This is a genomic window from Halopseudomonas xinjiangensis, assembly GCF_900104945.1.
In the GTDB taxonomy this organism is placed as follows: Bacteria; Pseudomonadota; Gammaproteobacteria; order Pseudomonadales; family Pseudomonadaceae; genus Halopseudomonas; species Halopseudomonas xinjiangensis.
The window spans coordinates 2230370-2287407 of the sequence record NZ_LT629736.1; the positions used below are offsets into that span (position 1 = coordinate 2230370).

The 57038-nt window shown below is 60.2% G+C and carries 50 protein-coding genes and 1 tRNA gene (1 of these 51 cut by a window edge); 25 read left to right on the forward strand and 26 right to left on the reverse strand.

Features of this window, described 5'->3' with window-relative positions; genetic code table 11:
• The first annotated feature begins 171 nt into the window (after positions 1 to 171).
• The 3 genes from purM to BLT85_RS10305 are packed head-to-tail and all read left to right on the forward strand — an operon-like array spanning position 172 to position 2666.
• The gene (gene purM, locus BLT85_RS10295; RefSeq protein WP_093394189.1) at positions 172 to 1236 is read left to right on the forward strand and encodes a phosphoribosylformylglycinamidine cyclo-ligase; all 1065 of its coding nucleotides are present in this window, start codon (positions 172 to 174) and stop codon (positions 1234 to 1236) included.
• A 4-nt stretch (positions 1237 to 1240) separates the two neighbouring features.
• A complete protein-coding gene (purN, locus tag BLT85_RS10300; RefSeq protein ID WP_093394192.1) occupies positions 1241 to 1912 on the forward strand; it encodes a phosphoribosylglycinamide formyltransferase in 672 nt (223 codons plus the stop codon).
• Positions 1913 to 1943: 31 nt separating this feature from the next.
• Positions 1944 to 2666 (forward strand): DUF3108 domain-containing protein, encoded by a 723-nt coding sequence (locus tag BLT85_RS10305; protein WP_407920174.1) that lies wholly within the window; start codon positions 1944 to 1946, stop codon positions 2664 to 2666.
• Between the two features lie 55 nt (positions 2667 to 2721).
• Here BLT85_RS10305 and BLT85_RS10310 read toward each other — a convergent pair whose 3' ends face one another.
• Positions 2722 to 3945, reverse strand: coding sequence for a 3-hydroxyacyl-CoA dehydrogenase (locus BLT85_RS10310; RefSeq protein WP_093394198.1), 1224 nt, complete (start codon positions 3943 to 3945; stop codon positions 2722 to 2724).
• A 285-nt stretch (positions 3946 to 4230) separates the two neighbouring features.
• Here BLT85_RS10310 and BLT85_RS10315 point away from each other — a divergent pair, with 285 nt between their 5' ends.
• The gene (locus BLT85_RS10315; protein WP_093394202.1) at positions 4231 to 5169 is read left to right on the forward strand and encodes an endonuclease; all 939 of its coding nucleotides are present in this window, start codon (positions 4231 to 4233) and stop codon (positions 5167 to 5169) included.
• A gap of 3 nt (positions 5170 to 5172) precedes the next feature.
• Here the strand turns inward: BLT85_RS10315 and BLT85_RS10320 are convergent, their stop codons facing one another.
• The 6 genes from BLT85_RS10320 to nirB all read right to left on the reverse strand — a co-directional run bounded on the left by BLT85_RS10320 (position 5173) and on the right by nirB (position 13502).
• Positions 5173 to 5517 carry an antibiotic biosynthesis monooxygenase family protein gene (locus BLT85_RS10320; RefSeq protein WP_093394208.1) on the reverse strand — a complete coding sequence of 115 codons (345 nt, stop codon included), beginning with the start codon at positions 5515 to 5517 and terminating at the stop codon, positions 5173 to 5175.
• Positions 5518 to 5532: 15 nt separating this feature from the next.
• A complete protein-coding gene (locus BLT85_RS10325; RefSeq protein ID WP_093394211.1) occupies positions 5533 to 7800 on the reverse strand; it encodes an MHYT domain-containing protein in 2268 nt (755 codons plus the stop codon).
• Positions 7801 to 7924: 124 nt separating this feature from the next.
• Entirely contained in the window at positions 7925 to 9643 is a 1719-nt protein-coding gene (locus tag BLT85_RS10330) for a bifunctional protein-serine/threonine kinase/phosphatase (protein WP_093397632.1), read from the reverse strand.
• 43 nt (positions 9644 to 9686) lie between these two features.
• Positions 9687 to 10499 carry a formate/nitrite transporter family protein gene (locus BLT85_RS10335; RefSeq protein WP_093397635.1) on the reverse strand — a complete coding sequence of 271 codons (813 nt, stop codon included), beginning with the start codon at positions 10497 to 10499 and terminating at the stop codon, positions 9687 to 9689.
• Positions 10500 to 10545: 46 nt separating this feature from the next.
• Complete coding sequence (gene nirD / locus BLT85_RS10340; protein ID WP_093394215.1) at positions 10546 to 10947, reverse strand: nitrite reductase small subunit NirD; 402 nt, start codon at positions 10945 to 10947, stop codon at positions 10546 to 10548.
• Entirely contained in the window at positions 10947 to 13502 is a 2556-nt protein-coding gene (nirB, locus tag BLT85_RS10345; RefSeq protein WP_093394218.1) for a nitrite reductase large subunit NirB, read from the reverse strand. Before nirB ends, nirD begins: the two co-directional genes overlap by 1 nt.
• Positions 13503 to 14037: 535 nt before the next feature.
• Here nirB and glgP point away from each other — a divergent pair.
• On the forward strand, positions 14038 to 15699 hold the full coding sequence (glgP, locus tag BLT85_RS10350; protein WP_197673844.1) for an alpha-glucan family phosphorylase: 1662 nt from the start codon (positions 14038 to 14040) through the stop codon (positions 15697 to 15699).
• Positions 15700 to 15845: 146 nt separating this feature from the next.
• On the opposite strand, the gene BLT85_RS10355 is transcribed toward glgP, so the two are convergent.
• Positions 15846 to 16109, reverse strand: coding sequence for a GNAT family N-acetyltransferase (locus BLT85_RS10355; RefSeq protein ID WP_093397638.1), 264 nt, complete (start codon positions 16107 to 16109; stop codon positions 15846 to 15848).
• A 262-nt stretch (positions 16110 to 16371) separates the two neighbouring features.
• On the opposite strand from BLT85_RS10355, the gene BLT85_RS10360 reads away from it, so the two are divergent.
• The 5 genes from BLT85_RS10360 (at position 16372) to BLT85_RS10380 (ending at position 23174) form a co-directional block, all read left to right on the forward strand.
• Positions 16372 to 16881: a hypothetical protein gene (locus BLT85_RS10360; RefSeq protein WP_093394223.1), complete on the forward strand. Its 510-nt coding sequence runs from the start codon at positions 16372 to 16374 to the stop codon at positions 16879 to 16881.
• Positions 16882 to 17174: 293 nt separating this feature from the next.
• A complete protein-coding gene (locus tag BLT85_RS10365) occupies positions 17175 to 20612 on the forward strand; it encodes a response regulator (RefSeq protein ID WP_093394226.1) in 3438 nt (1145 codons plus the stop codon).
• Entirely contained in the window at positions 20609 to 21442 is an 834-nt protein-coding gene (locus BLT85_RS10370; protein WP_093394228.1) for a CheR family methyltransferase, read from the forward strand. Before BLT85_RS10365 ends, BLT85_RS10370 begins: the two co-directional genes overlap by 4 nt.
• The gene (locus tag BLT85_RS10375) at positions 21439 to 22011 is read left to right on the forward strand and encodes a chemotaxis protein CheB (RefSeq protein WP_093394231.1); all 573 of its coding nucleotides are present in this window, start codon (positions 21439 to 21441) and stop codon (positions 22009 to 22011) included. The genes BLT85_RS10370 and BLT85_RS10375 overlap by 4 nt, the downstream gene beginning before the upstream one ends.
• Positions 22008 to 23174 (forward strand): hybrid sensor histidine kinase/response regulator, encoded by a 1167-nt coding sequence (locus BLT85_RS10380; protein ID WP_093394234.1) that lies wholly within the window; start codon positions 22008 to 22010, stop codon positions 23172 to 23174. The genes BLT85_RS10375 and BLT85_RS10380 overlap by 4 nt, the downstream gene beginning before the upstream one ends.
• Positions 23175 to 23767: 593 nt before the next feature.
• Here the strand turns inward: BLT85_RS10380 and BLT85_RS10390 are convergent.
• The gene (locus BLT85_RS10390; RefSeq protein WP_093394240.1) at positions 23768 to 24826 is read right to left on the reverse strand and encodes an SDR family oxidoreductase; all 1059 of its coding nucleotides are present in this window, start codon (positions 24824 to 24826) and stop codon (positions 23768 to 23770) included.
• Positions 24827 to 24985: 159 nt separating this feature from the next.
• On the opposite strand from BLT85_RS10390, the gene BLT85_RS10395 reads away from it, so the two are divergent.
• Positions 24986 to 25915, forward strand: coding sequence for a LysR family transcriptional regulator (locus BLT85_RS10395; RefSeq protein ID WP_231701463.1), 930 nt, complete (start codon positions 24986 to 24988; stop codon positions 25913 to 25915).
• 507 nt (positions 25916 to 26422) lie between these two features.
• Here BLT85_RS10395 and BLT85_RS10400 read toward each other — a convergent pair.
• Positions 26423 to 26513 (reverse strand) — tRNA-Ser (locus tag BLT85_RS10400).
• Between the two features lie 194 nt (positions 26514 to 26707).
• Here BLT85_RS10400 and BLT85_RS10405 point away from each other — a divergent pair.
• The 3 genes from BLT85_RS10405 to BLT85_RS10415 all read left to right on the forward strand — a co-directional run bounded on the left by BLT85_RS10405 (position 26708) and on the right by BLT85_RS10415 (position 29846).
• The gene (locus tag BLT85_RS10405) at positions 26708 to 27397 is read left to right on the forward strand and encodes a crotonase/enoyl-CoA hydratase family protein (RefSeq protein ID WP_093394246.1); all 690 of its coding nucleotides are present in this window, start codon (positions 26708 to 26710) and stop codon (positions 27395 to 27397) included.
• A 94-nt stretch (positions 27398 to 27491) separates the two neighbouring features.
• On the forward strand, positions 27492 to 28556 hold the full coding sequence (locus tag BLT85_RS10410) for a metal-dependent hydrolase (RefSeq protein WP_093394248.1): 1065 nt from the start codon (positions 27492 to 27494) through the stop codon (positions 28554 to 28556).
• 63 nt (positions 28557 to 28619) lie between these two features.
• A complete protein-coding gene (locus BLT85_RS10415) occupies positions 28620 to 29846 on the forward strand; it encodes an MFS transporter (protein ID WP_093394251.1) in 1227 nt (408 codons plus the stop codon).
• On the opposite strand, the gene BLT85_RS10420 is transcribed toward BLT85_RS10415, so the two are convergent.
• The 5 genes from BLT85_RS10420 to BLT85_RS10440 form a co-directional block, all read right to left on the reverse strand.
• Positions 29847 to 30173 (reverse strand): AzlD domain-containing protein, encoded by a 327-nt coding sequence (locus BLT85_RS10420; RefSeq protein ID WP_093394254.1) that lies wholly within the window; start codon positions 30171 to 30173, stop codon positions 29847 to 29849.
• Positions 30160 to 30894, reverse strand: a complete 735-nt coding sequence (locus BLT85_RS10425) for an AzlC family ABC transporter permease (RefSeq protein WP_093394257.1) — start codon at positions 30892 to 30894, stop codon at positions 30160 to 30162. The genes BLT85_RS10420 and BLT85_RS10425 overlap by 14 nt, the downstream gene beginning before the upstream one ends.
• Before the next feature lie 80 nt (positions 30895 to 30974).
• On the reverse strand, positions 30975 to 34472 hold the full coding sequence (locus tag BLT85_RS10430; protein ID WP_093397640.1) for a hybrid sensor histidine kinase/response regulator: 3498 nt from the start codon (positions 34470 to 34472) through the stop codon (positions 30975 to 30977).
• A gap of 89 nt (positions 34473 to 34561) precedes the next feature.
• Positions 34562 to 34930 carry a diacylglycerol kinase gene (locus BLT85_RS10435; protein WP_093397643.1) on the reverse strand — a complete coding sequence of 123 codons (369 nt, stop codon included), beginning with the start codon at positions 34928 to 34930 and terminating at the stop codon, positions 34562 to 34564.
• A gap of 29 nt (positions 34931 to 34959) precedes the next feature.
• Positions 34960 to 35616 carry a response regulator transcription factor gene (locus tag BLT85_RS10440; protein ID WP_093394260.1) on the reverse strand — a complete coding sequence of 219 codons (657 nt, stop codon included), beginning with the start codon at positions 35614 to 35616 and terminating at the stop codon, positions 34960 to 34962.
• A gap of 206 nt (positions 35617 to 35822) precedes the next feature.
• Here BLT85_RS10440 and BLT85_RS10445 point away from each other — a divergent pair, with 206 nt between their 5' ends.
• The 3 genes from BLT85_RS10445 (at position 35823) to BLT85_RS10455 (ending at position 38467) form a co-directional block, all read left to right on the forward strand.
• Positions 35823 to 36752: a DMT family transporter gene (locus BLT85_RS10445; protein ID WP_093394263.1), complete on the forward strand. Its 930-nt coding sequence runs from the start codon at positions 35823 to 35825 to the stop codon at positions 36750 to 36752.
• A gap of 89 nt (positions 36753 to 36841) precedes the next feature.
• Entirely contained in the window at positions 36842 to 37240 is a 399-nt protein-coding gene (locus BLT85_RS10450; RefSeq protein WP_093394266.1) for a PA3611 family quorum-sensing-regulated virulence factor, read from the forward strand.
• Positions 37241 to 37378: 138 nt separating this feature from the next.
• Entirely contained in the window at positions 37379 to 38467 is a 1089-nt protein-coding gene (locus BLT85_RS10455) for an LOG family protein (protein ID WP_093394269.1), read from the forward strand.
• Here the strand turns inward: BLT85_RS10455 and BLT85_RS10460 are convergent.
• From BLT85_RS10460 to BLT85_RS10470, 3 genes are all read right to left on the reverse strand, one after another.
• Entirely contained in the window at positions 38427 to 38870 is a 444-nt protein-coding gene (locus tag BLT85_RS10460; protein WP_093394272.1) for a regulatory protein RecX, read from the reverse strand. The genes BLT85_RS10455 and BLT85_RS10460 overlap by 41 nt on opposite strands.
• Positions 38871 to 38960: 90 nt before the next feature.
• On the reverse strand, positions 38961 to 40001 hold the full coding sequence (recA, locus tag BLT85_RS10465; RefSeq protein ID WP_093394275.1) for a recombinase RecA: 1041 nt from the start codon (positions 39999 to 40001) through the stop codon (positions 38961 to 38963).
• Between the two features lie 106 nt (positions 40002 to 40107).
• A complete protein-coding gene (locus BLT85_RS10470; RefSeq protein ID WP_093394278.1) occupies positions 40108 to 40626 on the reverse strand; it encodes a CinA family protein in 519 nt (172 codons plus the stop codon).
• Between the two features lie 97 nt (positions 40627 to 40723).
• On the opposite strand from BLT85_RS10470, the gene mutS reads away from it, so the two are divergent.
• Both mutS and fdxA read left to right on the forward strand, forming a co-directional pair.
• A complete protein-coding gene (gene mutS / locus BLT85_RS10475; protein WP_231701464.1) occupies positions 40724 to 43297 on the forward strand; it encodes a DNA mismatch repair protein MutS in 2574 nt (857 codons plus the stop codon).
• A 149-nt stretch (positions 43298 to 43446) separates the two neighbouring features.
• Positions 43447 to 43770, forward strand: coding sequence for a ferredoxin FdxA (gene fdxA, locus BLT85_RS10480; protein WP_093394281.1), 324 nt, complete (start codon positions 43447 to 43449; stop codon positions 43768 to 43770).
• 448 nt (positions 43771 to 44218) lie between these two features.
• Here fdxA and groL read toward each other — a convergent pair whose 3' ends face one another.
• The 3 genes from groL to BLT85_RS10495 form a co-directional block, all read right to left on the reverse strand.
• Complete coding sequence (groL, locus tag BLT85_RS10485) at positions 44219 to 45862, reverse strand: chaperonin GroEL (RefSeq protein WP_093394284.1); 1644 nt, start codon at positions 45860 to 45862, stop codon at positions 44219 to 44221.
• A 56-nt stretch (positions 45863 to 45918) separates the two neighbouring features.
• Positions 45919 to 46212, reverse strand: a complete 294-nt coding sequence (locus tag BLT85_RS10490; RefSeq protein ID WP_093394287.1) for a co-chaperone GroES — start codon at positions 46210 to 46212, stop codon at positions 45919 to 45921.
• 199 nt (positions 46213 to 46411) lie between these two features.
• Positions 46412 to 46861 (reverse strand): FxsA family protein, encoded by a 450-nt coding sequence (locus BLT85_RS10495; protein ID WP_157718170.1) that lies wholly within the window; start codon positions 46859 to 46861, stop codon positions 46412 to 46414.
• 167 nt (positions 46862 to 47028) lie between these two features.
• On the opposite strand from BLT85_RS10495, the gene BLT85_RS10500 reads away from it, so the two are divergent.
• Positions 47029 to 47787 (forward strand): SDR family oxidoreductase, encoded by a 759-nt coding sequence (locus tag BLT85_RS10500; RefSeq protein WP_093394293.1) that lies wholly within the window; start codon positions 47029 to 47031, stop codon positions 47785 to 47787.
• A gap of 23 nt (positions 47788 to 47810) precedes the next feature.
• On the opposite strand, the gene BLT85_RS10505 is transcribed toward BLT85_RS10500, so the two are convergent.
• The gene (locus BLT85_RS10505; protein ID WP_157718171.1) at positions 47811 to 48818 is read right to left on the reverse strand and encodes a DUF481 domain-containing protein; all 1008 of its coding nucleotides are present in this window, start codon (positions 48816 to 48818) and stop codon (positions 47811 to 47813) included.
• A 43-nt stretch (positions 48819 to 48861) separates the two neighbouring features.
• On the opposite strand from BLT85_RS10505, the gene BLT85_RS10510 reads away from it, so the two are divergent.
• Both BLT85_RS10510 and BLT85_RS10515 read left to right on the forward strand, forming a co-directional pair.
• Positions 48862 to 49218 carry an MGMT family protein gene (locus tag BLT85_RS10510; protein WP_093397650.1) on the forward strand — a complete coding sequence of 119 codons (357 nt, stop codon included), beginning with the start codon at positions 48862 to 48864 and terminating at the stop codon, positions 49216 to 49218.
• 28 nt (positions 49219 to 49246) lie between these two features.
• Positions 49247 to 50617 (forward strand): AmpG family muropeptide MFS transporter, encoded by a 1371-nt coding sequence (locus tag BLT85_RS10515; RefSeq protein WP_093394298.1) that lies wholly within the window; start codon positions 49247 to 49249, stop codon positions 50615 to 50617.
• 53 nt (positions 50618 to 50670) lie between these two features.
• Here BLT85_RS10515 and BLT85_RS10520 read toward each other — a convergent pair whose 3' ends face one another.
• From BLT85_RS10520 to BLT85_RS10530, 3 genes are all read right to left on the reverse strand, one after another.
• The gene (locus tag BLT85_RS10520) at positions 50671 to 51186 is read right to left on the reverse strand and encodes a hypothetical protein (protein ID WP_172829829.1); all 516 of its coding nucleotides are present in this window, start codon (positions 51184 to 51186) and stop codon (positions 50671 to 50673) included.
• A gap of 174 nt (positions 51187 to 51360) precedes the next feature.
• A complete protein-coding gene (locus BLT85_RS10525) occupies positions 51361 to 52206 on the reverse strand; it encodes a mechanosensitive ion channel family protein (RefSeq protein WP_093394300.1) in 846 nt (281 codons plus the stop codon).
• A 38-nt stretch (positions 52207 to 52244) separates the two neighbouring features.
• A complete protein-coding gene (locus BLT85_RS10530; RefSeq protein WP_093394303.1) occupies positions 52245 to 52730 on the reverse strand; it encodes a YajQ family cyclic di-GMP-binding protein in 486 nt (161 codons plus the stop codon).
• A gap of 109 nt (positions 52731 to 52839) precedes the next feature.
• Between BLT85_RS10530 and BLT85_RS10535 the strand changes: the two genes are divergently transcribed.
• The 3 genes from BLT85_RS10535 (at position 52840) to BLT85_RS10545 (ending at position 55366) form a co-directional block, all read left to right on the forward strand.
• Complete coding sequence (locus BLT85_RS10535; protein WP_093394306.1) at positions 52840 to 53805, forward strand: GGDEF domain-containing response regulator; 966 nt, start codon at positions 52840 to 52842, stop codon at positions 53803 to 53805.
• A complete protein-coding gene (locus BLT85_RS10540; RefSeq protein ID WP_093394309.1) occupies positions 53805 to 54719 on the forward strand; it encodes a 2-dehydropantoate 2-reductase in 915 nt (304 codons plus the stop codon). Before BLT85_RS10535 ends, BLT85_RS10540 begins: the two co-directional genes overlap by 1 nt.
• Before the next feature lie 71 nt (positions 54720 to 54790).
• Positions 54791 to 55366 carry a cob(I)yrinic acid a,c-diamide adenosyltransferase gene (locus tag BLT85_RS10545; protein WP_093394311.1) on the forward strand — a complete coding sequence of 192 codons (576 nt, stop codon included), beginning with the start codon at positions 54791 to 54793 and terminating at the stop codon, positions 55364 to 55366.
• A gap of 12 nt (positions 55367 to 55378) precedes the next feature.
• On the opposite strand, the gene BLT85_RS10550 is transcribed toward BLT85_RS10545, so the two are convergent.
• Positions 55379 to 57038 carry the 3' portion of a methyl-accepting chemotaxis protein gene (locus BLT85_RS10550; RefSeq protein ID WP_093394314.1) on the reverse strand. Its footprint extends 359 nt past the window's final position, so only the last 1660 of its 2019 coding nucleotides appear in the window; the start codon falls outside the window, past its right edge; the stop codon is at positions 55379 to 55381.

Below are 57038 nucleotides of genomic sequence, written 5' to 3' on the forward strand. Positions count from 1 at the left end.
GGGTGGCGGCAACCAAAGGGCGCCGGACTGCAGCGGGCAGTCCCCGATTGGACGCGCCAGGGCCGTCGCTGCCATGGTCGTGCGCCAAGCGAGTTGCTACACTAGGCCGCTAAATTGTCGAGGCCGTCCGGTACGGCCGACCACCCGAAATATCTCCATCGAGAGCCGCCCATGAGCAACCAGCCCACGTCCAAACCTTCCATCAGCTACAAGGACGCTGGCGTCGATATCGATGCCGGCAACGCCCTGGTCGACCGCATCAAGCATGTCGCCAAGCGTACTGCGAGACCGGAAGTCATGGGCGGCTTGGGCGGGTTTGGAGCGCTGTGTGAAATTCCGGCGGGCTACAAGCAGCCGGTACTGGTCTCCGGCACGGACGGTGTCGGCACCAAGCTGCGCCTGGCGATGGACCTTAACAAGCACGACAGCATCGGTATTGACCTGGTCGCCATGTGCGTCAACGATCTCGTGGTTTGCGGAGCCGAACCCCTGTTTTTCCTCGACTACTACGCCACCGGCAAACTCAACGTCGACGTGGCAGCGCAGGTCGTCAGCGGGATCGGCAGTGGTTGTGAGCTGGCCGGCTGCGCCCTGGTTGGCGGTGAAACTGCAGAAATGCCGGGCATGTACGAAGGCGATGACTACGATCTGGCCGGCTTCTGTGTCGGTGTGGTGGAAAAGTCAGAGATCATCGACGGCAGCCGGGTGCAGGAGGGCGATGTGCTGCTCGCCCTGCCCTCCTCCGGGCCCCACTCGAATGGCTACTCGCTGATCCGCAAGATCATCGAGGTCTCCAAAGCCGACATCCAGAGCATCACGCTTGATGGCAAGCCGCTGACCGAACTGTTGATGGCCCCCACCCGGATCTATGTCAAGGCACTGCTGCAGCTGATCAAGCAAACCGGTGCTGTGAAGGCGATGGCACATATCACTGGCGGCGGTCTGCTGGAAAACATTCCTCGCGTTCTGCCCAAGGGCGCAGTTGCCGACATCGATCTGGCCAGCTGGAAGCGGCCGGCGGTATTCGACTGGCTCCAGCAGCAGGGGAATGTCGACGAAACCGAGATGCATCGGGTGCTCAATTGCGGCGTGGGGATGGTGATCTGCGTCGGCGCCGAAGACGCCGACGCAGCCCTCCAGGCCCTTGAGCAAGCGGGCGAAAAACCCTGGGTCATCGGCCGCATCCGGACCGGCACCGAGGCGGACGAACCGGTCATGCTGCGTAACGGTCGCTGATCGCGTGAGCTGTCGCGTTGTCGTACTGATTTCGGGATCGGGCAGCAATCTGCAGGCTCTGATCGACCAGGCTGATCCCGGACTGTGCCAGATCGTCGCGGTCGTCTCCAATCGCCCCGCTGTGCTCGGCCTGGACCGGGCGCGCCGGGCAGGAATCGACGCCCGCGTTCTCGACCATACCGGCTTTGCGAATCGGGACAGTTTCGACCGCGCGCTTATCGAGCTGATCGACAGCTACCGGCCTGATCTGTTGATCCTCGCCGGCTTCATGCGCATTCTGACTCCCGCCTTCGTCGCGCATTATCATGGCCGACTGTTGAACATCCATCCTTCGCTGTTGCCGAAATACAAGGGCCTGAACACTCACCGGCGGGCGCTCGAAGCCGGAGACGGCGAACATGGAGCTACCGTTCACTTCGTCACCGAGGAGTTGGATGGCGGGCCATTGATTCTTCAGTCTGCCGTGCCGATCGCAGCCGATGACACGCCCGAGACCCTGGCCACCCGGGTCCAGCAACGCGAACATCTGTTGTATCCCCGGGTGATGAACTGGTTCGCAGCTGGCCGACTGGCATTGCAGAACGGTCGCGCCTGTCTCGACGGGGACCTCATTGGTCCTGATGGTTTAAGGCTGGAAAACACGGATTTCGACATGCGAGAGATGCCCGATGCGTGAGCGCCGCAATTACCGCTTTGCTAGACGTCCGGTGCGCTGGACATTGTTGTTGCCACTTCTGCTCGGCAGCGCCCTTACCATGGCCCAGGAACTGGTGCCCTTCACAGCCAGCTACGCCGCCGATATGCGCAAGATACCGGTGAACGGCGAAGCCACGCACAGCCTGGAACCCACGGAAAACGGTAATTGGCGACTGAGCTTCAATGCGGGCATGTTCGTCGCTCGCCTCAGCGAAGAGAGCGTACTGCGTCTCGAAGATGACCGCATCGTTCCCCTGACCTATCACTATCAGCGCCGTGGGCTGGGTCGCGGACGGGAGACGGTACAATTCTTCGACTGGACCTCGGGCGTTGTCACCGGCGAACACAAGGGCGAGCCTTTCACGCTTCCCACCGAACCCGGGCTGCTCGATCAAACCACCTACCAGCTCGCCTTGCAGCGGGACTTGGCGGCCGGCAAGCAAGACATGACCTATCGGGTGGTCGATGGCGACAGCATTGATGAATACCGCTTTCGCGTCGTCGGCGAGGACCGCGTAACCACCCGTGTCGGTCAGTTCGACGCGATTGAGGTCGAGCGCGTGCGCGAGCCGGAATCGAAGCGCCAGACCACGCTCTGGTTCGCCAAGGACTGGCAGTACCTGCTGGTCCGCCTCAAGCAGATCGAAACTGACGGTCAGGAATACCAGATCGTGTTGAAAGACGCCGTGCTCGACGGCGACCCGGTGGAAGGCATTCCGGTCGGTTCCGAGTAGCGCTACTCGAGCATAAAAAAACCGCGCCTGAGCGCGGTTTTTTTATGCCTTGGGTTCAGGCCTTGGTGAAGCGCTCACCCGCTTCTGCGCGCTTGACCAGCCCTGCAGCCGGCTTCCAGAAGTCACCCTGGTCCGATTCGAATTCGCGAATCTTCGCCAGCACCTTGTCCAGACCCAGGCTGTCAGCATAAGCCATCGGACCACCGCGCTCAGCGGGGAAGCCATAGCCGAAGCGATACACGCGGTCGATGTCTTCCGCGCTTTCGGCGAAGCCTTCATCCAGAATGCGTGCACCTTCGTTGACCAGAGCCAGGATGCAACGCTCGACGATTTCCTCGTCACCGATGTCACGCTGTGTGTAGCCAGCTTCCTCAGCCACTTCACGAGCCATCATGTCGGTTTCCGGATCATGGATCGCCTGGCGGCTGCCCGGCTCGTACTTGTAGAAACCGTGGCCGCTCTTCTGACCGAAGCGACCCATTTCACACAGCTTGTTGTCCAGCCAGACCACAGGCTCGCCACGACCGACGCCCGCCAGTTGACGAGAGCGCCATCCGAGATCGACACCGACCACGTCATACATGCGGTACGGACCCATGGCCATGCCGAAGCCCTGCAGAGCCGTGTCGATCTGCCAAGGCGTAGCGCCTTCCAGCATCAACAGGCGTGCCTGACGCGAGTACTTCTCGAGCATGCGGTTACCGATGAAGCCGTGGCAGTTGCCGGCCAGTACCGCTTCCTTGCCGATCTTCTTGCCGACGGCCAGACAGGTATCCATCACGTCCTGCGCAGTGGCCTTGCCACGCACCACTTCCAACAGCTTCATGATGTGCGCAGGGCTGAAGAAATGCAGGCCGAGCACCTGGGAGGGGCGCTGGGTAGCTGAGGCGATTTCGTCGATATCGAGGTAGGACGTGTTGGTGGCGAGGATGGCGTCCTGCTTGACCGCCTTGTCCAGATCACCAAAGATTTTCTTTTTCAGGTCCATGTTCTCGTACACCGCTTCGACCACCAGATCCATGTCGTTCAGATCGTTGTAGTCCTGCGTCGTGCTGACTCGATCGACACGCGCCTTGGCCTCGGCCTCGTCAAAGCGCTGCTGGGCGACCGAACGCTTGTAGACGTTGCGAATCTCGTCGACGCCCTTGTCCAGCATTTCCCCGTTGACGTCCAGCCAGGTGACCGGATAGCCGGCGTTGATGAAGTTCATGACGATACCGCGGCCCATGGTACCGGCACCGATCACGCCAACATGCTTGATATTCTCGAACGAAGCCATGGTGCTTTGCCTCCTGAAAAGAGATGAACGTAACTGCCGGGGCAGTCGGAACGATGTGACCTCAGGTCGCATCGACAAGGACCGATACCTTACGCAAAAGCACCACCGCTTTGAAACTGCTCCTTGCTCATCGGGCGTATTCACGCTGTGAATGAACTCCTCCGCCCGTCTGGGAGCCGTTCACGGCAACCGACCGCTGGTACAGAGCGTAACGCCCGCCTCGTCAACCGATCGGATACAATCCGCGGCTCAGGGTTGCCGATAAACATTGCATCCAGTAGTTCAATGTATAGACCAGGTAGAAGTACCCTTCTGGGCGCGCTCGCGAGTGCGCTCTTCGTGTTCAGTGTGCTCGTCAGCGCCGCGCCTGCTTCGTTCGAGGCGGCGAAAATACTCGCACGCCAGCAGGTTTATCACGACAGAAACCAACTGGGCAGCTTCTATTGCGGCTGCGACTGGGAATGGGCTGGTCGTTCCGGTGGACGAGTGGATCTGGACAGCTGCGGTTACCGCATCCGCGCCCAGCCCAACCGCGCAGTACGCATCGAATGGGAGCACATCGTACCGGCATCGCTGTTCGGGCAGCAGCGCCTGTGTTGGCAGCAAGGCGGCCGCGGTAACTGCAAGCGTACGGACCCACTATACAACCTGATGGAGGCCGACCTGCACAACCTGGCCCCGGCCATCGGCGAGGCGAACGCCGACCGCAGCAACTTCCGCTTCGGCGTGCTGCCTGCCACGCCTTTTCAGCACGGCCAGTGTCCGATTCGCGTCGCTTTCCATGAGCGCACGGTCGAGCCCAGGGATGAGGTGAAAGGGTTGATTGCCCGAGTCTACTTCTACATGCATGATCGATACGACCTGCGCCTCTCCCGCCAGCAGGAACAATTGCTGATGGCCTGGAATCTGCAACATCCGCCGGACGCCTGGGAGCTTGAGCGAGACCGCCGGGTCGCACGCATCATGGGCCACGGCAACCCTTTCGTCCGCGGGGAGCGCGGCTGGCTGCCGGGGCATCGAAACCAGGCCGAGGGATTGCGCGCGCTGGCCAAGCCCGAAACCCGGCCGCAAACATCGGTTCGGGGTAACAGTCGCAGCCGCGTCTACCACCTTCCAACCGGCTGTCCCAGCTACTCGCGTGTGAGCGGCGCTAACCGCGTCGACTTCGATAACGAAGTGCAGGCGATCCGGGCTGGCTATCGCAAGGCTGGCAACTGCAGGTAGCCATCAATCCGAAGCCTCTGACCCAGCGGCGCTAGACGCATACGGCGGCAGAACCTCCCACTCGGGTTCTTCGAACTCGCCTACCAGGCGAAACTCGCAGAAGCGGGCATGCTTCTCCATGATTGCCTTGACCATTTCGTCACGGTTGTCGTCCTTGGCGTCGCGGGCAGCCTTGGACTCCCAGCTGGCAATTGCCAACAAGGTGTCCGGCTCGCCAATCTTGCGGTGCAGGCGAGTACCGAGCGCACCCGGCGTCTGCTGAATCACCTCACTGGCCCGGACCCAGGCCTCGGCGTATTCCTCTACGCTATAGCCAGGCTTGACGCGAACCTCGAAGATAAACTTCATTACCCGCTCCCGTTTCTATTGTGTCGGTAGCGAGTTTGACTTGCTTCTCACGGTATTGTTTACCGCCACGGAGAGTTCGGACTGCGTGAAAGGCTTGGCCAGGCGTGGAAGGTTGTCGGGCAGCCCGCCATCGAATTCCGCATAGCCGCTGACCAGCAGGACCGCAAGCGACGGTCGTTCGTTTTCCAGAATCGCCGCCAGCCGGCTCCCGCTCATGGACGGCATCGCCTCGTCGGTGATGACCAGGTCCGGGGCACGACCCGCTCGAATCAGCGCCAGCGCCGTTATCGCCGACGAAGCCAGCTGCACCGAATGTCCGAGGTCCTCCAGCATCGCCCCGGTGTTGGCGAGGACCAGCGGATCGTCGTCGACCACGAGAATACCCAAAGGCGCCGGCGGGCCGAGCGGGTGCTCCGACACCTCGGTCACCGTTGGCTCGGACGCAGCGGTCTGCTGGGCACTGGCTACCGGGAGCCAGAGCTCCACCGTGGTCCCCTGGCCTGGCTCGCTTAGCAGGACCAGCCGCCCCCCGGATTGCTCGGCCAGCCCCTGAGCCATCGACAAACCCAGACCTGTCCCCTTGCCGATGCCCTTGGTGGTGAAGAACGGCTCGGTCGCCCTCGCCAGTTGGTCAGCATCCATGCCTGTCCCGGTGTCGCGGACTGTCAGGCAGATGAATTCGTGGGCAACTGCACCGATCGGATTGGCGTCCTGAGTGATGAGGCTCGCACTGACGCGCACATTGCCACCCTCAGGCATGGCGTCGCGAGCGTTGACCAGAAGGTTGATCAGCACCAGCTCCAACTGGTTGGCATCGACGAATGCGGGCGGCAGATCGGATGGCAACGACATCTCGATATTAATCGTAGGCCCTACCGAGCGTTGCAGCAGTTCATTCATGCCTCGCAGCAGATCGGCCAGTGACACCGGTACCGGCCGCAGCTCCTGCTTGCGGGCGAAAGCCAGCATGCGCTGGGTCAGCGTTACGCCGCGTGTGGCGCCTTGCAAGGCATTGTCGATCAGCGACCGGGCGCGCGCGTCGTCGCCGACCCGCTTGTGCAACAGCTCCAGATTCCCAACCACGACAGCCAGCAGGTTGTTGAAATCATGCGCCACCCCGCCGGTGAGCTTGCCGATCGCCTCCAACTTCTGCGCCTGACGCAAGGCCTGTTCGGCCAGCCGCCTTTCGGTGACATTGTTCAATCCACCGAGCACTAGAAAATCGCTGTGATCACGCTCCACCCGCCCCGACGCGAGTACGTCGATCAGCTTTCCCTGCGCGGTCACCATTTGATACTCGGCGTCCTGTATCAGCCCCGCTTCGAGCAGGCGGGGCCAGTCTTCATGAGTCGCCTGACGAGCCGAGGCGTCGGTCATGAAATGGGACAGCGGTCGGCCGATCGCGTCGGCGCGATCGCAGCCCAGCAACTCCAGCCAGGACTCGCTGACGTAACGCAGGCGGCCTGAGCAATCCAGCTGATACAAGGGCAAGGGGGTACGACTGTACAACGAACGAAAGCGCTCCTCGCTCTGGCGCAACGCACGCGTTTCACGTTCGGACATGATGGCCAGGCGGCGGTCGTACATCGCCGCGACAAGAGCCAGAAACAAAATAAGGAAAGTGGAGGCGGCAACCGCCAGCGCCAGGGCGAACAGATCGAGACTGCGCGCGTCGGGCACCGGCAATGTGCCTGCGACCGGTTCGAAGACGGCCCCCTGCATCGCCGTGTAATGCATACCGGAGATAGCGAATCCCATAGCCGTGGCAGCAACGAGTCTGACCACCAGTCCGGAAGCGCGCGCCGACAGCCAGAGCGACACGGTAGAAGCACCGACGGCAATCAGCAGCGAAAGCAGGACCCATCCGCTGTGGTAGCTCAGGTGCGCGTGCATGGTCATCGCCCCCATGCCCAGGTAGTGCATCGCTCCGATGCCGAGCCCCATGAACAACCCGCCCGGGAGCAGCGTCGTCAGTCCTGACCCGTTTCGCGACACCGCTGCGAAACCTATGCCGGTGACGCACACTGCCACCACGAGCGAGGCCAGGGTGAGACGGAAATCGTAATGCACCTCGAGTCCGGCGATATGGAACGCCAGCATCCCCACGAAGTGCATCGCCCAGATACCGCCGCCCATGGCCAGTGCAGCCGTTGCCAGCCAGGCGTAACGCACCGAACCCAGCGAGACGCGAACACGCGTCGCCAGATCAAGCGCAGTAAAGGAAGCGGTGATAGCGATCAGGATCGACAGACAGACCAGAGCGCCGTGATGGGTTCCAGACATGATTTGCTCGGAAAGGGGACTACGAGCCACGCTTGGCGGCGGCTCCCGGAGCGCTAGCCTACGACAATTATCCAGATAGATGAAATCCGATCGTCGGCGGCGTGAACTGGTTCATTCAATCCATTCAGCGCGCCAGCAGATAAGCCACCGTGGCCGCGAGCACCGCCGAGATGGCCTGCCAGAACGCTACCGGTTTTCGCTCGATAAGCGGTGGCCGGCTACGATGCAGCAGGCTCTGATTGGGATGCCTCAGGTCGTAGACGAACTCGGACAGTTCAGCGTAGCGCTTGGCCGGATTCGGATGCACGGCGCGCCGCAGCACGTCATCGACCCAGGCTGGTATGTCGCGCTTGTCATGCAACACCGAGCGGTATACCAGGCGGTTCTGTGCTGCCCGCGTCTGAGACCGGGCAACCTGGGCGCCGTAGGGAAGCTGTCCGCTGAGCATCTGATAGGTTATGACGCCGAGCGAGTAGATGTCCGATCTTGGCGAGCCACCCTCGCCCAGAAAATACTCAGGCGCCGCGTATTGAGCGGTGCCGAGCCGTGCAGTGTCCGCCGGCTGGGAGCTGTCCTCTATCCCAGCCACCCGAGCCGAGCCGAAATCGATGATCTTCACCGTACCGCTGTGATCGACCATTACGTTGGCCGGTCGCAAATCCTGATGCAGCATCTCCAGCCGGTGAAAAGCACGCAATCCCTTGGCAATCTGCTCGACGATCCCGCGTACCGTTTCAAGGTTGGGTTGTGGGTGGTCGATCATCCATTGAGCCAGGGTCTGGCCCGGAATGTATTCAGTCACCGTATACAGGGCGGTTCTACGCCGGCTCGGCGGAAAGGTCCGCAGCACATGGAGGTTGTCGATGCGCCGGGCAATCCATTCCTCGGTCAGAAAGCGCTCCAGGTGCGGCACATCGTGTTGCAGATCGACCGACGGCGCCTTGAGAATGACTTCCGCACCGCTTTCCGGATCAATAGCCAGATAGACATGACTGCGGCTGCTGGCGTGCAGATGCCGCACGATGCGGTAGCCATCGATCGTCGCCCTCGGCTCCAGAACCGGAGGCAACGGCAGGTCCGACAACTGCTGCTGAAATTCCCCTGCGCCGCTGGCCGGCAGGCTGTCGATGCGCACCAGCTGGGCAGTAAGGTTGTCGTCGCTTCCCTGCTGCAGCGCCTCTGATACGAGGCGACGAGCCGCCTGGTCCAGGTCACCGTCATCACGTTGTAGCGTATCGACGATGAACGCCTCGCTGAGAAACTCGTAGACGCCATCGGTTGCCAGGAGAAACAGATCGCCCGGTTCGAGCTGGACGCTGTGGTAGTCGATCTCCAGATGCGGGTTTATCCCCAACGCGCGGGCCAGATAGCTCTTCTCGCGGGATACCCAGAACCGATGATCATTGGTGAGTTGTTCCAGACGGGCATCGCGCAGCCGATAGATACGCGCATCGCCAATGTGGAACAAGTGAGCGGTGGTTGATTTGATCACCAGTGCGCTAAAGGTGCACACATAACCCTTGTCACGATCGTAGCGGTACTGGCTCTGGCGTGTCTGTGCATAGAGCCACGAGTTGATCGCTACCAGTACACGCTGAGCGGACTTTTTTACCGACCAGGTCTCCGAGGTGCAGAAATAGTCTTCGAGAAAGCCTGTCACCGCAGCCTGGCTGGCGATGTGACTCACCTCGCTGCTGCTGATGCCATCGGCCAGGGCCACCGCGACCCCCTTTGCGGTCAGCTGCGGCTCGCGAGGAAGGTAGGCGCCATGAAAGTCCTGGTTGCCTGGCTTGCAGCCTTTGTCAGAGTACCGCCCTACGGTCACGCCAAGGTGGTTGGTCATTTTCATGGGCCCCGCTGGTTGGAACGAGGCCCGATCCCCTGACTTAGTTATATGCGCGCTTCGGTGCAGTTCGCACGTGCGTTGCGTAAAGCGTCAGCCCGGTGAAGGCCAGACCACCCACCAGGTTGCCCAGTGCGGTGGGTATCTCGTTCCAGAGCATGTAGTCCATGACCGAGAAGTTACCGCCCATGATCATTGCAGACGGGAACAGGAACATGTTGACCACCGAATGCTCGAACCCCATGTAGAAGAACAGCATGATTGGCATCCACATGGCGATCGCCTTACCGCTGACCGAGGTGGAAATCATCGCGCCGACGACGCCCATCGACACCATCCAGTTACACAGCATGCCGCGCAGGAGAATGGTCGCCCAACCGGCCGTGCCGAACTCGGCATAACCCAATGTCCGGTCTTCACCGATATGCGAAATGCGTTTGCCGATCTCACCCGGCTCGATCGAAAAGCCATACGTGAAGACGAATGCCATCATGAACGCTACCGTCAGCGCGCCGGCGAAATTACCCAGAAATACCAGCCCCCAGTTGCGCAGAACTCCGCCGACAGTCACACCCGGTCGCTTGTCCAGCAATGCCAGTGGCGCCAGCACGAACACACCGGTCAGCAGGTCGAAGCCCATCAGGTACAGCATGATGAAACCGACCGGGAAGAACGACGCGCCAAGCAACGGCGAGCCGGTCTGCACGGTAATGGAAACGGCAAACACCGCGGCCAGCGACAAAATGGCACCGGCCATGAACGCGCGAATCAGCGTGTCCCGGGTGGACATGAAGATTTTCGACTCGCCAGAGTCGACCATCTTGGTGACGAATTCCGAAGGCATCAAATAGGACATGTGAACGTTCTCGCGTATGAAATTGCTTTGGTGATCGGCGCTGGCATCAAACCAGGCCGACCTCGACCACATCGCCCGTTATCCGAGCCGGCCAGACCTGCAGGCTCTGCTCGGGATATTCGACACAACTGCCGTCTTCCAGACGGAAGTGCTGCTTATAGAGTGGCGAGGCGACAACCAAATCGCCCTGCACTTGGCCGACCAGGCCCCGGCCAATCACATTCGCACCGGATTTCGGATCACGGTTCTCGATAGCGAACACCTGCTCGCCGTCCTCGGTAGCGGGAAGGTAAAACAGCGCTACCTGCCGGCCCTCGAGCCAGGCGACCACGCCGGAGTTGGCGACCAGGTCGGCGCGCTTGCACAGAGCTTTCCACTCGGACGGAGCCTGGACAATGGCGGCATCGGTGCGGCCGGGTTCGATACGTGCGGCTTGGATCGAGCTCATCAGGCGATCTCCTCGGTTTTGATCAGATGAAGTTCGGAGGCATTAACCGGGCGACGCTGGCCGCGCTCCTTGACGAAATGGATGTCCGGATCGCCGCGCTCGTCGTTGACGAAGGTGCGGAAACGCTTGAGTTTCTCCGGGTCGTTCAACGCATTGGCCCATTCACATTCATAGCGATCGACTACCAGCTGCATCTGGCTTTCCAGCTCTTCGCCCAGGCCGAGGCTGTCATTGATGATGACGTCCTTCAGATAGTCGAGACCGCCCTCCAGGCTTTCGCGCCAGACGGAGGTGCGCTGCAGCTTGTCTGCGGTGCGAACGTAGAACATCAGGAAGCGGTCGATGTAGCGCACCAGCGTCTCGTCATCGAGGTCGGTGGCAAACAGCTCGGCGTGGCGCGGACGCATGCCACCGTTACCGGCGACGTAGAGGTTCCATCCGTTTTCAGTCGCGATCACCCCGATGTCCTTGCTCTGCGCTTCAGCACATTCGCGGGTGCATCCGGAGACGCCGAATTTGATCTTGTGCGGCGAGCGCAAACCCTTGTAGCGATCTTCCAACCGAAGAGCCATGCTCACGCTGTCCTGCACGCCGTAGCGGCACCAGGTGCTGCCGACACAGGATTTGACCGTGCGCAGCGACTTGCCATAGGCGTGGCCGGTTTCGAATCCGGCGGCGATCAGCTCGCCCCATATGTCCGGCAGCTCGTGCAGCTGGGCGCCGAACAGGTCGATGCGCTGGCCGCCGGTGATCTTGGTGTACAGGTCATACTTTTTCGCCACCTGACCCAGCACGATGAGCTTCTCGGGTGTGATCTCGCCACCTGCGATGCGCGGCACGATGGAATAGGTGCCGTTTTTCTGCATGTTGGCCATGAAGGTGTCGTTGGTGTCCTGCAGCGGAATCAACAGCGGATCGGTGATCGGCTGGTTCCAGCAAGATGCCAGGATCGAGCCCACAGCCGGCTTGCAGGTATAGCAACCATGGTGACCGCGACCATGCTTGGCCAGTAGCTCGTCGAAGCTGTGAATGTTCTCGACCCGCACGATGCCGTACAGCTCCTGGCGGGTGTAGGCAAAGTGCTCGCAAAGGCTCTTGTCGACTTCCACGCCGCGAGCGGTCAGCTCGTGCTCGAAAACCTGCTTGAGTAGTGCGCTGCAGCCGCCACAGCCGGTAGCGGCCTTGGTTTGTCCCTTCAGCTCGCCGAGATCGGTGCAGCCGGCATCAACAGCGCAGCACACCGCGCCCTTGGTGACGTTGTGGCAGGAGCAGATGGTGGCGGTGTCTGGCAATGCATCAGCGCCCAGTGTCGGTGCACCGTCAGACATCGGCAGAATCAGGCTAGACGGATCCGCAGGTAGCTTGATGCCGTTCTGGGCGTATTGCAGCAGGGTGTCGTAATAGCTGTTGTCACCGACCAATACCGCGCCGATCACGTGTTTGCCATCAGCTGATACCACCAACCGGCGGTAGGTCGAGGTGGCTTCATCGATGAACCGGTAGCTCTTGGCGCCCGGCGTGGCGGCATGCGCATCGCCGATCGAACCGACGTCAACGCCGAGCAGTTTCAGCTTGGTCGACATGTCAGCACCGGTGAAGGGATCGTAATCGACGCCGGCGATCTGCTTGGCCAGGTTGCGGGCCATGGTGTAGCCCGGCGCGACCAGTCCGAAGATGCTGCCGTTCCAGGAGGCGCACTCACCGATGGCATGTATTGCCGGATCGCTGGTACGGCAATGATTGTCGATCATCACACCGCCGCGCTCGGCGACTTCCAGGCCACAGGCACGTGCCAGGGCATCCTGCGGCCGAATGCCGGCAGAAAAGACGATCAGATCGGTTTCGAGAAACTCGCCGTCATTGAAGTTCATGCGATAGGCATGCTCTTCCCCAGCCACGATTTCCTTGGTGGCTCGCGCCAGATGTACGGAAACACCCAGTGCCTCGATACGCGCCTTCAGTGCTGCGCCACCATCGGCATCCAGCTGTACCGGCATCAGGCGTGGAGCGAACTCGACGACATGTGCCTCGATGCCCAGCGACTTCAGAGCATTGGCTGCTTCCAGACCCAGCAGACCGCCGCCGACCACCACACCACGGCGCGCCGTGGCAGCGGCTGCGCGGATACCGTCGAGGTCTTCGAGCGTGCGGTACACCAGGCGCGAATTGCCTTCCGCACCGGGGATCGGTGGCACGAAGGGATAGGAGCCGGTAGCCAGAATCAGCTGATCGTAGGCCTGGCGGCCTTCGCTGGTGATGACTTCCTTGCGCTCGCGGTCGATCTCAAGAACCTGCACGCCCAGATGCAGGCGCACCCCGTTGCAGTCGTAAAAATCGGAGTCGCACATCGCCAGCGAGTCGGCGTCGCGTCCGTCAAAGTATTCGGAGAGATGCACGCGGTCGTACGCACGCTGCTTTTCCTCACCAAAAACATGAATGTCATAGCGCGACAGAGCGCCCTGTTCGATCAATTGTTCGACGCAATGGTGGCCGACCATGCCGTTGCCGATGACGACCAATGTCTCGCTCTTGATCGAAGTAACGATGGAGTTCATAGCCTTTCCTCAGTCGAAGCGTTTGCCGGCACCGCCGGCCAAAACAAAAAGGCGCCTGGAATCTCTGCAGACTCCAGGCGCCTTTGCCTGATATTCATTTGGTTTGTTCAGCACCATCAGGCAGCGTCGCCGATGTTGCTGGTCCCTTTATTGGTCGCCGTTGACCGAGGGACACCTGCGAAGCATCACGCAGATCTTGCGTATGAATAAGCAACGGCTGTGCCAATACGCCTCAAGTCGGCCGACTGTCGATTACCAGATCACCTTATGCGACTGAATATTAAGGTCTTTTATAAAATCCAGAGACAGCCAAAGAACCGCAGGAATGTGTATAAAGGTCGTTTCGGCGCGCTTGCCCAAACGAACCAGAACTGTGCGCCGGAGGAGCAGACTCCCGTTTTTGGTGCGCTTTTGAAAAGTTCCCTTCCCCCGATGCCGTTCGTCGCGAGACGTTGCAAAAGCCTGCGCGAAAACGAGAATGGTCAGCTCGACAGCGCCACCCGACCCTCCCTGCCGGTGGACAATGGAGCAAGACATGACGGATACCACCAACTGGCCCCTGCCCTATCGCGTCAACCCTGCGTATGCGCGCAAGGTTGCCTATTTTTCCATGGAATTTGCCATCGATCAGGCGCTGAAAATCTACTCAGGCGGCCTGGGCTTTCTGGCCGGATCGCACATGCGCAGTGCTTATCAGCTGCGTCAGAACGTGATCGGCGTCGGCATACTGTGGAAGTACGGCTATTACGATCAGGCGCGCAATGCGGACCAGACCCTGCGCGTGGATTTCACCAAGAAGTACTATCCGTTCCTGACCGACCCGGGCATCACCGTCACGGTGCAGGTCAATGGTCACGATGTGAAAGTGAAGGCATTGTGTCTCCCGGCACAGACATTCGGCAGCGCGCCGCTCTATCTGCTCACCACCGACATCCCGGAAAACGATCATCTGGCGCGCACCATCACCCACTGCCTGTATGACGTCGAACCTTCCGCACGCATAGCCCAGAGCATCGTACTGGGCCTGGGCGGAGCCAAGGTGGTCGAAGCAATGGGCGGCGCTGAGCTATACCATATGAATGAAGCGCATGCCCTGCCCCTGGCCTTTCATCTGATGGATCGCCTGGGTGAGGCAAGCGAAGTGCGCAAGCGCATCGTCTTCACCACGCATACACCCGAGAAAGCCGGTAACGAAGAGCATGAGACCTCGTTCCTGAAGCGCATGGGTTTCTTCGGTGCGCTCAACCATGAGCAGGAAGTGAACCTCACCGGCATTCACGAGCACCTGTTCAGTCATACGCTGGCAGCGCTGCGCGTTTCCCATGCATGTAACGGGGTATCCCGGTTACACGGGGCGGTGGCGAACCAGATGTGGGAAGGCAATGATGGCATCTGCTCCATCGAGGCGATCACCAATTCACAGAATGCCTTGTTCTGGCAGGACAAGAAGCTGCGTCAGGCTCTCGATCGCAACGACCCCAAGCGGCTGATTACGCGTAAGAAAGAAATGAAAGACGATCTGTTCCGCATCGTCGCTGATCAGACCGGCAAACTGTTCAATCGGGACGTGCTGACCATCGTCTGGGCCCGCCGTTTTGCGCACTACAAGCGCGCCACCCTGTTGTTGCATGATTTTCATCGCTTTCTGAACCTGATCGAGCGCACCGATCGCCCAGTGCAGATCATCTGGGCCGGCAAACCGTTCCCGTTCGATCACGATGCCATCAGCGTATTCAACGGGCTGGTACGACTGTCTCGCAAGAAGCGCAACATAGCCGTGTTGACCGGGTACGAAATCGAGCTATCGCGCCAGCTCAAGCAAGGCGCGGATGTCTGGCTGAACACGCCCGTGCGGCCACGGGAAGCGTCGGGCACCAGCGGGATGACCGCTGCCATGAATGGTGCAGTGAACTTCTCGATCAATGATGGCTGGATTCCTGAGTTTGCCAAAGACGGTGAAAACAGCTTCATCATCCCGGTTACCGAGCCGAAGCTGAGCGAGCATGAGCAGAACGAGGCGGATTATCAGAATCTGATGTCGATCTTTGAAGACCGGATCATCCCGCTGTATTACGACGAGCCGCAGCGCTGGAACGAGATCGCCATGGCCAGCATGCGGGATGTGACGCCGGCTTTCGATTCCGATCGCATGGCTCGGGAGTATTACGAGAAGCTTTACTCTGCCAAGCTGGGCTGAGCGGGATGGTGCGCTCCTGCATCACCGCGTAGTTTGCGCAACTAACGGAGCCAATCGGGGCGCTTGCTCGGATCACGCAAGGATCGGGCGCGCCCCATGGCGCCCGGGCCCTTACTCGCGAGTGACGGCCAAACCGGTCGGGGCACCTAGCTCAGACCGTGTTCGCTCATGTACTTCTGCACGTAGGGGCACGAAGGCACCACCTTGTAGCCTTTTTCCTCTGCAAAACTGAGCGCTCGTTCGGTCAGCGCTGCGGCGATACCTTCGCCTTGCAGTGTTTCCGGCACCGAGGTGTGGTAGAGGTCCAGCGTATCCTCACCCATCTGCCTATAGGCAAGATGAGCTCTCCCTTCTTCGCTCTGAAGGTAGAACTCGCTGTTGTCTGAATCGTGCGATATATCGTAGGCCATGATGCCTCCCATGGTTGGCAGAGCTGATTCGGGATATCTCGTGACGCTGGCAGCGCTGCGCCATGCAGGACGCTGAAGGCTCGAAGCTGGGACAGCTTCAACCTGATCCTGTTCCGAGGCACCGGGGTGAGACCAATCGCGTGAGGGTCCCGGACCGGGGCAGCACCACGCCAGGCAGCATGGAACAATCTGACCCGCTCGACGCCAAACGGAGACTTTCATCCCGCTGAGGACATGCACCAAAATTCGCCGGGACTTTCAGATGGTCGCCATTTTCAATGAAACGAAAAAACCGGTTCCGGAGCAGGACGCACTCGGCTCGCCGAGGGATTGTCTGGAGTTCTTTCGCAAGGAAGGCCAGCAAGCGCTGGACGTGTTGTTTCAGAAGGTCGCAGCATTCCTCGCTATCCAGTCATGCCTGACGATCACCTACGGCCTTTCGATGCTGAACGAGAATCCGCGCTGGGCAGACACCTTCACTCTGATCACTCCTGCAGCGCTTGGTCTCTTCGCAATGGCCTGCTGCATGCACGCCTGGCCGAGCATCAGAGCAGCCAGTGAGACGGTCCTGCACTGGCAAGGCAAGCAACTGGCAATCATCGGCAAATTGTCTCCTCGGGATTTGGCGCGCGACCGAAATCCGCTTCTTTCTAGGCGCGAAGAGCGAATCGAGGATCAGGAGCGGGCCATGCTATACGCCAAGCTCGCGCCGTCCGGCTGTGCAACGTTCTGGCTGGTGTTAACCGGCACGACCCTTTGGATACAGCTTTGATTGGGCGCGACAACAGCTTCAGGGGCCCTGCCTGCAGCCCTCCGCGGCTCCAGCCCAGGCGGTACGCAGCCGGAGAATGACCGGGCCCCAGCCCTGCAGTCACCCCCGCTTCGATGTGCCCGATACATTTGGTGGTAAACTCCCGAGCGGCCGTCAAGCGAGGCGCTCGACCGCTGCTTTTCAAGCTCAGATTTCAGCCAACTAATTCACAGCGCATTGGGAGCACCAAATAGTCCATCTACGGTTGCCATGGACTTTGCCCGGTGTCGCTGAATTCGATACGCGTGGGTTAAATGCATAGAAAAAGCGCGAGCATCAGCAACAAGGGCAAGCTTGGCCTGGATCCCAAAGTCGCTGCGGGTCTGGCAATCGTCTTCCTGTTCTTCATCCTGAGCACGGTGGTCGCGGTCTACACCCTTCAGCACTTGAAAACGAGCAATGAACGGGTCGCCCGGACGCATAGCGTGATCGTGGCCATCGACCGTCTGTTGGTGGATGTCCAGGACGCCGAGACGGGCCAGCGCGGCTTCCTGCTTACCGGCGATGAGCGTTATCTCGAACCGTACAACCGAGCGGTTGCCCAGATACACAAGCGCATGCAGCGCGTCGAGGCGCTACTTGCTCGCAACGAGGTTCAAGACTGGCGTTTCGAAGAGCTTGAAGGCTACATCACCACACGATTCCAGGAGCTGGAATTAATCCTTGGCATCTACCTCAGGGAAGGCCAGGCCGCAGCCATCGCTAACGCCAATCTGGAGCGCGGCAAGGCAGAGATGGACGCTATCCGCGACGCGATTGGTCAGCTTCGCGAACAGGAAAGCCAGCTCCGAGCGCAGCGCGTCGAGGCCATGAAGAAAGCCTATACCGTCGCGTTCATCACCAGTGCGTTGTCCGGCACGCTTGGCATTGCCCTGACCATCCTTATCGCCGCGCTCATACGCAGGGCCACGTTGGCGCGGCGGCGGGAGCAATGGCTGCAAGCCGCACAAGTCGGCCTCGGTTCAGTGGTGATGGGCGAACAGTCCACACACGAGCTGGGCCAGAACATCCTCGGCTACCTCACCAATCATCTTGGCGCTGTCGCTGGCACCCTTTATATGAAGGAAAATGGGCGGTACGCGCTTCTAGCCAGCCGTGGAGTGCCCGCCGACGTCACTATTCCGCGCGATTTCGACGGGAAAGACGGTCTTTTCGCCCACGTGCTGGAGGATCACCGGCCGGTCACCGTGGGAGAGCTGCCAGAGGGGTATATCGCCTTCGGTTCCAGTCTCGGCCAGCAGTCGCCGCGGTTCCTGGCACTTGCACCGGCGCTTCAGGATGGCGAGGTGAAAGCCGTGCTGGAGCTCGGCTTTCTGAACCCGGTGGGCGACCACATTCTTTCCCTGCTCGAACACTGCTCGAATACGATCGCCGCATCGATAAGGTCTGCCGAGTTCCGTACCCAGTTGCGGACGCTTCTTTCCGAGACGCAGCGCCAGGCGGAAGAGATGCAGGTTCAAAGCGAAGAATTGCGCGTGTCCAATGAGGAGCTGGAGGAACAGGGCCGCGCCCTCAAAGAATCCCAGTCACGTCTGGAGCAACAGCAGGTCGAGCTGGAACAGACCAATTCGCAGCTGGAGGAACAGGCGCAGGAGTTGGAGTGCCAGCGCGATGAGCTGGAAAAGGCGAATACGGCGATCCAGTTGAAGGCGCGCGAGGTGGAGCAGGCAAGCCGGTACAAATCGGACTTCCTTGCAAATATGTCGCATGAGCTGCGCACCCCGCTCAACTCTTCGCTGATCCTCGCCAAATTGCTCGCGGACAATTTAGAGGACAACCTCACCCCCGAGCAGGTGAAGTACGCCCAGACCATTCAATCGTCCGGCAATGACCTGCTGAATCTCATCAACGATATCCTCGATCTGTCGAAAATCGAGGCGGGTCACGTGGAAATCCGGCCCGAATCGGTGTCGCTTGAGCGCATGGTCAACTCGCTTCGTCATCTGTTCGACCCGGTTGCTCGCGACAAGGGTCTAGCGTTCTCGGTCCACGTCTCCTCTGATGTTCCGCCTGTCATCGAAACCGATCCGCAGCGTTTGGAGCAGGTGCTCAAAAATCTCATCGCCAACGCCATCAAGTTCACCGATGCGGGCAGCGTTACCTTGGGCCTGCGTGCACTGGGCGACAAGCAAATTTCCCTTTCGGTAACCGATACAGGCATCGGTATCGCCGAGGAGCAACAGGCGCGGATTTTCGAGGCCTTCCACCAGGCCGATAGCACCATCAGCCGCAAGTTCGGCGGCACGGGTCTCGGCCTGTCCATCTCACGTGAGGTGGTCCGGCTGCTGGGTGGCACCATTCATCTGAAAAGCCGCCCGGGATCCGGCAGCACCTTCACCGTGGTCATTCCAGAGCAGTACGACGGCGCAGCGGTGCGCTCAACCGTCCTTGAGGTCCAAACGGCACCCCCGCCTCCTTCCGTCTCGCCAAGACCTGCCCCTGCGCCGTCTCGGTCGCAAGAACCGACCGCCGTGGATGATGATCGCCTTCAGCCCGATGACACTGCGCGCCGATTGTTGATCGTCGAGGATGACCGGTCCTTCGCCATGATCCTGCGCGATCTCGCGCGAGAATCGAATTTCCAGGCACTGGTAGCGGAAACCGCGCAGGAAGCATTGGAGCTTGCCCGGCAATGCCTGCCCAGTGCCATCGTGCTGGACGTAGGCCTGCCTGATCAGTCCGGGCTGTCGGTCCTGGACCGGCTCAAGCGCGATGTCCGGACGCGCCACATCCCGATTCACATCATCTCCGCAGAGGACTATTCGGAACGTGCACTGTCCATGGGGGCCATCGGTTATGCGTTGAAGCCAGTGCAGCGCGACCAGCTGGTTGACGTGCTGAGGTCCCTCGAAGCGAAAGTCTCGCAGAACCTGCGGCGCGTCCTGATCGTGGAAGACAACGAGGTGCAGCGAGAGGCGGTCAGCAACCTGATCGGCTCTCATGACGTGGAGACTGTTGGCGCAGGGACGGCCGCCGAGTGCCTGGCGCTGCTCAAGGAGCAGACGTTCGACTGTATGGTGCTCGACTTGTCTCTTCCGGACGCATCGGGCTTCGAGCTTCTGGAAAGAATAAGCGGGGACGCTGCGCACTCCTTCCCACCGGTGATCGTCTACACCGGTCGCGTCCTCACGCGCGAAGAAGAGCAAATGCTGCGCGGCTATTCCAAGTCCATCATCATCAAGGGCGCCAAGTCGCCCGAGCGGCTTCTGGATGAAGTAACTCTGTTTCTTCACCAGGTGGTATCCGAACTGCCAGACGAACAGCAGAAAATGATTCGCAAGGCGCGTAACCGCGACGCACTGCTAGAAGGACGGCGCATTCTGATCGTGGAAGATGATGTGCGAAATATCTACGCGCTGACCAACATCCTCGAGCCCCGAGGGGCGATCATCGAGATCGCACGCAATGGGGAAGAGGCACTACAGAAACTGGAGCAGTCGCGCAGCGAACCTGACAGTCGCATCGATCTCGTGTTGATGGACGTGATGATGCCGGTCATGGACGGGCTGACCGCAACCCGGCATATCCGCAAGGACCCGAACTGGAAGAAACTGCCGGTCATCGCGCTGACAGCGAAAGCCATGCCCGACGATCAACGGCGGTGCATTGAAGCAGGCGCCAATGACTACATGGCCAAGCCGCTTGATGTCGAGAAGCTGTTGTCGCTGGTCCGGGTGTGGATGCCACAATGACCGACACCTTTGAAAAGGTCGAGGACATCGAGATCCGTCTTCTGCTCGAGGCCTTGTACCATCGCTATCACTATGACTTCCGCAGCTACGCCATGTCATCGGTCAGGCGCAGGCTGCGCCAGGCCAGGGAAAATCTCGGGTTCGCGACCGTTTCTGCCATGCAGGAACGCGTCCTGCATGACCCCGACATGTTGCCGCAGATGCTGCGCTACCTGACAGTGCAGGTCAGCGAGATGTTTCGCGATCCGAGCTACTTCCTGGCCATTCGGGAGACGGTGGTACCGCATCTGCGTACCTACCCTTCCCTGAAAGTCTGGATCGCAGGTTGCAGCACCGGCGAGGAACTGTACTCTCTGGTCATTCTCTTTCGTGAGGAAGGCCTGGAAGAGCGAACGCTGTTCTATGCCACCGATATCAATCCGGAAGCGCTGGAACAGGCCACAGCAGGCATCTACGATGCGGAGCGGGTTCGTCTGTTTTCCGAAAACTACCGACAAGCCGGCGGCAAGACTTCGCTGTCCGACTATTACCACAGCAATTACAACCGCTGCATCCTGGACAAGAGTCTGCGTCGCAACGTTGTGTTTTCAGACCATAGTCTGGTTACCGATCAGGTATTCGGGGAAATGCATTTCGTGTCCTGCCGCAACGTCATGATCTATTTCGACCGCGCTCTGCAGGACCGTGCAGTAGGCTTGTTCAAGGATTCCCTGCTACGCCACGGCTTCCTGGGACTCGGTTCCAAGGAAAGCCTGAGGTTCTCCCGACACGCCGACGCCTTTCGCGATTTCGTGCGCAAAGAGAAAATCTACCAAAGGACTGATTCATGACCGTTCCGGCCAGGCGTGCTGTGGTTATCGGAGCCTCGGCGGGCGCACTCGAGGCGCTGTCGGTTCTATTGCCGGCACTTCCTGCCACGTTTCCGCTCCCGATATTCGTCGTCGTCCATGTACCGGCGGACAAGCCCAGCGTGCTGGCCGACATCTTTAGTGCAAAGTGCCGGCTGCGCGCGATAGAGGCGGAAGACAAGGAACCGGTCGAGCCTGGCGTCATATACTTCGCCCCGCCCGATTACCATATGCTGCTCGAAGACAAGCTGACCATCGCACTCTCCAACGAGGAAGCGGTGCTGTTTTCCAGACCCTCCATCGACGTAACGCTGGAAAGCGCTGCCGATGTCTGGGGCGACGGGCTGATCGGCATCATCCTGACCGGCGCCAATCAGGACGGAGCCCGGGGGCTTAAGGCCATTGCACAAGCCGGTGGCACCACCATCGTTCAGAATCCTGATACTGCCTATGCCAGGGCCATGCCCGAAGCCGCGACAGCGCTATGTCCAGGGGCTCAGGTGATGACGCTTGCCGACATGTCCGCTTACCTGTGGAGTATTTCGGAATGACGACGCCGGTCAAATTTCTGCTGGTCGATGACCTGCCCGAAAACCTCCTGTCGCTGCAGGCGCTTCTTCGCCGCGACAATCTTGTGTTACTGATGGCTAAGTCCGGAGACGAAGCGCTGGAATTGCTCCTCGAGCACGATGTGGCGCTGGCGTTGATTGATGTGCAGATGCCCGGACTCAACGGCTTCGAACTTGCCGAACTGATGCGCGGCAACGAACGGACAAGGCGGATTCCGATCATCTTCGTTACCGCCGGAACCCATAGCGCCGAGCGCCGGTTCCAGGGTTACGAAGCCGGCGCAGTCGACTTCATTCAGAAGCCGATCGAACCCGATATCCTGCGCAGCAAGACCGAGGTCTTTTTCGAGATATACCGTCAACGACAAATGATCGCCGAGCAGCGTGATCTGCTTCAGGCCCAGGCAGAGGCCCTTCAGCTCGCCGACAAGCGCAAGGACGAATTTCTCGCGGTACTGGCGCACGAGCTTCGCAACCCCCTGGCTGCACTGCGTAGCGGACTGGAGCTGCTTCTGCGCAAGCCGGACGAACCCAAAGCTGCTCGCATCAGCGGCCTCATGCAGGAGCAGATGACTCATCTCTTGCGGCTGGTTGATGATCTCCTCGATGCATCACGCATCACTCAAGGCAAAATCGAACTACGCACGGCTGTGTTCGACTTGCGTGATGCCGCGCTGGCGGCAGTCGAGATGGCCAGGCCGGCGATCGACGAGCAAGACCACGCATTGGTCATCCATCTAACCGATCACCCCATCGAGCTAGTGGCCGACAAGCTGCGCATTACGCAATGCATCGGCAATCTGCTCAACAACTCGGCCAAATACACTCCGCGGGGCGGACGCATCGAGCTGACGATCGAAGATACTTTCGGTGCTGTTCGGGTGACCGTTGCTGACAACGGCCTGGGGCTGACGCAAGAGGCGTCAGCCGCGATATTTCGCATGTTCGAGCAAGTCGAGGATCATCTTGAGCATGCGCACGGTGGCCTCGGTATCGGCCTGGCCTTGGTCAAACAGTTGGTCGAGCTTCATGGAGGCAGCATAGCCGTCGCCAGTGACGGCCCTCATCAGGGTAGTGCGTTTACCCTGGAGATTCCCAAGGCCGGAATCCGGCCAAGCCACATGATCAGTCCCAGCCTCGCATAGCTGAAAGAGACGTGGTGTTCTGTTGACCGCTTTGCCGACGTGCGCGCAGCACGGTGGCTATCCAGCGATGGGGCCACTTTAGTCTTTGATTTCACAGGCGTAGAACTGAATCGAAAAAAAGCTATCGAATAGCAGGTAAGCCTTTTTTTCAGGTTGCTTCGCTTCGGCGACTTTTCGAAACCTGATCTGACTCAGGAAGGAGGACGCATGTTGGTCACCTTAACTGTCATAGCGATGGTAGTCCTTGCTGGCTATCTATGGCATTCGGCGGGAGAACTACGCCACCGATCCGTACGGCCGCATGGCGAAAACGACGTGACCTCTGCGGGAGCGGTACTCCTCATGCGCTCGACCTGCATCGCCATGCTGACGCTCGCGATAGCGTTCCTCGCCACCTCGTGGCAACCTGCGCCAGGAACAAGTATCGATCCGACCGACCTTGACGCTCATAGCGCTGCTGTAGAGCCCTCGGTAACGCCCGAGTAAAGACCCTTCGGGCGGCTGCTACGAGACGGCAAGGATGCCCGCAGCGTCGAATATGCAATCAGAACGGCCCGCCCTTAATGCTCAGACTCGCTACGGGGCCGTCTAGCTCAGGGGATGATTTTCTCGGCTCGCAGGCGATCGAACAGGTCAAAAAAAGCGCCCCGCGTCTCGCGGAAATGGTCGAAACCAAAGTCGCGGGACTTGGTGATGTCGTTAACGCATTCCTGCTCACGACCCAGATCGGCGTCGGTATGCCACCAGGAAGCCAGTTTTTCGACGTCCGGCTCCGCCAAGTCATGCTTCTGAGCAATCTCACGCCACACAGACCCTGCATCCGCCATCCGCTGCTCCAGCGGCTGCGGCGTCTCGGGGCAGTCTGCGACCTGCAGACCGAAATATTCGCCAATCTCGCGCCACATGCGACGCCAGCGGAAAACGTCTCCGTTTACGGTGTTGAACGCCTGATTCTCTGCGCCCGGCGTGGTCGCGGCCCACTCCATCTGCCGCGCCAGCACCAGTGCATCGGTCATGTCAGTCAGCGCATGCCACTGCGTCTGTGAGCCTGGGAACACGAACGGCTGCCCGGTCGCTTTGCAGATCGACGCATAAACCGCCAGTGTCGTGCCCATGTTCATGACATTGCCACGGGCGTATCCGATCACCGTATGCGGGCGGTGCACGTTCCAGGCAAAGTTGTAACGCTTGGCGGCATCGAACAGCACGTCTTCCTGCGCGTAGTAGAAGTTATCACCTGGTACGCGTGGCTCGGACTCCCTGAACGGGGTCTCGATACGCCCGCTGCCGTAGGCTTCAAACGAACCGAGATATTGTTTAGTGCCTGTCACTAGCGAGGCATGCTTCAAGTTGTCGCTATCGATCGCCTCGAACAGGTTGCGCATCATTGTGCTGTTGGCTTCGACGTTGGCTTTCTCGTTCTCGCGCCGAACCCAGCTGCAATAGAAGACATGGGTGATGGGTAAACCCGCTAGCGCCTGCTCCGCGGCCTGCTTGTCGAGCAGGTCGACCGCGACGGGGATCACCCCGCTCTGCTCAGTGGCCCGGCGTGACAGACCATAGACCGTCCACCCACTCGCAACCAGATGAGTAGCCAGGTTGCCACCGGTGATACCGGTGGCGCCGACGACGAGCGCTGTACCTTTACGCATGATCGAGCCCTTTCTTGAAGATTCGGAAAACCCGGCGTCACGCCAGATCGATGAATGCAGTCTGGTAGACAGAACCTGTTGCTACAATCGAAAGCATCGCAAATCTTTATTGCGCAAGACGCAACCATAACGAGACCCAACCCGATGGACCTTAACGCCTTGCTGGTATTCGAGCGCGTCGCTGCCACCGGCAGCTTTACTGCCGCCGCGCGCCACTTCCGTCGTGCCGTGTCGTCAATCTCGCGTCAGATTCGAGCGTTGGAGGACTCGGTTGGGCAACCGCTCCTCTACCGGCATACGCGTGCGGTCACTTTGACGGAAGCGGGCAGACGGTACTACGAAGAAGTACGCGACATTCTCGAACGTCTCGACATGGCGACCGAGGCGCTAAGTCAGCCACACGCGGAGCCCAGCGGTGTGCTGCGCATCAATGCCCCGGCGGCCTTCGGTCAGCACCAAATCGTGCCTTTGCTCTATCACTTCCAGCAGCGCTACCCCGGCATCAAGGCTGAACTGTTTTTGAATGATCGAGTGGTCGATCCGGTGCGCGAAGGTCATGACATGACCTTCCGGGTCGGTAATTTATCCGACTCGTCGCTGGTGGCACGTCGGCTTGCGCCGATGAATTATGTCGTGGCTGCGTCGCCCGACTACCTGGCAAGGCGGGGAACACCGGAGACGCCCGAGGCACTTTCGGAGCACGACTGCTTGATTTATCAGGGCGAACTCGGCCGCCAGCGATGGTACTTCCAGCGGGGCAGCACGGCGGAAGTTGCTTACGAGGTAGACGGCAGTCTCGCCAGCAACGACGCCGAAAGCTTGTTGAGAGCGGCGGTCCTCGGCCAGGGGCTGATCTTGTTTCCGACATGGCTGGTCGCCGCGGAACTGGCCAGGGGTGCTCTGGTGGAAGTGCTCCAGCCATGGCGATGCGAGGTCATGCCCGGCCGCCGCGAACTTTATGTGTTAACCCGAGAACGACGGCTCAGCACCCTCAAGGTACAGGCGTTTATGGAATACCTGTTCGAGACAGTCTCGCCCTCTCCTCCCTGGGATCGCTGGCGGGAGAAAATGGTCAAGCGACAGGCGTGAGAAGGTCGGCTGACTTCCTGCTAGAGCAGGTCTGTAGACTCTCTAGTCGAGTCGTGCAGAGAGAGAGAGCTAGCGAGCGGCTGCTTATGGCCGAAAGCGGACGGTGCCAGCCCGCGAGTGGTCTAAACGGACGCTGTACATTCAATGCACATTTCCGATCTTGGGAAGCAAGCTGCAGGCTTAGGTAATCGCTGTGGATCGGTTACTAACCGTAGGGGGCAATCGCGGCAGACACCGACCGGATGGCTAACACGCCGAAACGGAAGAAAAAAACGTCCCAATCACCATTTTCAGCACGCGGGGTATTTTGATTAACAACGAAATATTTCGGAGAGAGGGGGATTATTCGGCGCTGCGCACCTCACCCCCTTCGGGGGCCGCCGTCGCTGCGCTCTGGCGTTCCTGCGCCAGCTTCGCTGGCTTCGGTCGAACCGTTAGGGTTCTCACTCAGATTTCCCCTAGATAAAGAAAAAGGCCCTTGCTTGCGCAAGAGCCTTTTTCTTTATCTGGCGGAGAGAGAGGGATTCGAACCCTCGATACGCTATTAACGTATACACACTTTCCAGGCGTGCTCCTTCAGCCACTCGGACATCTCTCCGGAACCTGGGTGGCAGGCATGGCCTGCTCCAAGGCGCGCCAATGTACCGAAAATGGGCAGCTTTGGCAAACGCTTTTCAGGCGATTTATTGTTTGGCTACAGCTGCTTGGAGCGCAGCACTCGCCGGTCATTTTTTAGTTGGTACACTCTTCTGATTGCAGCCTCCCGGCGCGATCATCAACAAGGAGTTTCCCATGAGCGAACTGGTTTCCTATCGTCTGGCCGATGGCGTGGCCTATCTCGGGCTGGATAATGGCAAGGTCAACGCTGTATCTCCTGACGTAGTCGTCGCGCTGAACAAGGCGCTGGACCAGGCCGAACAGGACAAGGCTGTAGTCGTGCTGTCGGGCAAGCCCGGCATTCTATCCGGTGGCTACGATCTGAAAGTAATGACCGCCAGCGCTGATTCGGCCAAGAGCCTGGTTGCCGCCGGATCGACCCTCGCCCGTCGCATGCTCGCCCACCCCTACCCAGTTGTCGTCGCCTGCACCGGCCACGCCGTCGCCAAGGGCGCTTTCCTGTTGCTGTCCGCCGATTACCGCATCGGGGTCGAGGGGCCCTTCAAGATCGGCCTGAACGAAGTCGCCATCGGCATGACCATGCACCATGTCGGTATCGAGCTCGCCCGGGCGCGCCTGACGCCTTCTGCTTTCAATCGGTCGGTAATCAACGCTGAGATGTTCGATCCGGCTGATGCCGTGACGGCCGGCTTCCTCGACAAGGTGGTTGCCCCGGAACAGTTCGAGCAGGAGGTCGCTGCGGCTGCTCAGGCGCTGACCAAGTTGAACATGGGCGCGCATCGCAATACCAAGCGCAAGAGCCGCACGGCCCTTCTGGAGCTGCTCGATCAGTCCATCGAGATCGACAAGCAGCACAGCCTCTGAGCCCAGCCCCCGTCGTCGAAACGAATCGTAGCGAAAACGGCGCCTCAACCTCCTGCCGCTTCGGTATGCTTTGGCATCCGACTTGGAGAGATACATGGATTCGTTAACGCAGGCGGTTCTGGGAGCTTCGGTTCAAGGCGCGGTGCTAGGCCGGTTCCAGGGGCGAAAGGCGCTGGTGTATGGCGCCCTGCTTGGCACTCTCCCGGACATGGACGTCCTCATCGATTTCGGCGATGCCGTCGCCGACATGACCTACCATCGCGGCTTCAGCCATTCGGTCTTCGTGCTGAGCACGCTGGCGGTGTTGCTCACCTGGCTTACCCGGCGTCTGTTTCCGGATCCTCGATACAGTACCGGACGCCTGTTCGCCTGCATCGCGCTGGTACTACTGACACACGTGACGCTGGATGCTTTCACCACCTACGGCACTCAGCTGTTCTGGCCGTTACCGACGCCACCCGTGGCGATCTCAAGCATTTTCATTATCGATCCGCTGTATACCGTACCGCTGTTGATTGCCGTCATTGCCGGTCTGATCATCGGTCTCGGCCGGTTCGGCTTGCGCTGGCAATACGGTGCGTTGGCGGTGAGCACCCTTTACCTGCTGAGCACGCTTGCCGGAAAACACATGGCTGAACAGCGCCTCGATCAGGCCTTGGAACAGGCCGGTATCGAAGCCGACCAGACCTTCAGTTCGCCGACGCCTTTCAACACACTCCTATGGCGTGTGGTCGCAATCGATGACGATGACTATTACGAGGGACTGGTTAGCTGGCTGGATCAGACTCCACCGGATCTGGAGCGCTTCCCACGTAATGCTGCGACTGGGCAGGCGGCGCTTGAAGGTTCGCCGCAACACGACCGCCTGCGCTGGTTTACCCAGGAGGTTCTGCGGTACGACTTCGTCGACGGACATTGGGTGGTGACCGATCTGCGTCTGGGCATGACTGGCTATCACCCATTTCGCTTCGCACTGGCCACACAGACCGCACACGGTGGCACTGACCTCATCAGCCATACCGAGCACTGGCCGGTACCTGAAGCAGACTACTCGCGGCTCAACGATCTATGGCGCCGGGCGATCGATCCGGATTACCAGCTTTCGCTTGCCGATCTAGCGGCAGACATGAACCGCGAGGCTGGTCAAAAACCGCTGTGACGGGGGCGCACTCAAGGCTGCGCTCTGCAATAATGGGCGCAACTTAAGCGAGGCGTACCGACAATGCCCGGCGACACGGCCCAGCACACCGCAACCCCCTCTCGCGCCATGGCCATGTCGGCGGCGCTGATGGCGATATTCACGACCATCTTTGCCAGCAATCTACCCACTCCGCTTTATTCCGTATGGCAGGCTCGCTGGGGATTCTCCTCGGCGGCATTGACCGGCGTATTCTCGATATACGTGCTGGGCGTGGTTAGCACGCTGCTGACGCTCGGCGCGCTATCGGACAAGCTAGGCCGACGGCAGATGATGGTGCCAGGATTGCTGTTCATTCTTGCCGGCGGCGTGGCCTTCCTGCTCGCAGACGGCATTGTCGGCCTGGGTGTGGCGCGGGTGTTGACCGGCGTCGGTACCGGGATCGTCACTGGCGCGGCGTCTGCCGCCCTGGTGGAACTAGAACCGAATGGCAACTGGACCCGCGCGGCGACGCTGTCAGCACTTTTCTTCACGCTGGGTGCGTTTGCCGGGCCTACGGTCAGCTCATTAGCGCTGCGCTTCGGGCCGGGCGCCGATATCTGGCCCTTCTTCGTGGTCATTCTGCTCAGTGCAGGCTCGATCATGCTCATGCTGACCGCGCCCTGGCCAGCCGGCGTTGGCCAGCGCATGGAGGGCTTCAGTCTGCGCGCCTGGCGACCGACAACGGTCAAGGTCCCACGCGAACTGCTCGGCGCGTTCATCTTCTGCGCCGCAGCGATCTGCCTGGCGTGGTCGACTGGAAGTCTTTACGCCTCGCTCGGACCCTCGCTTGCGCGCTATCTGGTCGGTATCGACGATCGGGCGATCGCCGGTCTGTTCGCTGCAGCCTGGCAGTTGGCTGCCGGAATGACGCAATTCGCCTGCCAGCGCCAGCCGGTCAACCGGTTACTGATCGCCGGGCCCAGCATGCTGATTTTCGGCCTGATGGCGATGGCCGGTGCGGTACTGACCAGCTCGCCCTGGCTGTTCGCGCTCGCCACGCTGGGCACCGCGGTCGGCGCCGGATGCACAGGTGTCGTAGCGGTAGCGTCGATCAGCAATGTCGCGCCGCCCGGAGAACGTGGCAGCATCATCTCCGCGTTTTATCTGATGGCGTACCTGACCATGGCCACGGTTGTGCTGAGCGTAGGCTTCGTCAGCGATCAGTTGGGCTTCGGAACGACCGTGCTGGGTTTCACCGTGCTCATCTCGATTGCGGCCGCGAGCTTGATGGCGGTAGCCATCCACAGCAAGCGTGCCTGGATCTGGTAGTCATCCGCGCAACCAGCGCCACAGGAAGAAAAACGCCATGCCGCCTGCGATGGTAGCCAGCAGATTTCGCCATTTGGCGGCAATCGCTATGGCTACCAGGCCGCCCATCAGGTACGCGTTGTCCAACGAGAGTTGCAGCGTGTGCCCGTCGGGCATGAACATCGCCGGGATGATGATCGCGGTCAATACCGCCACCGGCACGTAGGTCAGTGCCTGGCTGAGCCAGGGATTGAAGCGTACCCGGTGGCCGACCGCGAACAACCCGTAGCGAATGGCGAAAGTAATCAGCGCCATACCCGTTACAAGCACCCATTCATATCCGCTCATCTGGCGCCCCCTGCGCATCAGTGGCGCTGCCCGCTAGCTTCGCAGCCAACATTCCCGCTACCACGCCCGACAACGCCGCCAACATCAGTCCGAGCTTGTACGGCAAACCGTGGCCGGCGAGCGCCACCGCGCCGGCGACAAGGGCGGCGACGAGCATCGGCCGGGTTCGCAGCGCTGGTACCACTATGCCGATAAAGGTGGCGACCATGGCGAAGTCCAGACCCCAGTCCGCCATGCCCGGCAGCGCATGCCCCAACAAAACTCCAATCAAGGTACAGGCGACCCAGTTGCTGTACATCGCCAGACAGGATCCGAGGAAGTACCAGTGCCGATGCTGCTCGGCTGCGGGATGAAGTATGAATTGCCGGTGCACGACCGCGAAGGTCTCGTCAGTGAGCCAGAAGGCCAAGGGCACGCGCCAGCGCTGCGGTAGATGGCGCACATAAGGCAGCAGGCTTGCGCTGTAGAGCATGTGCCGCAGGTTGACGATCAGCGTAGTGAGAAAGATCACCACCAGGCCGGTGCCCGACGCGATCAGGCCGATGGCGATGAACTGCGCCGAGCCGGCGAAAACCAGCGCCGACATCGCCAGGGTGGCCGCGACCGACAGCCCGGACGAAGTCGCCAGCGTGCCGAAAATGATGCCGAACGGCAGCGCACCGACCAGCATCGGCAAAGTATCGCGTGCGCCTGAAAGGCTCTGACTGAGGCGGGAAGACATGACGTTCTGACCTGAAAAGGGCCGATCACGCTAACAGCCGTGGGTTTATCCGGGCAAGATACAGTTACCGCGTAACAGCGCTAATGAAGCGTGACGTAGCGGCTGATCAACGCGCGCAAAGCAGCCGGCTTGAGCGGTTTGGAAAGGTAGTCCAGCCCGGCCAGGCGAATCCGAGTGATCAGTTCGCTCCGGCCATCGGCGCTGATGACGACGCCCGGCAGGTCATGGCCCTGTTGCTCACGCAGCCATTGCATCAATTCAGTCCCCGTATCGCCACCATCGAGGTGATAGTCGACCAGCACCAACTGCGGACGGAAGCCCTGTTCCAGCAGCCTGGCTACATCGCTGCGATCACGTGCGGTCGCGACATGGCATTGCCAGCGGCCGAGCAGGCTGTTCATGCCGGTAAGGATGTTGGGTTCGTTGTCGATACAGAGAATCTGCGCGCCGGCCAGAGCGGGAACCGCCTGCGCGGCAGCCTTTGTCGCCGGTCGCTGCGCGTACTGCGCGACCGGCAGCGTGACGCTGAAAACCGAGCCGCGGCCAGGCCAGGACCGCACCTGCAATTCATGGCCCAACACGCGGCACAGTCCATCGGCGATCGCCAGCCCGAGACCCAGCCCCTTCTCCGCTTGGGTGCGATGACTGTCCAGACGCTGAAACTCCTCGAAAATGACCTGCAGCTTGTCCCGAGGAATTCCGGGGCCTTGGTCCCACACCTCGATACGCACCCGGTTGTCGACGCGCCGCACGCCCAGCAGCACTTTGGAGCGCCCGGCGTAGCGAAACGCGTTGGTGAGGAAGTTCTGCAGAATTCGTCGCAGCAGGCGCATATCGCTGCGTACCCGCATACGCGAGCCGTGAACGCGCAGATCGACTTTCTGCTCCCCGGCCAGCGCGCCGAACTCCACCCGCAGCGGCTCGAACAGTTCCTCGAGCGGGAAGTCACTCCATTCCGGCTTGATGCGGCCGGCTTCCAGGCGCGAGATATCCAGCAGGTCTGAAATCAGGTCTTCGGCTGATCGCAGCGAGGTGTCGAGATGCTGCACCAGCTCTTCGGCTTCCGGCGGCAGGTTCGGCTGATGTGACAGAGAAGCTGAAAACAGCCGCGCGGCGTTCAGCGGTTGCATCAGGTCATGGCTGACCGCCGTGAGAAAGCGACTCTTGGACTGCGCCGTACGCTCGGTTTGCGCCTGTGCCCGCAACAGCGCCTGGTTCAGTTCAGACAGCTCGTGGGTACGCTCGGCAACGCGCTGCTCGAGACTCTCGTTGGATTCCTTGAGTGCCTGCTCGGCCTCACGGAATGCGGTGATGTCGGTGAAGCTCATGACGAAACCGCCGCCCGGCATCGGATTACCGATGATCTCGATGACGCGTCCGTTGGGGAACAACCGCTCGGAGCGATGGGCGGTGCCCTGCTTCATCCAGCCGATGCGCTTGTTGACGTGGGATTGCGGGTCGCCCGGTCCGCAGAGCCCGCGCTGAGCATTGCAAAGAATGATATCGGCCACCGGACGGCCGATAGCGATGAGACCATCCGGATACTCGAACATGTCGAGGTAACGCCGGTTCCAGGCCACCAGACGCAGTTCCTTGTCGACCACACTGATGCCCTGGGTGATGTTTTCAATGGCACCCTGGAGCAGCCCGCGGTTGAACTGCAAAACCTCTGACGCCTCGTCGACGATACGCACGACATCGTCGAACTGCATATCGCGCCCTTCAATGGCTGCTTTCACCACCACACGTGCCGAAGAGGCTCCCAGCACCCCCGCCAGCAGGCGCTCGGTGTGGCTGATCCAGCCGGTGTTGGCAACCTGGGTATTGGAGAACGTAGCGCCTTGGACCTCGGCGTAGCGGTGAAACGAGGATTGGGCGCGTTCCTCACCAACGAAACGTGAAGCCAGCGTCAGGAGGTCTTCGACCATCACTCGCAGGAGTGCCCGGCTCGGACCGTCTGTGGCATGTTGCCCGTCGTGGCTGACGAAGCGGCCCGCCTGCCAGTGTTCCAGTACCCGGGTGCGGCTCCCCTGCGATACCAGCACGAATACCCCCGCGTTACAGGCCAGCGCAATCAGACTGCCGAGGGTGATCGGGTCGACCGGCAATCCGAACGAAGTCGAATGCAGGGCCTGGATGCCCGGCCACCCATACAGATTCCAGCCCATGCCGTTACCGATCAGCGGCAGAATCAACAGGTACACCCACAGGGTAATCCCGATGCCAAGCCCGGCGAACACCCCGGTTCGATTCGCCTGCTTCCAGAACAAGGCGCCGAACATCGCCGGCGCCAACTGCGCAATCGCAGCGAACGCCAACTGACCGATATTGGCCAGGCTACCAGCCGAGCCGATAAGCCGATACACCACATAAGCCAGCAACAGAATGACCAGGATGCTGGTGCGGCGCACATTCAGCAGCCAACCGCGGAACTCTTCATAGGAACGCTCGGGGCGGTTCTTGCTGCGCAACAACAGAGGCAGCACAACATCGTTGGAGACCATGGTGCTAAGCGCGATGGCCGCGACGATGACCATGCCCGTGGCTGCCGATGCGCCACCAATGAAGGCCAGCAGCGCCAGGATCGGATGGCCTTCAAGCAACGGAATGCTGATGACGTAGGAATCGGCGCTAGTGGCCGGACCCAGCGTCATCTGCCCGGCGAGACTGATAGGGATGACGAACAGGCCGGCCAGGATCAGGTAGGCAGGAAATACCCAGCGGGCCAGGCGCAGATCTCCCGGCTCGTTGTTCTCGACCACCGTCACCTGGAACTGGCGCGGCAGGCAGAGGAACGCGAGCACGGCGATGAACGTCTGGAACAACAGGCTGGTCAGGTGCGTTTGCCGCTGCCAGTAGTCGGCCAGCTCCGAGCTGGTTCTGGCCCGCTCGATCAGATCAGCGAAGCCGCCGAACAGGCCGAAGGTAACGAAAGCGCCGACGGCCAGAAACGCCAGCAGTTTGACCAGCGACTCGAAGGCGATCGCCAGCATCATGCCGCGGTGGTGCTCGGTGGCATCCAGGCTGCGCGTGCCAAACAGAATGGTAAACAGCGCCAGCACCAGCGTAACGATGAGCGCGGTGTCTTCCGCTCCGCTGGCCTGGTCGGCGGGGAACCCATGCGCGACGCTCGGCGCGCTGAGCAGGCTGTAGCCCAGAACGATGCCCTTGAGCTGCAAAGCGATGTAGGGCAGCACGCTGACCAGACACAACAGGGTGACGGCAACCGCGAGGGCTTGCGATTTGCCATAGCGCGAGGCGATGAAATCGGCGATCGAAGTGATGTTTTCCTGCTTGCTGATGGCGATCATGCGTGCGTACAGCCGCCAGCCGAACAGAAACAGGATTACCGGGCCCAGGTAGATCGGCAAAAAACCCCACAGCTGTCCCGAGGCCATTCCCACGGCGCCGAAGAACGTCCAGCTGGTACACCATACGGCCAACGAGAGGCTGTAGATCCAGACCCGCAGACGCGGATTGAACTCAGTCGTTCGGCGATCGCCCCAGAAGGCGATGGCGAACAGGACTGCCATGTAAAGAATGAAGACACTGGCGACCAGGCCGCCGGAAAGGGTCATGTTCAGCCCGAGCATCCAGAATTAAAGCGCCAGTCTGGCAAACGCCGGCGCGCTTGCCCAGCCAGCTGCGCTAAGACCTAAGTCGAACATCAGCCGACCAGCACCAGGCCCCAGACCACGGCGATGATGATCAGGCTGATCATTTGCGCAGCGCTTCCCATGTCCTTGGACGCCTTGGACAGCGGGTGACGCTCGAGGGAGATTCGATCGATGGCCGCCTCGATGGCGGAATTGAGCAATTCGACAACCAGTGAAAACAACACGCAAGCAACCAGCAGCGCCCTTTCCAACCGGGTGATCGGCATAACGAAGGTCAACGGAACCAATAGCATGGCAAGCCACACCAGCTGCCGGAAGGCTGCTTCACCACGGTAGGCCACCAACAGGCCATCGAAGGAATAACCCATGGCGCGCCAGATTCGGCGTACTCCGGTTACGCCCTTGTGAGGGTTTTCCATCGAATCGACTCGCTCGGCCGGTTGCTTGATCAATGCACCGCCCTCGCCAGCTCCATATGCTGCAGGGCAAGCGCTGCTTGCGTACGCGTGCGCACCCCCAGCTTGCGGAAGATCGCGGTCACGTGAGCTTTGACAGTGGCCTCGGACACGCTCAGCTCATAGGCGATCTGCTTGTTCAGCAGACCATCGCAGACCATCGTCAGTACGCGGAACTGCTGCGGCGTGAGGCTGGCGAGTTGCGCGCTGATTTCCTGTTCGTCATCCGAGAGCGGGCCTGCTTCGTCGGCCTCGCTCGGCCAGCTGACGCCGCCTTCGAGCACCTCGCGCACCGCTTGCTGAATGCCTTCCAGCGATGAGGACTTGGGAATGAATCCGCTGGCGCCGAAATCGCGGGCCCGCTTGAAAACCGCGGCCTCTTCCAGGGCTGAAATCACTACCACCGGAATGTGTGGATACTGTCCGCGGATCAGTACCAGCCCCGAAAAGCCGTAAGCACCCGGCATATTCAGATCCAGTAGCACGAGATCCCAATCGCTGCGCTGATCGAGCAGCCCTTGCAGCTCGCTGATGCTGCCGGCCTCGGTCAACACCATGGTGGCGTCCAGCCCGGCGCTCAGGGCCTGGCGCAGAGCGCTGCGAAACAACGGATGATCGTCCGCGATCAAAATGTCATAGGTCTGGCCCATGCCTTGTTTCCCGACTCGAATGTTATTGTTATGAGACAAACTGGTGTTTCGGGTAGAGCCTGAGAAGCGTGCCATCCACGGCCCGTTACGTCAATTTACTTCGCCGCCACGCGAAGCCTCGCCGCCACATTTCGTGCATCACTGTATCTGTTTCGCAGCGCCACCATTGCGCATAATGCGCGGCTGCCTTCCAAGCCGGACCAGTCATGAACCTGCGAGCTTACCGCGCTGACGCGCTGATGATCCTCACCGCCCTGATCTGGGGTAGCACCTTCATCGCCCAGACACTGGGCATGGAGCACATCGGACCCTTTCTCTATACCGGGCTGCGCTTCACTCTGGGTGCTTTGACCGTACTGCCGCTGGTGCTGCTGGTTCGACCCAAGGACAAGGCAAGGCACTCGGGGTTCAGCTGGCCGATGCTTGGCGGAAGCCTCGTTCTGGGCCTGGTATTGACGCTGGGCATCAACCTGCAGCAGATCGGACTGATGTTCACCAGCGTGACCAATTCCGGTTTCATCACGGGCTTGTACGTGATTCTGGTCCCGGTAATGGGTTTGCTGATTGGCATGCGCACCGGCTCCGGTACCTGGCTCGGCGCTCTGCTGGCTCTGGTGGGGATGCTGCTGCTCAGCGTGAACGAGCATTACCGCGTGGCCTCCGGAGACTGGCTGCAGCTTCTGGGTGCCTGTTGCTGGGCCGTTCACGTGTTGCTGGTCGGAGCGCTGGCCAGTCGTTACGACGCCATTCGTGTGGCCTTTGTGCAGTTCGTGGTATGTGCGGCCATCAGCCTGATCCTGGCGTTGGCACTTGAGGAAGTGCGCTGGGAGGCAATTCACCTTGCGCTGCCTGCTGTACTGTATGGCGGGTTGCTCGCGGTCGGTGTCGGTTTCACGCTACAGGTCGTGGCGCAGAAAGATGCCATCACTTCCCACGCTGCGGTTATCCTGAGCCTGGAAGCCGTGTTCGCCGCGCTGTTTGCCTGGGCTATTCTCGACGAAACGGTCAGTCTGCGTGGTTTGCTCGGCTGTGCATTGATGCTGACGGGAATGCTGGTGGCCCAACTGGTACCGCTGTACGTTGAAAAGCGCCGCGGCATCGTCCCGGTTCAACAGGAACCGGCAGGACATCACTGAGCGAGTGAAGCCAATCTACCAGGCGAACCACGGGCCAGCGGCGTAGTCTGACGATCAGTACATCGAACACTGTCAACTTGGAGATTTTCATGCGCTTTCCGGTCCTGGTCCTCGCCCTGCTGCTCGCCCTCCCCGCGTCGGCGGCTTCACTGCGCGATCTGCAACTCGAAGAGACCCTGCAAGAAGTCGCCGAGCAGAACAACCAGGACCGGCCTCGTCGCATGAACGAACACATCGTCGATGAAGGACTGACCGTAAGCGGTACCGAACTGATCAACTTCCTCTCGGTGCAGCCTGACTATGCCGAACAGATCCAGGGCGAACCGCTGGTAGTGCGCACCCAGCTACAGGCCAGCGTCTGTCGCGATCAACGCCTGCGTCGGCTGATGGATATGGGCGCTACGCTCACCTATCACTTCGTACTAAGCGGGAGCACGCAACCTGTGCTGACGCAAAGCTTCATAGCCGATCATTGCCAGCAGCTCTGAACGCATCGTTGACCCAGGCACCCGATGCGTTAAAGCCAGGCAGCACCGGCTGCCCATCACCCTGCAACCCCCCTCGAAAAAACTCCCATGGCGTGCCACATCAGCCTGACACCTCATGTTTGGCAATAGGAGCTACCGATGTCCGATGACGTAGGAGACGTCGACTATCTGAATCGACACTGGAGCACTGGTTCGCCAGGCATTCAGCAACAGGTCGACGCGTTGATTCGGGCGAGTCATGGCAGCCAGGAACTGACCGAGCTGTATCAGGAGATGGTGCTGGCAATCGTTCGCATGGCTCAGGCCGAGCGAAACCGTTGGGACGCCAAGATCATGCTCCAGACGATACGTGAGCTTGAGGCGGCCTTCGCACGGCTGGAGCTGTTCAAGCGGCGGCGCAAGGTGACGGTGTTCGGCTCGGCGCGAACACCGGTCAGCCACGATCTGTATGTGCTCGCCAAGGAAACCGGTCGACTGCTGGCGCAGAACGATTTCATGACCATCACCGGCGCTGGCGCGGGCATCATGGCGGCCGCCCACGAAGGCGCGGGATTGGACCATAGCCTGGGCTTCAACATCACCCTGCCCTTCGAGCAACGTTCGAACGATATCGTCCACGGTACCGAACATGACCTGTCGTTCAAGTTCTTCTTTTTGCGCAAGCTGTTTTTCGTCAAGGAAGCCGAGGCGCTGATTCTGTGCCCTGGCGGGTTCGGCACCCTGGACGAGACGCTGGAAGTGCTAACCCTGATTCAGACCGGGAAAAGCCCGCTGGTCCCCGTCGTGTTGCTGGATGTGCCCGGAGGGCGGTACTGGGCCAGCCTGCTCGAGTTTTTTCGCGAGCAGCTGTGCCACAACGGCTACGTCCTCGACACCGACCTGAATCTGATGACGCTCGCTACCTCTCCAAGCGAGGCGATGCAGCACATCCTCGATTTCTACAGCAACTATCATTCGGCACGCTGGATAGATGGCAGATATGTGATTCGGCTACACCGGGCTTTGACAGATGCCGCGCTCGAGCGGATTCGCAGCGAATTTGCGGGGATCTGCAAAACGCCGGGCTTCGACCAGACGTCATCGGACCCGGCCGAAGCCGACGAGCCGGAACTGGCACACCTGGTCAGGCTGAGCTTTGTCTTCAACGGGCGCGACCATGGCCGACTGCGCGGCCTGATCGACCTGATCAATCGTCCGGAAAACCAGCAAACCCACGGTACTGCATGAAGCGCAGCTGCTTTGACCGCTCTGCCAGATCATTGGCCCTGCCTTCGGGGAAACGCTTGTCGAAAGCGTGACGGGCCAAAGCTGCCCAATCGTATGCCGGGTCGCTGAGGATGGACTCGACCAGACGGTCGGTGACGCCACGCTGACGCAGTTCTTCTCGCAGTCGGACAGGCCCGTAGCCCCGCTGGCTGCGCGCATGGACATAGGCTTCGCAGAAACGCTCGTCGCTCAGCAAACCATCCTCTTCGAGCTTATCGAGTTCGATATCGGCGAGATTGGGCGGAGCGCCGCGCTGACGAAGCTTGCGTGACAGTTCGGTTCGGCTGTGTTCGCGACGCGCAAGCAGATCCATTGCCGAGCGGCGAATGGCTTGAGGTGTCTCGAGCGTGGTTCGACGGAACATGCGTTGCCTGCCGAAGCGAGTAAAAAATGACGGGCTTGAATGCGGACGGACCGGAGCGCCCCGCTTTACGCTGCGCGCCCCGGTTCAGGTTCAGGCGTCCAGTTCAGCGCTGTCTTCAACCACGGACGCGCCAGGCTTGGTCGGCTTGGGCAGCAACTGCTCGCGAATCGCCTTCTCGATCTCTTCGGCAATCGCTGAATTTTCTTCGAGGAACTTGGCCGCATTGGCCTTGCCCTGACCGATCTTGCTGCCCTTGTAGCTGTACCAGGCGCCTGCCTTCTCAACCAGACCTATCTGCACGCCCAGATCGATAATTTCGGCGTTGTGGTAGATGCCAGTGCCATAGAGAATCTGGAACTCGGCCTGGCGGAACGGCGGAGCCACCTTGTTCTTCACGACCTTGACTCGGGTTTCGCTGCCTACCACCTCGTCACCGTCCTTCACGGCCCCGGTGCGGCGGATATCCAGGCGGACAGAAGAGTAGAACTTCAATGCATTACCGCCGGTAGTGGTTTCGGGGTTACCGAACATCACACCGATTTTCATGCGGATCTGGTTAATGAAAATCACCAGGCAGTTGGCGTTCTTGATGTTGCCGGTGATCTTGCGCAGCGCTTGCGACATCAGACGAGCCTGCACGCCAACGTGGTGATCGCCCATCTCGCCTTCGATTTCTGCCTTCGGCACCAGTGCGGCGACCGAGTCGACAATGATCACGTCAACGGCATTGGAGCGCACCAGCATGTCGGTGATTTCCAGTGCCTGTTCGCCAGTGTCCGGCTGGGACACCAGCAAGTCATCGACATTCACGCCCAGCTTGCCGGCATATTCCGGATCCAGTGCATGTTCGGCATCAACGAAGGCACAGGTGGCGCCCTTCTTCTGAGCCTGGGCAATAACCGACAACGTAAGTGTGGTCTTGCCTGACGATTCCGGACCGTAAATTTCGACGATACGGCCTTTGGGCAGGCCGCCGAGACCCAGAGCAATATCCAGCCCGAGCGAACCGGTGGAAATCGACGGGATCGCCATGCGTTCCTGGTCGCCCATGCGCATCACCGCGCCCTTGCCAAACTGACGTTCAATCTGACTCAAAGCCGCAGTAAGCGCCTTCTTTTTGTTGTCGTCCATTGTGCATCCTCTTGGAAGTGGCGGGAGCCTAGCGCCCGGGAACTACTGTATATTTGGTCAGTATTATTCCACAGAACGTTTTCTTCGCCTACCCCTTTTCCAAGCCTTACGACGAGCGTGCCGCGAGCGCCCGCTCGACCTCGATTACCAGGCCTTCGAGCGCTTTGAGTACCGTGTGAGCGCGCACTTCCTTGCGGCTGCCCTGCAACCTCTTGCACTGGGCAAACACGCCGCGCCCGCGAATCGCCCAGGCAAACCAGACAGTACCCACCGGCTTTTCCGGTGTACCACCTTCCGGTCCGGCCACGCCGCTAACGGCAACCGCGAGATCCGCATCAGCAGCCTGCAGCGCGCCTTCAGCCATGGCACGGACGACTTGTTCACTGACCGCGCCATGGTTGGCCAGGTCTTCCTCGGTAACGCCCAGCAGGCGTACCTTGCTGCTGTTCGCATAGGTGACGAAACCGGTTTCGAACCAGCCGGAGCTGCCGCTCACGCGGGTGATGGCTTCGGAAATTCCGCCGCCGGTGCAGGATTCGGCCGTCGTGACCTTCAACCCCAGCCGGCGCAAGCCATTGCCCAGTCGCGCCGCGACAGAATCGATCAGGGGATCGTATTGGGACATCGTTAGTGCACCTCTCATTTTGCGCTTAAAAGCGAACGCGGCTTTGCGTAGACTAGGCCGTCCTTCGCACACCGCATTCCATCGATCAGAGATTTTCATGAGCCGCGCCGAGAAATCCGCCAGCCACACGCCAATGATGCAGCAATATTTCGGCATCAAACAGCATCATCCTGATCAGTTGCTGTTCTATCGCATGGGTGATTTCTACGAGCTGTTCTACGACGACGCGAAGAAGGCCGCGCGTCTGCTCGACATTACCCTGACCGCGCGCGGTCAATCCGGCGGACAACCGATCCCGATGGCCGGCATTCCCTTCCACGCCGCCGAGGGCTACCTGGCGCGCCTGGTCAAGCTGGGTGAATCGGTCGTCATCTGTGAACAGATTGGTGACCCCGCCACCAGCAAGGGACCGGTCGAGCGGCAGGTAGTTCGCATCCTGACTCCAGGCACAGTGAGCGACGAGGCCCTGCTCGACGAGCGTCGGGACAATCTGCTGGCAGCGCTGGTAGGCAGTGAGCGGCGATTCGGGCTGGCCACGCTGGATATCAATAGTGGTCGCTTCATCGCGACCGAATTCGCCGGCTGGGAAACACTCCTCGGCGAACTGGAACGCCTGGCCCCCGCCGAACTGCTCATCCCCGATGACTGGGAAACCGATACGCCGATTGAGCGACGACGAGCGGTGCGACGCCGGGCACCGTGGGAATTTGATCAGGGCAGTGCGTTCAAGAGCCTGACGCAGCAATTCGGAACCAAGGATCTGGTCGGATTCGGCTGTGCCGATCTGACGCTCGGCCTCGCTGCTGCCGGCGCTCTGCTCAGCTATGCCAAGGAAACCCAGCGCACTGCCCTTCCGCACCTGCGCGGACTGGTCCAGGAGCGCTTCGAAGACAGCGTCGTCATCGACAGCGCCAGCCGGCGCAATCTGGAGATCGATTGCAACCTCGGTGGCGGTCGCGAGAATACCCTCCTCGACGTGCTGGATCATACCGCCACGGCTATGGGTGGACGTCTGCTCGCGCGCTGGCTGAACCGCCCGCTACGCGACATGGCAACCTTGCAGGCCCGACAGGAGAGTATCGCCGCCCTGTTGGACCAGCATTATCACGAAGACATCCATCCCCTGCTCAAGGGTATCGGTGACATCGAGCGCATTCTCGCACGTGTTGCCCTGCGTTCGGCGCGGCCGCGCGATCTGGCTCGCCTGCGTGACGCCCTGGGTGCATTGCCTGGCCTTCAGGAAGCCTTGCGCGATCTCCAGTCACCGCATATCGGGCAACTGGCCGGGAGCATTTCTACCTACCCCGAACTTGCCGAGCTATTGCAACGAGCGGTAGTCGATAACCCGCCTGCGGTGATCCGCGACGGCGGCGTCATTGCGGCGGGTTATGACGCCGAGCTCGACGACCTGCAGAACATCAGTGAGAACGCCGGGCAGTATCTTCTCGATCTGGAAGTCCGCGAACGCGAACGGACCGGCCTAAGCACGTTGAAAGTCGGGTACAACAGGGTTCATGGCTACTTCATCGAGTTGTCCCGCGGGCAGGCCGAACAGGCTCCTGCCGACTACATCCGCAGGCAAACGCTCAAGGGGGCAGAGCGCTTCATCACTCCGGAGCTGAAGACCTTCGAAGACAAGGCACTGTCGGCTCGCAGCCGGGCGCTGGCACGCGAAAAGTCGTTGTATGACGAACTGCTCGACCGCCTGAATGCCGACTTAGCTCAATTGCAGGACACCGCCGCAAGCCTTGCCGAGCTGGACGTGCTGACCAACCTGGCCGAGCGAGCCGCGAACCTCGACTACTGCCGCCCGCAGTTCGTTGAAAACAGCCAGTTGATCATTCACCAGGGGCGCCATCCGGTGGTCGAACATGTACTCGACGGGCCCTTCGTGGCGAACGGAGTGTGCCTGGATGCCGACATCCGGATGTTGGTCATCACCGGTCCCAACATGGGCGGCAAGTCAACTTACATGCGCCAGACAGCGCTGATCGCTCTGCTCGCACATATCGGCGCATACGTTCCTGCCGGGCAGGTCGAACTGTCCCTCATGGATCGCATCTTCACGCGGATCGGCTCGAGTGACGATCTGGCTGGTGGTCGTTCGACCTTCATGGTCGAAATGAGCGAGACGGCCAACATCCTGCACAACGCGACCGAGGCCAGCCTGGTGCTGATGGACGAAGTCGGCCGCGGTACCAGTACCTTCGATGGCCTGTCGCTGGCCTGGTCTGCCGCAGAATACCTCGCGCGAGTACGCGCATTCACGCTATTCGCCACCCACTACTTCGAGTTGACCGGGTTGGCTGAGACCGACCCGGGCGTAGCCAACGTGCACCTCAACGCAACCGAGCATAACGACCGGATCGTCTTCCTGCATACGGTACTGGCCGGTCCTGCGAGTCAGAGCTATGGACTGCAGGTCGCACAGCTTGCCGGCGTTCCAAGGCCGGTGATCGAGCGAGCACGCGAACATCTGTCGAACCTGGAAAGGCAAAGTCTTTCTCAACAGGCGGCCAGCGTTGGCTCAGCCAACCAGCCGATGCAGGTGGATCTCTTCGCCAGCGCAACGCACCCGCTTGTGGACGAGCTGCAACGGCTGAAACCGGACGACCTCAGTCCGCGTCAGGCATTGGACCTGCTATACAAATGGAAAGACCAAATGCTTTGAACGGCGATCAAATGATATTGATTTTCATTAAACGCGCAGCATCTCAGCAGCGGTCTCAAAAGCCCCTGTCATGCACTGTACCGCCAAACAAAAGCTGATAGACTACGCGCCACATTTGCGTCACGCCTGATTCCGATGGAGCCCCCACCATGACTTTTGTTGTTACCGACAACTGCATCAAGTGCAAGTACACCGATTGCGTTGAGGTCTGCCCTGTCGATTGCTTCTACGAAGGTCCGAACTTCCTGGTTATCCACCCGGATGAGTGCATCGACTGCGCCCTGTGCGAGCCGGAGTGCCCAGCCAACGCGATCTTCTCGGAGGATGAGGTGCCAGAAGACCAGCAGGAGTTCACCGCGCTTAACGCTGAACTCGCAGATGTGTGGCCGAACATCACCGAGAAGAAAGACGCTCTGCCTGATGCGGAAGAATGGGACGGCGTCCCGGACAAGCTGCAGTATCTCGAGCGCTGAACGCGCAACGCAAAAGGCCAGCTCGAGCTGGCCTTTTTTATGTCCGGGGTAAAACGCAGGCAAAAAAAGGGGCGGTTTTACCCGCCCACTCTTCATTCCCTATGTGCCATCCGTGACCCGTCGTCCCGACGTTCCCATCCTGGTGTATCCCTGGCTCAGCGTCCTGCCGAGCTGCGCAATCCGTCGCGCATGTGTGAATAATACGGTTACAAATCCCTTCTGGATAGCCCGACAATTATCCCTCCGAGGGGGCTTGGATGACCATTATCACGCTACATATCAAGTACTTACCGTTTAGCGACACAGCCGTTTCCACTTACACGCACGCATCCTGAGTGCATCGGCTTACAGCACTTGTAGGCAATCGCTTACAAAACTCACACGGCGGGCAATAAAAAACCCGGCCCATTGCTGGACCGGGTTTCTAGGCTTGGTAGCCGGGGAGCAATTACATCATGCCGCCCATGCCGCCCATTCCACCCATGCCGCCCATGTCAGGCATCGCCGGCTTTTCTTCCGGGAGCTCTGCAACCATGGCTTCGGTGGTGATCATCAGGCTGGCTACAGAGGCCGCGGCCTGCAGAGCGCTACGGGTGACCTTGGCCGGATCGAGAATACCCATCTCGATCATGTCGCCGTACTCACCTGTCGCTGCGTTGTAACCGTAGTTGCCTTCGCCGGCCTTGACCTGCTGAACCACTACAGCTGCCTCGTCACCCGCGTTGGTGACGATCTGGCGCAGCGGCGCTTCGATCGCACGACGCAGCAGGTTGATACCTACGGTCTGGTCTTCGTTGTCGCCAACCAGGCTTTCGATAGCCTTCAGGGTGCGAACCAGCGCTACACCACCGCCGGGAACCACGCCTTCTTCCACTGCCGCACGGGTTGCGTGCAGAGCGTCTTCTACGCGGTGCTTCTTCTCTTTCATCTCGACTTCGGAACCGGCGCCCACCTTGATTACGGCTACGCCACCAGCCAGCTTCGCCAGACGCTCCTGGAGCTTTTCCTTGTCATAGTCGGACGACGTTTCTTCGATCTGCTTGCGGATCTGACCAACACGCGCCTCGATATCCACCTGGGTGCCAGCACCGTCGATGATGGTCGAGTTGTCCTTGTTGATCTGGATACGCTTGGCTTGACCCAGGTGCTCGAGAGCAGCGCTTTCCAGGCTCAGACCGACTTCTTCGCTGATTACGGTACCGCCGGTGAGGATAGCGATGTCCTGCAGCATGGCCTTGCGACGATCACCGAAGCCCGGCGCCTTGACGGCAGCGACCTTGACGATACCGCGCATGTTGTTGACGACCAGAGTAGCCAGCGCCTCGCCTTCGACGTCTTCAGCGACGATCATCAGCGGGCGGCCTGCCTTGGCGACAGCTTCGAGGACCGGCAGCATCTCGCGGATGTTGGAGATCTTCTTGTCGACCAGCAGGATGTACGGGTTGTCCAGCTCGGCCTGCATGGTTTCCGGCTTGTTGACGAAGTACGGAGACAGGTAGCCGCGATCGAACTGCATGCCTTCGACGACCGACAGCTCGTTTTCCAGACCCGAACCTTCTTCGACAGTGATCACACCCTCCTTGCCAACGCGATCCATGGCTTCGGCAATGATCTTGCCGATGGATTCGTCGGAGTTGGCGGAGATGGTGCCAACCTGAGCGATGGCGCGCGAATCAGCGCACGGCTTGGCCAGGTTCTTCAGCTCGGCAACGATGGCGGTGGTGGCCTTGTCGATACCACGCTTGAGATCCATCGGGTTCATGCCGGCAGCGACGGCCTTCAAGCCTTCGGTGACGATGGCCTGAGCCAGAACGGTAGCAGTGGTGGTGCCGTCACCAGCGTCATCGTTGGCGCGCGAGGCAACGTCCTTGACCAGCTGGGCGCCCATGTTCTCGAACTTGTCTTTCAGTTCGATTTCCTTGGCTACCGATACGCCGTCCTTGGTGATCAGCGGAGCACCGAAGCTGCGCTCGATCAGCACGTTACGGCCTTTCGGACCCAGGGTTGCCTTGACGGCGTCAGCCAGGATATTTACACCGGCCAACATCTTGTTGCGGGCGGGAATACCAAACTTAACTTCTTTAGCAGCCATTTTCGCTTTCCTTCGTTGAATTCGTTAAGGGACGTGTTGCGTCAACGATTCGATGATCAGTTGTCGAGCACACCGTAGATTTCGGACTCGCTCATGATCAGCAGCTCTTCGCCATCGATCTTGATGGTGCTGCTACCGGAATAGGGTCCGAAAACAACCTTTTCACCTTCCTTGACGGCCAGCGGACGAACATCACCATTGTCCAGCAGACGCCCGGTACCTACAGCGATTACCACGCCGGTGTTCGGCTTCTCTGCGGCCGAGCCAGGCAGAACGATACCGCCAGCGGTTTTGGTCTCTTCTTCGCTGCGACGAACGACGACGCGATCGTGTAACGGACGGATTTTCATCGTTTTGGATCTCCCATATAAATGTCAAATACCGGTTTGCCGGCTGTTTCGAGTTAACGTCAGGTCTTGCGACCCGAAGGACGCGCCTCTCGGTCGCGTCACTGTCCTGCGCGGATCACCAGACAGGTGCCCCGCGATAACTGGTGCAGGGTTAATGGGGCTGGCCAAAGGCTTTTCAAGGGCGCTTCGGCAAAATTTTTCAATGTTTGTCGATTCGCGAATCCGGGTCGTCACGGCGCTCGCTGCCTTGGGGACTCTCCCACTCGCCCTCGATAATATTGTTGTCTCCGCGCCGGTAGACACGCGGGCCGCCCGGCTCCCCCGGCTCGGGCTGGCCGCGGTGGCGCAACGCAACGATCAGCGCTGCGACAGCCAGAGCGTCGGTGATCACGCCTGGAAACATCAGCAGAAGCCCGGCGACGACGCCCCACATACCCGACTTGAGTACGCTGAATGGGCTGCGGTTGTCCGCCAGGCGCTCCTGCAATCGCTGCAGCGTGCCCCAGCCCTGGCGCTGGATGACCGCGACACCGAGCAAGCCGCTGACCAGCACCCAGAGCAGCGTATAACCCACGCCAACGCGCTGCCCCAGCATGATCAACCCGGCCAGTTCGATCAGCGGCACGGCAATGAGAAGAAGTCGAATCATCACAACCTCGCGAAAACTGTAAAGGTCAGGTATGGGGGCGCAAAAGTCGATTTCAAGCGCGCTCCGACAGCGGCCCTGTTGGCCTGACGATCCGAGGTATTCATTACCGCCGCAATCTGATGCATTCTTGCGTCCTTCATTAAGCATGGCGAACGGGAGTAGAAGCGATGCAAATCAAAGATAGCGTGATCATTATTACTGGCGGCGGCCAGGGCCTGGGCCGGGCAATGGCCGAGTTTCTCGCAGCCAAGGGCGCCCGATTGGCGCTGGTTGATCTGGGGCAGGAACGGCTGGATGAAGCCGCAGCGGCGTGCAATGCAGCTGGGGGCGACGCAAAGGGATATGTCTGCAACGTGGCCAACGAAGAGCAGGTCACCGACCTGGTTGCGCGTGTGGCCAGTGACTTCGGCGCAATCAACGGCCTGATCAACAACGCCGGGATCCTGCGCGACGGCCTGTTGCTGAAAAACAAGGATGGCGAAATCCAGAAGATGAGTCTGGCTCAGTGGCAGTCGGTGATCGATGTGAACCTGACCGGCGTATTTCTGTGTACCCGCGAGGTCGGCGCGAAGATGATCGAGCTGGGTAATCAGGGCCTGATCATCAACATCTCCTCGATTTCCCGGGCCGGCAACATGGGCCAGTCGAACTACTCCGCCGCCAAGGCCGGCGTAGCCGCCCTGACCGTGGTCTGGGCGAAGGAGCTCGCTCGCTACGGCATTCGAGTAGCCGGTATCGCACCGGGCTTCATCGAAACCGAAATGACTGGCGGCATGAAGCCCGAGGCTCTGGAAAAGATGACGTCGGGCATTCCGCTCAGACGCATGGGCAAGCCCGAAGAGATTGCTCACTCGGCTGCCTATCTGCTGGAAAACGACTATTACACCGGTCGCGTCCTCGAATTGGACGGCGGTTTGCGCCTGTAACGCCCAAGGGCCGGGGGGCGGCCCTACCAGCTGATCCCCAGTCCGAAACGATAGCGGATGTCATCGATATCGGCGTCCGTTGTGCTATCGGTATAGTCCCACTCGGTCAGCAGGTTGAGCGATGCCCAGCTGTTGAGCATGTAACGCAAGCCCAGCTCGGTGTCGATGATGTACCGAACAGATGGGTCGCTGGGGATCAGCGTCTCGGCCCGGTGGAAGAGTTCGAACCGCTTGCCCAGCATGTACCGCCTGAAGTCCCACTCCAGGCCCAATGCTTCGAACTCGCGCTCGGTACCGTCCCGTTCGACCATTTCGACGCGATCGATCCGCGCTGCCGTCTCGAAGCGGCTCAGCGTCGTGTTCCACCACTCGTAGCCCGGACCGATACCGAGCTGAGTGCGTCTGGATACCCAGCCGATCCGGTCGCGCTGGTAATTCCAGGCCGACTGCAAAAACCACTGCTCATCAAAGAACCAGCTCAGATCGTAGGAGGTTTGCCATAAATCGCGGTTTTTCACATCGTCGAGATAGTACCGTTCGAAATTGCCCGCCAGCGAATGCCGCCAATCGCCGTGCCGCACCCGGGTTTTGCCACGCAGTGCCAGATCGCGTTCGTCAACCTGCCCTTCCTTGATGAACACCGCCACATCGGCGTTGCCTTCGAGCAACCAGTCCTTGATCAATGGCTGGGGGACCATCATCTGGTCAATCGAGCCCAGCGTGACTTCGTAGGCATCCGGCAGACCATTGACCACCCGGATCTGACCGGGGACGGTAGATGGAAGAATGGAGAGGGCGCTTTCGGCCTGGTCTGCGCGCTTGACCAGCAGCGGCTGGTCACTTTCGAGGGTTCTGATGCGGTTCACATCGATGGTGACTTCGCCAGCGAATTCGGTGAAGACCACCAGTCGGCCCCTATCGAGTAATTCGATCCGTCCGGTTATCCTGTCGCCGTTGTCCAGCCAGACGGTATCTGCGATGGCAAGCGGCGAAACGACCAGAGCCAGCGCGGCAAGTAGACGGTAAAACATGGGACAACCTTGGGAGACCGATTCGAGAAGAGCGCCATTATCCATGCCTGAGAGTCGATTACTACCCGCCTCACAGTCGGATTGCCGAACGGTATCCGACCCGGTCAAGGAGGCGTTCTGGGCAGCGCTCGCAAGCATTCCACACGGCCGAGTATGCAGCTACGGAACGCTTGCCCGATTGGCCGGACTTGGCCGCGGCGCGCGCCTCGCAGGCCGCTGGCTTGGCCAGCTACCGGAGGGCTCGTCGCTGCCCTGGCACAGGGTGGTCAACAGTCAGGGACGGCTTTCGTTACCCGCCGATTCGCCCGCCGGGCAGGAACAATTCGCACGGTTGACCGAGGAAGGCGTCAGCATTCGCAACCGCCGCATCGACATGAAACGCTACGGCTGGCCGGACTAACCGGCTCGCCTCACCTCACGGGATTTTTATGACTGATAACCAGGCGGGTTCGGCGGACCTGCCAAGCGAAGGCTGGCAGGTCTACCTCAAGCCGCGCGTGATCGCCATGCTGTTCCTCGGCTTTTCCGCCGGCCTGCCATTACTGCTTGTGGGCGGCACTTTCAGCGCCTGGTTGCGGGATCTGGGCATTGAGCTATCGGCAATCGGGTTTCTCAGCTGGGTTGGCATGGCGTATTCGGTGAAGGTGCTGTGGGCGCCGATCATCGACCGAGCGCCCATTCCGCTGCTGTCGCGCCTGCTGGGTCGCCGCCGGGCCTGGATGCTACTGTCGCAGCTCATCATCATTCTCGCCCTCACCGGCATGGCTTTGAGCGATCCGCGGGAACACCTCGGCTTGGTTGCGCTGTTCGCGGTGATGACCGCCTTCGGCTCCGCCACTCAGGACATCGCCATCGATGCCTACCGGGTCGAGGCGGAAGCCAAGCACCGCCAGGCAGCAATGGCAGCTACTTACGTGACCGGCTACCGCGTCGCGATTCTCGCTGCAGGGGCCGGGGCTTTGCACCTCGCGAGTCTCGATAGCTGGACGCTGGCCTACTTGACGATGGCCGTGCTGATGGGCGTCGGGGTAGCGACGACGCTGATCATAGCCGAACCGGCGGTGAGCATTTCGGAGTCAACCAACCGGATGGAAGCGCGGGTTCAACAGTACCTGGCACAGACGCGGCAGACCGGTTGGAAGCGCGACCTGACCGCCTGGTTCATCGGTGCGATGCTTTGCCCGTTTGCCGACTTCTTTCAACGCTACGGCAAGGCCGCGCTGCTCATTCTTGCCTTCATCGCCACGTTCCGTATCAGCGACATTTTCATGGGCGTCATGGCGAATCCGTTCTATCTGGACCTGGGGTTCACCAAGGCCGAGATCGCCAATATCGCAGCCGCCTTCGGTTTGGGCATGACTCTGGCGGGCGCAGCGCTCGGCGGCCTGCTCGTCGCGCGCTTCGGCATCGCACCGATGCTGATCGCCACGGCCTTTATGGCGCCGGCGACTAACATTGCCTTCGCCTGGCTGGCCTATATTGGCCCCCAGAGCTACGGACTGGTACTGGCAATCATCGCCGACAATATCACCGGCGGCCTGGCTATCTCGGTGTTCATCGCCTATCTCTCGAGTCTCACCAACACCGCCTACACCGCGACTCAGTACGCACTGTTCAGCTCATTGATGACTCTGCCCGGGCAGTTCGCTGCGGGCTTCACTGGCCTACTGGCCGCCAATGTCGGCTGGATCGGCTTCTTCACCATGACCGCCTTTACCGGCCTTCCGGCCATCGTACTGGCCTTCATGCTGTTGCGCTTCGCCCACCCCGACAAGGCGCGCCGGCCTGGGATCGACTGATTCAGGCAAAAGAAAGGGCGCCCGAAGGCGCCCTTTCTCATTACGACGGTCGATTAAAAGTTATAACCGATACCGACGCTGTAGAAGATCGCACCGTCATCGTAACGATCTTGTGCATCACTGGCGCTCTTGAAGAGGAACTGATATTCAGCCATCGCAGTGATGAAGGTGTTGTCCTGCACCCAGTATTTCACACCGAGCTCCGGACCACCCATGAAGGTCTCATCGACCTGCTCACCGTAGATACCACCAATGCTGGCGCCGATGAACGGACGAGCCGGACCTGTGCCGAACATGTAGTCATAAAATACGCGGGTCGAGCCGTCGAAATTGACGTTATCGCCTTCGTTGTCGCGGGCATTGATGGTTTGACGAACACCCCAAAGCGAGCTCTCGCTCAGATATTGACCCCAGCTACCCTGGACGGACAGCACGGTGCTGTCGAAGTCCTTGTCGCTGCTGCCGGCACCGCTCAAGGTGATTTCCTGGCCACCGGTCATTGGTTCGGCCATTGCCATGGCGGGGACCATCGCGGCGACGAGCAAAGATGTTTTGAAAAGTTTTTTCATGAGGTTGCCCCTCTCACTATTGATTGGTAGGCGCGATACCGATTGCATCGCTGTACCAAGTGACAAGCCTCATGCTGACCCGTTCAACGTTTTGTTGACGTTTTCTGACAAACGTACCAAATAACGCCAAAAAACCCAGCTAAGGCTGGGTTTTTATTGAAATTGTTTCTGAATCTACCGCGTCTCCACGCTGCTTTCTGCGACAACATGCACAGTGCGTTGAGGGAATGGAATGGTTATCCCCTCCTCATCGAACCGTTCCTTGGCCAGTTCGATGACGCTCCAGTAAATGCTCCAGTAGTCATCGGTCTTCGCCCACATTCGCAGGGAAAGATTGACCGAGTTGTCACCTAGCGCCACCAGCCAGACCACCGGCTCAGGATCCTTCAACACGCGCTCGTCGGCATGAGCGAGGGCGAGCAGGATCTCGCGCGCCTGCTTGATGCTGTCACCGTAATCGATGCCGATATTCAGGTCCACACGGCGCGTCGGCTGGCGTGAATAGTTGATCACATTCCCATTGGACAGGCTGCCGTTGGGCACGATGATGGTCTTGTTGTCCGGCGTTTTCAGTACGGTGTGGAAGATCTGGATGCTGTCCACCGTGCCGGCGACGCCCTGCGCCTCGATATATTCTCCCGCCCGGAACGGACGCAGCATCAGGATCAGCATTCCGCCGGCGAAGTTCGCCAGGCTGCCTTGCAGGGCGAGGCCCACCGCGAGACCGGCTGCGCCGATCAGGGCAATGAACGACGTGGTCTCGACCCCGATCATGCCGGCGACACTGACAATGAGCAGGACCTTCAATCCCACGCCGATCAGCGCGCCAATGAAACCGTGCAGGGTCCTGTCGACGGTACGCCTCTCCAGCAGCATCTGCGCTGCCGAAGTGATCCTGCCAATGACCCACCAGCCTACCAACAGCGTGATCAGCGCCAGCAATGCCTGGCTTCCGTATTGCAGCACCAGAGGCAGCCAGGCCTCCTGCAGCTCCTCTAACTGGATGATTACATCATTCATCAGACTTCCCTTTTATTGCCTGGCTTCCTGAAGCGGCACTAGTCGCGGAAATTGTTGAACTGCAGCGGCATGTCCAGCTCAGCGCCGCGCAACAGCGCCATCGCTTCCTGCAGATCGTCCCGCTTCTTGCCGGTGACTCGCACCTGCTCGCCTTGGATCGCCGCCTGAACCTTGATCTTGGATTCCTTGATGCGCGCGACGATTTTCTTCGCCAGCTCCTTGTCGATGCCCTCGCGGAGCACGACATCCTGCTTGACCTGCTTGCCCGAGGCATAGGCGTCCTTGACCTCCATGCACTGGATGTCGATCTTGCGCTTGGCCAGGTTGAGCTTGAGTATCTCCAGCATCTGCTCGAGCTGGAAATCGGAGTCGGCGGTGATGGTGACGGTGAGCTCCTTTTCCTTGAATTCGAACTCGCCCTTGCCGCGCAGATCGTAGCGCCGCTCGAGCTCTTTCATCGCGTTATCAACGGCGTTGGTGACTTCGTGTTTGTCCAGTTCGGACACCACATCGAAAGAAGGCATAAGTTACCCCTGATTTAATGTTTTTTTATGACCCAACCAGCAAAAGAACGGATATGCTCGTGGCATTATAACGACATTTGCCAGAGACCAAGCTGCAGGGAGCAAAGCTATGCCCAACCCACAACTCAGCATCATGGTGGTGGACGATACCAAGTTCAGTAGTGCGGTCATAGGTCACAACCTGACCCAGGCCGGCTACCAGGACATCCGTTTCGCCAGCTCAGCGATGGACGCGCTGGCGATGCATGAACAGCGTCCGGCAAGCGTGATGGTGGCCGACTGGCTGATGCCTGAGATGGACGGGCTCGAGTTGACCACTCGAGTGCGGCAGGCCGATGAGCAGAGCGGGCATTACACCTATGTAGTGCTGCTGACCGCACGCGAAGGCGACAATGTTCTGGGCGAAGCCTTCGACCGCGGCGTTGACGATTTCATCAGCAAATCCTCCATGAGCGAGCAACTGCTGCCGCGCATTTTCGCTGCCGACCGCACGACCCAGCTGATCAACCGCCTGCTTGACGAAAATCGCCTGCTGGCCAGCAACAACGCTCAGCTCGAATCGCACAACATGGTCGACAGCCTCACCGCGCTGGGCAACCGGCGTTATCTGCTCCAGCGCCTGGAAGATGCCATTCGCAGCATCGATACGCGCGGCGGAGCCTGCTGCATTCTGGTGCTCGGAGTGCAGAATCTGGATGAAATGGGAGGCCGCTTCGGCGAAGCCGTTCAAAGCGAACTGATGCGCGGGATTGCCCGTCGCCTCCAGCAATTGGTTCGCCCGACCGACGTGATTGCGCGGGTCGGCTCCAACTCCTTCGCCATCGTCACGCTTGCCGATGATCCCCATGACTGCAAACCGCAAAGCTTCCGCCGCCTGCACGACGGGTTGAACCTCAAGGCGTTCAAGACCAGCGAAGGATACCTCTCGGTGCGAGCCGGCATGGCCGTCGGCTCGGTCAATTCCCATCAGGACCTGCCGGAGGCAGAACAGTTGCTCAGCTCCGTCGAGCAACATCTCGAAGAAGCCTACGCGACCAACCTGATCACCGAAGTGCGTCGACCACTTACCGCCTGATGTTTCACGTTCTCGGCGCCGGCAGCCTGGGCCTGTTGTGGGCTGCCAGGCTCGCTTGCGCCGGCATTGAATGCCGCCTCATTCTTCGCGACCAGACTGCCCTCTCCGCCTGGGAGGCAGCAGGCTCGTGCCTGACGTTGCGTCAAGCCGAGGGCGATCAGCGCTTTACCGTACCCGCAGAACTGGCAGACCAGGGCGAACCCATCCACAGATTGGTGGTGGCGACCAAGGCCTATGCCGTCACCGATGCGCTGGACAGCGTCGCCACCCGACTAGGTCCTGGCAGCGAGGTTCTGCTACTACAGAACGGGCTCGGCTCACAGCAGGCAGCCAACGACGCGTTGCCCTTACAGCGAGTCCTGTATGCCAGCGTGACCGACGGCGCCTGGCTAGCTGATCGATGTACTGTCGTCTGGGCTGGAAGAGGCCTGACCCGCATGGGTGATCCCCGGCACGGCACCCCGCCAGGCTGGGTGGAAGACCTGCAAGCTGCCGGCATCGCTTGCCAGTGGGAAGTCGACATTCTGCCGGTGCTCTGGGAGAAGCTTGCGGTCAATTGTGCGATCAACCCATTCACCGCGCTGCACGATTGCGCGAACGGCGAGGTGCTCGCCTTGGCTGGCGCGCGGCTGCCTGACCTGCTCCTCGAGCTGCAGACACTGCTTTCCAGCCAGCACATGGATCACGTCGCCGAGCCACTCCCCGCTACGGTCATGGATGTCATCGCGCGCACTGCCGGCAACAGCTCATCGATGCGCCAGGACCTGGCAGCCGGGCGCCGTACCGAAATCGACTACCTGCTAGGTTTCGCCTGTCGCAGCGCTCGATCAGCCCAGTTGCAGCTACCACAGCTGGAACGGCTATATGCGGAGCTGCTTGCACTACTCGCCTCCCGCGACCTCCCGGTCAGCTGAAGAGCTAGGCGCGCCAGCGGTTTATCGCTAGTCTTGCGCTTTGCACCATCCAGGCACCGGAGAAAGCGAACATGGGGTATCGACTCAGCAAGGTATACACGCGTACCGGCGACGCTGGTGAAACCGGCCTGGCCGATGGTCGGCGGCTGGGCAAGGATCATCCGCGGGTTGAAGCCATGGGCAGCGTGGATGAACTGAACAGTCAGATTGGCATGATGCTCGCGATACTCCAGCAGCATCCTGAACTGGAACCGCTGTGCCACACGCTCGGCCCGGTGCAGCATCGGCTTTTCGATCTGGGCGGGGAGTTGGCCGTACCCGGCCAGCAAATCATCGATGCAACCGACGTAACCGCACTGGAAGCCGAGATCGACCATTACAACGCCGATCTGGAACCCTTGAAGAATTTCATCCTGCCTGGCGGCTCGCACGGCATCGCCCTGGCGCATCTGGCGCGCAGCGTCTGCCGCCGCGCAGAGCGACGGTATTTGACGTTAGCGGCATTAGAGGATGTGAATCAGCAGGCGAGGATCTATCTGAATCGGTTGTCTGATCTGCTGTTCGTCATGGCGCGTACCATTGCCCGACTGCAGGACACCCCGGAGGTACTCTGGCAACCCAAGCCTCGCCCCGGCGGGCAAGGCTGAGCTGCGAGTCGATTACACGCGGAAGGCGCTGATGATCCGCTGCAGTTCGGTCACCAGCTGGCTCATCCGGCCGCTGGATTGCTCGGCCTGCAGTGCCCCCGCTGCGGTGCGCTCCCCAGCGTGATTGATCTCGACGATGTTCTGGTCGATGTCATGGCTGACGGCGGTCTGCTCCTCGGCCGCTGCAGCGATCTGCTGGCTCTGATCGACGATGAGATTGACTGCGCGCAGAATATTGTCTAGCGCGACCTGCACCTTCTGGGAAGATTCGACAGTGGCACTGGTCATGCTATGGCTGCTGCCCATCGCCTTCACCGCAGCACCCACGCCATCCTGCAGTCGAACAATCATCTGTTCGATTTCTTCGGTGGACTGTTGCGTACGCCGCGCCAGCGTGCGCACCTCATCGGCAACCACAGCGAAGCCGCGTCCCTGCTCGCCTGCCCGCGCAGCCTCAATGGCAGCATTGAGCGCCAGCAGATTGGTCTGCTCGGCAACGCCCTTGATCACGTCCAGCACCCGGCTGATTGACGCGCTGTCGTCGGCCAGCCTGTTGATCACCTGCACAGAATTGTCGATCTCGCCGGCGAGCTTTTCGATACCGCTGACTGACGACTCCACCAGACGCCGACCATCGAGCGTCTCTGCGTTGACCCGCTCGGCATTGGTAACCGCCAACGCTGCACTGCGCGCCACTTCCTGAGAAGTGGCCGCCATCTCATTCATCGCCGTGGCCACCTGTTCGATCTGGCTTCGCTGCGATGCCACTGCCTGGCTGCTCTCAGCAGCCACACGTTCGACCTGCTGCGACTGATCCTGAACATGACCGGAGGTTTCACTGACCTGCTGGATCAAGCCGCGGATCCGTCCTACCGTCTCGTTGAATTCTCGGGCAAGGGCACCCAGCTCGTCACGGCTGTCGACTTCAACGCGGACGGTCATGTCGCCACCAGCGACGCGACTCATCAACGCCGAGAGGCGGCTCAGGGTACGGCGGGTGGCGACGTAGAAGCCCAGATACAAATACACGATCAGCGCAAGCACAACGACCAACGCCACGATCAAACCGAGCATCGACTGCGTATTCTTGGCCAGTCGAGCATCGAGCACCTGCTCAAGCGTATTGAAGATTTCCTGATTGAAGGCGTAGGTCTTGTCGATTTCAGCGGTGATGCTCTGGAAATAGTCGGACCAGCTGCCCTCCAGGGTATTGGCAAGAACGATTTCTTCCTCGAAGACGACCTGGCTGGCCTCCAGGGTCGCCAGGCTGTCGCGGGCGACACTCTGCAACGACGTCAAAGCGGGATCGGCCAGCGCCAAGCCGAGCATTTGCTCGTAGTCGGTGGACAAACGCTGAAGCACTTCGATCAGCTCGTCCATGGCGCGGCTGGCATCGGAGTTAAGGTAACCCAGGCCGATCGAATAGGCGCCCACCGCGCGGCCTTGGCCAATGGCCTGGGTCACCTGGGGCGTCACGTTGATCAACAGATCATTGAGGTGGCGGACGTTACGATCGTAATCTTGCGGCAGCCCTGCATAGGCTGCTGCGAAACTGAGCAGTGAAGCCGTTTCGCCGAACGCCTGGGTCGATAGGGACCCACGATTGCGTACCGATTCGTTCGCGATACGGGTGTAGGAAGCAACCAGTTCGTCGCGCTTGGCAATAAGATCC

What these genes read in the sequence shown, in the direction of transcription:
- purM (WP_093394189.1), top strand. Translation starts at nt 172, where the DNA reads ATGAGCAACCAGCCCACGTCCAAACCTTCCATCAGCTACAAGGACGCT.
- BLT85_RS10310 (WP_093394198.1), bottom strand. Translation starts at nt 3,945, where the DNA reads ATGGCTTCGTTCGAGAATATCAAGCATGTTGGCGTGATCGGTGCCGGT.
- BLT85_RS10315 (WP_093394202.1), top strand. Translation starts at nt 4,231, where the DNA reads ATGTATAGACCAGGTAGAAGTACCCTTCTGGGCGCGCTCGCGAGTGCG.
- BLT85_RS10320 (WP_093394208.1), bottom strand. Translation starts at nt 5,517, where the DNA reads ATGAAGTTTATCTTCGAGGTTCGCGTCAAGCCTGGCTATAGCGTAGAG.
- BLT85_RS10325 (WP_093394211.1), bottom strand. Translation starts at nt 7,800, where the DNA reads ATGTCTGGAACCCATCACGGCGCTCTGGTCTGTCTGTCGATCCTGATC.
- BLT85_RS10330 (WP_093397632.1), bottom strand. Translation starts at nt 9,643, where the DNA reads ATGACCAACCACCTTGGCGTGACCGTAGGGCGGTACTCTGACAAAGGC.
- BLT85_RS10335 (WP_093397635.1), bottom strand. Translation starts at nt 10,499, where the DNA reads ATGTCCTATTTGATGCCTTCGGAATTCGTCACCAAGATGGTCGACTCT.
- nirD (WP_093394215.1), bottom strand. Translation starts at nt 10,947, where the DNA reads ATGAGCTCGATCCAAGCCGCACGTATCGAACCCGGCCGCACCGATGCC.
- nirB (WP_093394218.1), bottom strand. Translation starts at nt 13,502, where the DNA reads ATGAACTCCATCGTTACTTCGATCAAGAGCGAGACATTGGTCGTCATC.
- glgP (WP_197673844.1), top strand. Translation starts at nt 14,038, where the DNA reads ATGACGGATACCACCAACTGGCCCCTGCCCTATCGCGTCAACCCTGCG.
- BLT85_RS10355 (WP_093397638.1), bottom strand. Translation starts at nt 16,109, where the DNA reads ATGGCCTACGATATATCGCACGATTCAGACAACAGCGAGTTCTACCTT.
- BLT85_RS10360 (WP_093394223.1), top strand. Translation starts at nt 16,372, where the DNA reads ATGGTCGCCATTTTCAATGAAACGAAAAAACCGGTTCCGGAGCAGGAC.
- BLT85_RS10365 (WP_093394226.1), top strand. Translation starts at nt 17,175, where the DNA reads ATGCATAGAAAAAGCGCGAGCATCAGCAACAAGGGCAAGCTTGGCCTG.
- BLT85_RS10370 (WP_093394228.1), top strand. Translation starts at nt 20,609, where the DNA reads ATGACCGACACCTTTGAAAAGGTCGAGGACATCGAGATCCGTCTTCTG.
- BLT85_RS10375 (WP_093394231.1), top strand. Translation starts at nt 21,439, where the DNA reads ATGACCGTTCCGGCCAGGCGTGCTGTGGTTATCGGAGCCTCGGCGGGC.
- BLT85_RS10380 (WP_093394234.1), top strand. Translation starts at nt 22,008, where the DNA reads ATGACGACGCCGGTCAAATTTCTGCTGGTCGATGACCTGCCCGAAAAC.
- BLT85_RS10390 (WP_093394240.1), bottom strand. Translation starts at nt 24,826, where the DNA reads ATGCGTAAAGGTACAGCGCTCGTCGTCGGCGCCACCGGTATCACCGGT.
- BLT85_RS10405 (WP_093394246.1), top strand. Translation starts at nt 26,708, where the DNA reads ATGAGCGAACTGGTTTCCTATCGTCTGGCCGATGGCGTGGCCTATCTC.
- BLT85_RS10410 (WP_093394248.1), top strand. Translation starts at nt 27,492, where the DNA reads ATGGATTCGTTAACGCAGGCGGTTCTGGGAGCTTCGGTTCAAGGCGCG.
- BLT85_RS10415 (WP_093394251.1), top strand. Translation starts at nt 28,620, where the DNA reads ATGCCCGGCGACACGGCCCAGCACACCGCAACCCCCTCTCGCGCCATG.
- BLT85_RS10420 (WP_093394254.1), bottom strand. Translation starts at nt 30,173, where the DNA reads ATGAGCGGATATGAATGGGTGCTTGTAACGGGTATGGCGCTGATTACT.
- BLT85_RS10425 (WP_093394257.1), bottom strand. Translation starts at nt 30,894, where the DNA reads ATGTCTTCCCGCCTCAGTCAGAGCCTTTCAGGCGCACGCGATACTTTG.
- BLT85_RS10430 (WP_093397640.1), bottom strand. Translation starts at nt 34,472, where the DNA reads ATGACCCTTTCCGGCGGCCTGGTCGCCAGTGTCTTCATTCTTTACATG.
- BLT85_RS10435 (WP_093397643.1), bottom strand. Translation starts at nt 34,930, where the DNA reads ATGGAAAACCCTCACAAGGGCGTAACCGGAGTACGCCGAATCTGGCGC.
- BLT85_RS10440 (WP_093394260.1), bottom strand. Translation starts at nt 35,616, where the DNA reads ATGGGCCAGACCTATGACATTTTGATCGCGGACGATCATCCGTTGTTT.
- BLT85_RS10445 (WP_093394263.1), top strand. Translation starts at nt 35,823, where the DNA reads ATGAACCTGCGAGCTTACCGCGCTGACGCGCTGATGATCCTCACCGCC.
- BLT85_RS10450 (WP_093394266.1), top strand. Translation starts at nt 36,842, where the DNA reads ATGCGCTTTCCGGTCCTGGTCCTCGCCCTGCTGCTCGCCCTCCCCGCG.
- BLT85_RS10455 (WP_093394269.1), top strand. Translation starts at nt 37,379, where the DNA reads ATGTCCGATGACGTAGGAGACGTCGACTATCTGAATCGACACTGGAGC.
- BLT85_RS10460 (WP_093394272.1), bottom strand. Translation starts at nt 38,870, where the DNA reads ATGTTCCGTCGAACCACGCTCGAGACACCTCAAGCCATTCGCCGCTCG.
- recA (WP_093394275.1), bottom strand. Translation starts at nt 40,001, where the DNA reads ATGGACGACAACAAAAAGAAGGCGCTTACTGCGGCTTTGAGTCAGATT.
- BLT85_RS10470 (WP_093394278.1), bottom strand. Translation starts at nt 40,626, where the DNA reads ATGTCCCAATACGATCCCCTGATCGATTCTGTCGCGGCGCGACTGGGC.
- mutS (WP_231701464.1), top strand. Translation starts at nt 40,724, where the DNA reads ATGAGCCGCGCCGAGAAATCCGCCAGCCACACGCCAATGATGCAGCAA.
- fdxA (WP_093394281.1), top strand. Translation starts at nt 43,447, where the DNA reads ATGACTTTTGTTGTTACCGACAACTGCATCAAGTGCAAGTACACCGAT.
- groL (WP_093394284.1), bottom strand. Translation starts at nt 45,862, where the DNA reads ATGGCTGCTAAAGAAGTTAAGTTTGGTATTCCCGCCCGCAACAAGATG.
- BLT85_RS10490 (WP_093394287.1), bottom strand. Translation starts at nt 46,212, where the DNA reads ATGAAAATCCGTCCGTTACACGATCGCGTCGTCGTTCGTCGCAGCGAA.
- BLT85_RS10495 (WP_157718170.1), bottom strand. Translation starts at nt 46,861, where the DNA reads ATGATTCGACTTCTTCTCATTGCCGTGCCGCTGATCGAACTGGCCGGG.
- BLT85_RS10500 (WP_093394293.1), top strand. Translation starts at nt 47,029, where the DNA reads ATGCAAATCAAAGATAGCGTGATCATTATTACTGGCGGCGGCCAGGGC.
- BLT85_RS10505 (WP_157718171.1), bottom strand. Translation starts at nt 48,818, where the DNA reads ATGTTTTACCGTCTACTTGCCGCGCTGGCTCTGGTCGTTTCGCCGCTT.
- BLT85_RS10510 (WP_093397650.1), top strand. Translation starts at nt 48,862, where the DNA reads ATGCCTGAGAGTCGATTACTACCCGCCTCACAGTCGGATTGCCGAACG.
- BLT85_RS10515 (WP_093394298.1), top strand. Translation starts at nt 49,247, where the DNA reads ATGACTGATAACCAGGCGGGTTCGGCGGACCTGCCAAGCGAAGGCTGG.
- BLT85_RS10520 (WP_172829829.1), bottom strand. Translation starts at nt 51,186, where the DNA reads ATGAAAAAACTTTTCAAAACATCTTTGCTCGTCGCCGCGATGGTCCCC.
- BLT85_RS10525 (WP_093394300.1), bottom strand. Translation starts at nt 52,206, where the DNA reads ATGAATGATGTAATCATCCAGTTAGAGGAGCTGCAGGAGGCCTGGCTG.
- BLT85_RS10530 (WP_093394303.1), bottom strand. Translation starts at nt 52,730, where the DNA reads ATGCCTTCTTTCGATGTGGTGTCCGAACTGGACAAACACGAAGTCACC.
- BLT85_RS10535 (WP_093394306.1), top strand. Translation starts at nt 52,840, where the DNA reads ATGCCCAACCCACAACTCAGCATCATGGTGGTGGACGATACCAAGTTC.
- BLT85_RS10540 (WP_093394309.1), top strand. Translation starts at nt 53,805, where the DNA reads ATGTTTCACGTTCTCGGCGCCGGCAGCCTGGGCCTGTTGTGGGCTGCC.
- BLT85_RS10545 (WP_093394311.1), top strand. Translation starts at nt 54,791, where the DNA reads ATGGGGTATCGACTCAGCAAGGTATACACGCGTACCGGCGACGCTGGT.